The sequence below is a fragment of the Azospirillum sp. TSO22-1 genome (genome assembly GCF_003116015.1).
GTDB lineage: Bacteria > Pseudomonadota > Alphaproteobacteria > Azospirillales > Azospirillaceae > Azospirillum.
Genome location: NZ_LGQZ01000094.1, coordinates 1 through 44,857, shown reverse-complemented (window position 1 = coordinate 44,857; position 44,857 = coordinate 1). Strand labels below are relative to the sequence as shown.

Annotated in this window: 40 protein-coding genes and 1 pseudogene; 20 read left to right on the top strand and 21 right to left on the bottom strand. The window is 71.8% G+C overall.

Annotation, left to right across the window (positions count from 1 at the left end; all coding sequences use genetic code 11):
• From TSO221_RS23495 to TSO221_RS23480, 4 genes are all read right to left on the bottom strand, one after another.
• The coding region (locus tag TSO221_RS23495) for a hypothetical protein (RefSeq protein ID WP_199229593.1) at positions 1–235 on the bottom strand (235 nt) is incomplete at its 3' end.
• A 110-nt stretch (positions 236–345) separates the two neighbouring features.
• Positions 346–978 (bottom strand): response regulator, encoded by a 633-nt coding sequence (locus TSO221_RS23490; RefSeq protein ID WP_109120947.1) that lies wholly within the window; start codon positions 976–978, stop codon positions 346–348.
• On the bottom strand, positions 975–2,723 hold the full coding sequence (locus tag TSO221_RS23485; RefSeq protein ID WP_109120946.1) for a PhnD/SsuA/transferrin family substrate-binding protein: 1,749 nt from the start codon (positions 2,721–2,723) through the stop codon (positions 975–977). The genes TSO221_RS23490 and TSO221_RS23485 overlap by 4 nt, the downstream gene beginning before the upstream one ends.
• A gap of 60 nt (positions 2,724–2,783) precedes the next feature.
• A complete protein-coding gene (locus TSO221_RS23480; protein ID WP_109120945.1) occupies positions 2,784–5,639 on the bottom strand; it encodes an EAL domain-containing protein in 2,856 nt (951 codons plus the stop codon).
• Positions 5,640–5,916: 277 nt separating this feature from the next.
• On the opposite strand from TSO221_RS23480, the gene TSO221_RS23475 reads away from it, so the two are divergent.
• Entirely contained in the window at positions 5,917–8,010 is a 2,094-nt protein-coding gene (locus tag TSO221_RS23475; RefSeq protein ID WP_247878204.1) for a HAMP domain-containing methyl-accepting chemotaxis protein, read from the top strand.
• 64 nt (positions 8,011–8,074) lie between these two features.
• A complete protein-coding gene (locus TSO221_RS23470; RefSeq protein ID WP_109120944.1) occupies positions 8,075–8,557 on the top strand; it encodes a hypothetical protein in 483 nt (160 codons plus the stop codon).
• A 139-nt stretch (positions 8,558–8,696) separates the two neighbouring features.
• Here TSO221_RS23470 and TSO221_RS23465 read toward each other — a convergent pair whose 3' ends face one another.
• On the bottom strand, positions 8,697–10,193 hold the full coding sequence (locus TSO221_RS23465; RefSeq protein WP_109120943.1) for a CoA-acylating methylmalonate-semialdehyde dehydrogenase: 1,497 nt from the start codon (positions 10,191–10,193) through the stop codon (positions 8,697–8,699).
• Positions 10,194–10,390: 197 nt separating this feature from the next.
• On the opposite strand from TSO221_RS23465, the gene TSO221_RS23460 reads away from it, so the two are divergent.
• The 5 genes from TSO221_RS23460 (at position 10,391) to TSO221_RS23440 (ending at position 18,843) form a co-directional block, all read left to right on the top strand.
• The gene (locus TSO221_RS23460) at positions 10,391–11,920 is read left to right on the top strand and encodes an ATP-binding protein (protein ID WP_109120942.1); all 1,530 of its coding nucleotides are present in this window, start codon (positions 10,391–10,393) and stop codon (positions 11,918–11,920) included.
• 90 nt (positions 11,921–12,010) lie between these two features.
• On the top strand, positions 12,011–13,540 hold the full coding sequence (locus TSO221_RS36860) for a 5'-nucleotidase C-terminal domain-containing protein (RefSeq protein WP_109120941.1): 1,530 nt from the start codon (positions 12,011–12,013) through the stop codon (positions 13,538–13,540).
• Positions 13,541–13,552: 12 nt separating this feature from the next.
• Complete coding sequence (locus TSO221_RS23450) at positions 13,553–16,366, top strand: ATP-binding protein (RefSeq protein WP_146208888.1); 2,814 nt, start codon at positions 13,553–13,555, stop codon at positions 16,364–16,366.
• 159 nt (positions 16,367–16,525) lie between these two features.
• On the top strand, positions 16,526–17,821 hold the full coding sequence (locus TSO221_RS23445) for a patatin-like phospholipase family protein (protein ID WP_199229592.1): 1,296 nt from the start codon (positions 16,526–16,528) through the stop codon (positions 17,819–17,821).
• Positions 17,822–17,952: 131 nt separating this feature from the next.
• Entirely contained in the window at positions 17,953–18,843 is an 891-nt protein-coding gene (locus TSO221_RS23440) for an AEC family transporter (protein WP_109120939.1), read from the top strand.
• 4 nt (positions 18,844–18,847) lie between these two features.
• Here TSO221_RS23440 and TSO221_RS23435 read toward each other — a convergent pair whose 3' ends face one another.
• Positions 18,848–21,118, bottom strand: coding sequence for a bifunctional salicylyl-CoA 5-hydroxylase/oxidoreductase (locus TSO221_RS23435; RefSeq protein ID WP_109120938.1), 2,271 nt, complete (start codon positions 21,116–21,118; stop codon positions 18,848–18,850).
• A 168-nt stretch (positions 21,119–21,286) separates the two neighbouring features.
• Between TSO221_RS23435 and TSO221_RS23430 the strand changes: the two genes are divergently transcribed.
• The 4 genes from TSO221_RS23430 (at position 21,287) to TSO221_RS23415 (ending at position 24,675) form a co-directional block, all read left to right on the top strand.
• Positions 21,287–22,039 carry an SDR family NAD(P)-dependent oxidoreductase gene (locus TSO221_RS23430; protein WP_109120937.1) on the top strand — a complete coding sequence of 251 codons (753 nt, stop codon included), beginning with the start codon at positions 21,287–21,289 and terminating at the stop codon, positions 22,037–22,039.
• The gene (locus tag TSO221_RS23425; protein ID WP_247878203.1) at positions 22,039–22,548 is read left to right on the top strand and encodes a MarR family transcriptional regulator; all 510 of its coding nucleotides are present in this window, start codon (positions 22,039–22,041) and stop codon (positions 22,546–22,548) included. The genes TSO221_RS23430 and TSO221_RS23425 overlap by 1 nt, the downstream gene beginning before the upstream one ends.
• The gene (locus TSO221_RS23420; protein WP_109120936.1) at positions 22,545–23,357 is read left to right on the top strand and encodes an enoyl-CoA hydratase family protein; all 813 of its coding nucleotides are present in this window, start codon (positions 22,545–22,547) and stop codon (positions 23,355–23,357) included. The genes TSO221_RS23425 and TSO221_RS23420 overlap by 4 nt, the downstream gene beginning before the upstream one ends.
• Positions 23,358–23,520: 163 nt before the next feature.
• The gene (locus TSO221_RS23415) at positions 23,521–24,675 is read left to right on the top strand and encodes an acyl-CoA dehydrogenase family protein (RefSeq protein WP_109120935.1); all 1,155 of its coding nucleotides are present in this window, start codon (positions 23,521–23,523) and stop codon (positions 24,673–24,675) included.
• Here the strand turns inward: TSO221_RS23415 and TSO221_RS23410 are convergent.
• From TSO221_RS23410 to TSO221_RS23380, 7 genes are all read right to left on the bottom strand, one after another.
• Positions 24,647–25,078 (bottom strand): RidA family protein, encoded by a 432-nt coding sequence (locus TSO221_RS23410; RefSeq protein WP_109120934.1) that lies wholly within the window; start codon positions 25,076–25,078, stop codon positions 24,647–24,649. The genes TSO221_RS23415 and TSO221_RS23410 overlap by 29 nt on opposite strands.
• A 109-nt stretch (positions 25,079–25,187) precedes the next feature.
• Positions 25,188–25,967: an SDR family oxidoreductase gene (locus tag TSO221_RS23405; RefSeq protein WP_109120948.1), complete on the bottom strand. Its 780-nt coding sequence runs from the start codon at positions 25,965–25,967 to the stop codon at positions 25,188–25,190.
• Complete coding sequence (locus TSO221_RS23400) at positions 25,946–29,263, bottom strand: efflux RND transporter permease subunit (protein WP_109120933.1); 3,318 nt, start codon at positions 29,261–29,263, stop codon at positions 25,946–25,948. The genes TSO221_RS23405 and TSO221_RS23400 overlap by 22 nt, the downstream gene beginning before the upstream one ends.
• A complete protein-coding gene (locus TSO221_RS23395; protein ID WP_109120932.1) occupies positions 29,260–30,246 on the bottom strand; it encodes an efflux RND transporter periplasmic adaptor subunit in 987 nt (328 codons plus the stop codon). The genes TSO221_RS23400 and TSO221_RS23395 overlap by 4 nt, the downstream gene beginning before the upstream one ends.
• Positions 30,247–30,314: 68 nt before the next feature.
• Positions 30,315–30,671 carry a carboxymuconolactone decarboxylase family protein gene (locus TSO221_RS23390; protein WP_109120931.1) on the bottom strand — a complete coding sequence of 119 codons (357 nt, stop codon included), beginning with the start codon at positions 30,669–30,671 and terminating at the stop codon, positions 30,315–30,317.
• 15 nt (positions 30,672–30,686) lie between these two features.
• A complete protein-coding gene (locus tag TSO221_RS23385) occupies positions 30,687–30,890 on the bottom strand; it encodes a DUF2892 domain-containing protein (RefSeq protein ID WP_109120930.1) in 204 nt (67 codons plus the stop codon).
• Complete coding sequence (locus TSO221_RS23380) at positions 30,887–31,213, bottom strand: metalloregulator ArsR/SmtB family transcription factor (RefSeq protein WP_109120929.1); 327 nt, start codon at positions 31,211–31,213, stop codon at positions 30,887–30,889. Before TSO221_RS23380 ends, TSO221_RS23385 begins: the two co-directional genes overlap by 4 nt.
• An 89-nt stretch (positions 31,214–31,302) precedes the next feature.
• Between TSO221_RS23380 and TSO221_RS23375 the strand changes: the two genes are divergently transcribed.
• The gene (locus TSO221_RS23375; protein ID WP_109120928.1) at positions 31,303–31,770 is read left to right on the top strand and encodes a CopD family protein; all 468 of its coding nucleotides are present in this window, start codon (positions 31,303–31,305) and stop codon (positions 31,768–31,770) included.
• A 9-nt stretch (positions 31,771–31,779) separates the two neighbouring features.
• Here the strand turns inward: TSO221_RS23375 and TSO221_RS23370 are convergent, their stop codons facing one another.
• The 6 genes from TSO221_RS23370 to TSO221_RS23345 all read right to left on the bottom strand — a co-directional run bounded on the left by TSO221_RS23370 (position 31,780) and on the right by TSO221_RS23345 (position 39,372).
• Entirely contained in the window at positions 31,780–32,721 is a 942-nt protein-coding gene (locus TSO221_RS23370; protein ID WP_109120927.1) for a 3-keto-5-aminohexanoate cleavage protein, read from the bottom strand.
• Positions 32,722–32,747: 26 nt separating this feature from the next.
• On the bottom strand, positions 32,748–33,521 hold the full coding sequence (locus TSO221_RS23365; RefSeq protein WP_109120926.1) for an SDR family oxidoreductase: 774 nt from the start codon (positions 33,519–33,521) through the stop codon (positions 32,748–32,750).
• Positions 33,522–33,552: 31 nt separating this feature from the next.
• Positions 33,553–34,491, bottom strand: coding sequence for a 3-hydroxyacyl-CoA dehydrogenase (locus TSO221_RS23360; RefSeq protein ID WP_109120925.1), 939 nt, complete (start codon positions 34,489–34,491; stop codon positions 33,553–33,555).
• A 22-nt stretch (positions 34,492–34,513) separates the two neighbouring features.
• Positions 34,514–37,090, bottom strand: coding sequence for a branched-chain amino acid ABC transporter ATP-binding protein/permease (locus tag TSO221_RS23355; protein ID WP_109120924.1), 2,577 nt, complete (start codon positions 37,088–37,090; stop codon positions 34,514–34,516).
• A 10-nt stretch (positions 37,091–37,100) separates the two neighbouring features.
• Positions 37,101–37,976 carry a branched-chain amino acid ABC transporter permease gene (locus TSO221_RS23350; RefSeq protein WP_109120923.1) on the bottom strand — a complete coding sequence of 292 codons (876 nt, stop codon included), beginning with the start codon at positions 37,974–37,976 and terminating at the stop codon, positions 37,101–37,103.
• Between the two features lie 145 nt (positions 37,977–38,121).
• The gene (locus TSO221_RS23345) at positions 38,122–39,372 is read right to left on the bottom strand and encodes an ABC transporter substrate-binding protein (protein WP_109120922.1); all 1,251 of its coding nucleotides are present in this window, start codon (positions 39,370–39,372) and stop codon (positions 38,122–38,124) included.
• 222 nt (positions 39,373–39,594) lie between these two features.
• On the opposite strand from TSO221_RS23345, the gene TSO221_RS23340 reads away from it, so the two are divergent.
• Positions 39,595–40,317 carry a GntR family transcriptional regulator gene (locus TSO221_RS23340; protein WP_109120921.1) on the top strand — a complete coding sequence of 241 codons (723 nt, stop codon included), beginning with the start codon at positions 39,595–39,597 and terminating at the stop codon, positions 40,315–40,317.
• A 64-nt stretch (positions 40,318–40,381) separates the two neighbouring features.
• Here TSO221_RS23340 and TSO221_RS23335 read toward each other — a convergent pair whose 3' ends face one another.
• On the bottom strand, positions 40,382–40,768 hold the full coding sequence (locus TSO221_RS23335) for a response regulator (protein ID WP_109120920.1): 387 nt from the start codon (positions 40,766–40,768) through the stop codon (positions 40,382–40,384).
• A 271-nt stretch (positions 40,769–41,039) separates the two neighbouring features.
• Here TSO221_RS23335 and TSO221_RS23330 point away from each other — a divergent pair, with 271 nt between their 5' ends.
• Complete coding sequence (locus tag TSO221_RS23330; protein WP_109120919.1) at positions 41,040–41,258, top strand: hypothetical protein; 219 nt, start codon at positions 41,040–41,042, stop codon at positions 41,256–41,258.
• A gap of 31 nt (positions 41,259–41,289) precedes the next feature.
• Here TSO221_RS23330 and TSO221_RS23325 read toward each other — a convergent pair whose 3' ends face one another.
• Entirely contained in the window at positions 41,290–41,709 is a 420-nt protein-coding gene (locus TSO221_RS23325; RefSeq protein WP_109120918.1) for a hypothetical protein, read from the bottom strand.
• A 92-nt stretch (positions 41,710–41,801) separates the two neighbouring features.
• Here TSO221_RS23325 and TSO221_RS23320 point away from each other — a divergent pair, with 92 nt between their 5' ends.
• The 6 genes and pseudogenes from TSO221_RS23320 to TSO221_RS23295 all read left to right on the top strand — a co-directional run.
• Positions 41,802–42,167, top strand: coding sequence for a hypothetical protein (locus TSO221_RS23320; RefSeq protein ID WP_146208887.1), 366 nt, complete (start codon positions 41,802–41,804; stop codon positions 42,165–42,167).
• A gap of 203 nt (positions 42,168–42,370) precedes the next feature.
• Positions 42,371–42,814 carry a DUF2946 family protein gene (locus TSO221_RS23315; protein WP_109120916.1) on the top strand — a complete coding sequence of 148 codons (444 nt, stop codon included), beginning with the start codon at positions 42,371–42,373 and terminating at the stop codon, positions 42,812–42,814.
• A 61-nt stretch (positions 42,815–42,875) separates the two neighbouring features.
• Positions 42,876–43,412 carry a DUF1775 domain-containing protein gene (locus TSO221_RS23310; RefSeq protein ID WP_109120915.1) on the top strand — a complete coding sequence of 179 codons (537 nt, stop codon included), beginning with the start codon at positions 42,876–42,878 and terminating at the stop codon, positions 43,410–43,412.
• An 18-nt stretch (positions 43,413–43,430) separates the two neighbouring features.
• Positions 43,431–44,096 (top strand): MotA/TolQ/ExbB proton channel family protein, encoded by a 666-nt coding sequence (locus TSO221_RS23305; RefSeq protein WP_109120914.1) that lies wholly within the window; start codon positions 43,431–43,433, stop codon positions 44,094–44,096.
• Positions 44,096–44,560, top strand: coding sequence for an ExbD/TolR family protein (locus tag TSO221_RS23300; RefSeq protein WP_109120913.1), 465 nt, complete (start codon positions 44,096–44,098; stop codon positions 44,558–44,560). The genes TSO221_RS23305 and TSO221_RS23300 overlap by 1 nt, the downstream gene beginning before the upstream one ends.
• Positions 44,561–44,563: 3 nt before the next feature.
• Positions 44,564–44,857: pseudogene (locus TSO221_RS23295) on the top strand (hypothetical protein); the annotation flags it as partial.

The following is a 44,857-nucleotide window of genomic DNA, read 5'->3' as shown; positions in this document are numbered from 1 at the left end:
CGACGCTCTGCGCCAGGGCCGGGGAAGCCGAAGCGGCCGTTCCGGTCAGCGCGGCGCCGGCGGCCAGAAAGCTGGAGCGCAGAAAATCGCGCCGGCCCCGGCTCACTTGCGTGATCTGCTCGCGGCTCAGGAAGTTCTCCGGCGCCCGCCGGAGGCGGCCGGACGCCACGCTGTCGTCGAACGCATCGGTTCGGGCGGACTCCGCGCCCGCTGGCCGCACCCTGGTCATTTCCATCCCATTCCCATCCGGCCGTGGCCGGGATTTTCATTGGGATGAATGATACGGGGAAGAAACTACACCCGCCATCGGGTGGAACCCGCGGCGGACCCAGGGTAAACCCTTGCCTACGTCTCGCCCGTCTCCCCCGGCGCCAGCATCATGCGGGCGAGTTCGGCGACGGAGCGGGCGCGCATCTTCTCCATGGCCATCTGGCGGTGGCCCTCGACGGTCTTGATGGAGATGTTCAGCGCCGCGGCGATCTCCTTGTTCTGCTTGCCGTCGAGCACCAGCGTCAGCACCTCGCGCTCGCGCCGGCTGAGCTGGGCGAGGCGCGCCTGCACGGCGTCGCGGTCGGCGCTGCGCACCAGCACCTGCCGGCACTTGCGGATCGCCGCGTTGACGGCGTCGAGCAGGGTCTGGTCCTTGTAAGGCTTCTCGATGAAGTCCTCGGCGCCGGCCTTCATGGCGGCGACCGCCAGCGGCACGTCGCCGTGGCCGGTGACCATCACCACCGGGCGCTTGCAGCCGCGCTCCTTCAAAAAGCGCAGCAGCTCGATGCCGCTCATGCCCGGCATGCGGACGTCGAGCAGGATGCAGCCCGGCCGCAGCGGCGGGCGCAGGTAGGGCGAGTCCAGCAGCGCCTCGGCCGACGGGTAGGTCTCGCAGGCGATGCCGACGGAGGCGAGCAGATAGCTCACCGACGTGCGCATCGCCTCGTCGTCGTCCACCACCAGGACCAGCGGGGTGTCGTCGCTCATGCCGCAGCCTCCTCCACATCGTCCGCCGGCGGCAGCGTGAAGCGCACGGCGAAGCCGCCGTCCGCCGGCTCGGCCCAGATGCGCCCGCCGTGCCGCTCAACGATGGTGCGGCAGATCGACAGGCCCAGGCCCAGGCCGTCCGGCTTCGTGGTGTAGAAGGGGTCGAACATCCGCGCCGCCGCACCGTCGGGGACGCCGTGACCGGCGTCGCGCACCTCCACCAGGATCATACCGTCGATGGAGGCCGTGCGCACGATGATCTCGCCGCCGCCGGCCGGCGTGGCCTCCACCGCGTTCTGCAGCAGGTTCAGCAGCACCTGCTGCAGCTCCACCTTGTCGGCCTGCACGGGGGGCAGCCCGTCGCCCGGCTCGCCGCGGATCGGCACGGAGGGGGAACCGAACAGCGACAGCGTCTCCGCCACCACGGCGTTGACGTCGAGGGTCGAGCGCTGTGCGTCGCGCCGGCGGACGAAGCCGCGGGTGCGCTGGATGATCGCCGCCGCGCGCTCCGCCTGTTCCGCCACCGACCGCGCGCCGGCCCGCAGCAGGTCGAGGTTGGGCGATCCGGAGCCCAGGATGCGCCCCATGCCATGCGCGTAGTTGCTGATCGAGGCGAGCGGCTGGTTCAGCTCGTGCGCGATGTTGCTGGCCATCTCGCCGACGATGCCGAGGCGGGAGAGCTGGTCGCGTTCCTCGCGCAGGCGCAGCGCCGCGGCCTCGGCGCGTTCGCGCTCAGCGATCTCGCGTTCCAGCTCGGCTGTGCGCCGGCGCACCAGCGCCTCGACGCGGGCGGCGTGCACCACCCACCACAGCACCGCCGCGGCGATCGCCACCAGCCAGTGCCAGTACTCGTTGGCCAGCTCCTCCAGCGTCGGCGGGGTGCGCGGGTAGGGGCCGATGTGCAGGGTGCGGAACAGCTCGTGCACGCTGGTGTAGTCGAGAGACGCCGTCCACGTCCTGCCCTCGACCGCCGGCATGGTCAGCAGCGCCGCGGCGACCCGCCGCGCCAGGTCGCGCGGGGTGTGCGCCAGCCGGGCGAACGGCCAGTCGGGGTAGAGCCGCGACGAGGCGCGGCACGGCAGCTCCGGCGAGCGGTGCTCGTTCAGCACGACGAACTCGTCCGGGGCGGCGCGGCCCTGGGCGACGAGTTCCTCCAGCAGGCAGGTGCGCACCACGCCGACATCGATCAGCCGGTCGCGCACCGCCGTCACCACGCCCTCCATGGGGAAGCCGACGACGCGCAGCTCGCGCAGGTCCTTGAAGGGGCGCACGCCGGCCTCCTCCATCTCGCGCCAGGCGATCTGGAAGCCGCCGAAGGCGTCGGTCGACACCACCGCCAGCGTGCGCCCCTTGAGGTCGGCCAGGGTGGAGATTTCCGTCCGCTCCGGCCGGCGGATCACCACCGAGCCGAGCGCAGCGAGCGGCGAGCCGATGGACTCGGACTCCAGCGTGGCGATGCGGGTGACGGCGAAGCGCGCCTCCAGCGTCACGTAGTTGCCGGGATTGGTGATGACGAAGTCGATGCTGCGGTCGGCCACCGCCAGCACCATCCCCGGCAGGTCGAGCGGCACCATGGTGAAGCGGTGCTCCGGGATGGCGCGGGCGAGGTGCGCCAGCGTCGGCTCCCAGTCGCGCGCCGCGCGCTCCGAGCCCTGGTAAGCCAGCACGCCGACGCGGACCTCCGCCGGTTCGGCGAGGGCCAGGGTGGGAAGGAACAGGAGGAGGGGGAGGAGCCGGCCCAGCATCGGGGGAGGATAGCCCAGGTTGGAGTGAAAGGCGCGCCTGTACCGGGCTCCCGCCACCCCTCAGAAATTCCGCATCAGCGCGTCTTCGTACGGGTTGTGCAGCGGCGTGCCGATGGTGCTCTCGGGGGCGCCCTCGGCGGCGAGCAGCGTCTCCAGCGGTTCCGGCATCGCCACGCCGTAGCCCTGCGCGTAGTCGACGCCGAGCGTGCGCAGCACCTCCTCGATCTCCGGGGTCTCGACGTATTCGGCGATGGTGCTCAGGCCCATCAGGTGGCCGATGTCGTTGATCGACTGCACGAAGGCGCGGTCCAGCCGGTCCTCGACGATGTGGCGCACGAAGCTGCCGTCGATCTTCAGGTAGTCGATGGCGAGGTTCTTCAGGTAGCCGAAGGAACTCAGCCCGCTGCCGAAATCGTCCAGCGCGAAGCGGCAGCCGCGGCCCTTCAGCGCGCGCATCACCTCCTGCGCGCGGGTCAGGTTGCTCATCGCCGCGGTCTCGGTCACCTCGAAGCATAGCCGGTCCGGGCGGAAGCCGGACTCGTCCAGTTCGGCCAGCACGAAGCCCAGGAAGTCGTCGTCGCACAGCGACTGCGCCGACAGGTTCACCGCGATCACGCCCCGGATGTCGGTCCGGCCGCGGAAGGCGGCGATGGTGCGGCGGATCACCCAGCGGTCGACGTCGCGCATCAGGTTGTAGCGCTCGGCCGCCGGGATGAAGGCGCCGGGCGGCACCAGGGCGCCGTCAGGCGCGCGCATGCGCACCAGGATCTCGGCGTGGCCGGCCCCGGCGTCGGGCCGCAGCGGGCGGATCGCCTGCCAGTACAGCACCAGCCGGTCGTCCTCCAGCGCGCGCATGGTGGCATGCGCCCATTCCATCTCGCCGCCCAGCTTCTGCGTCGCGGCGTCGTGGCTGTCGGCGAGGTGGATGCGGTTGCGGCCGCCGTCCTTGGCGACGTAGCAGGCGCGGTCGGCGGCGCTCAGCAGGTCGTAGACCGAGCCGCCGCCCTCCTGCACCGCCACCAGCCCGAAGCTGCCCGAGGTGGTGAAGGACTGGTTGCGCCACGCGAAGCGCAGGCCGGCGAGGGACTGGCGCATGCGCTCGGCGATCTCGTACGCCACCTCGCGGGTGCAGGGGCGCAGCAGCACGCCGAACTCGTCGCCGCCCATGCGCGCCACCACGTCGCCGTCGCGGACCGTCGCCCGCAGGTCGCGCGCCACCTGCTTCAGCAGCTCGTCGCCGGCCAGGTGGCCGCAGGTGTCGTTGATCAGCTTGAACTGGTCAAGGTCGGCGTAGCACAGCCATTGCGGGTGCGCCGCGTCGCGCTCGTGCGCCTCGTCCAGCGCCGTCTTCAGCCGTTCCTCGAAGGCGCGGCGGTTGATCAGGCCGGTCAGCGGGTCGTGCGAGGCCTGGTGCGCCAGCAGCCGGCGCAGCTGGCGTTCCTGCGCCACGTCGCGGATCGCCACCACCGCGCCGGCGACGCGGCCGTCGGCGTCGTGCATCGGGGCGGCCGACATCTCGACCGCCACCTCGCTGCCGTCGTGGCGCAGCAGCACCGCGTCCCGGTCGACGTCGCAGCGCCCGCGCGAGCGCAGGCAGACCGGCACCGGGTTGGCCAGCGGCGTGCGCCGCACCTCGTGCGCCAGCACCAGCACGGTGTCGGCCATCTGCCCCTCGACCTGCGCCGCCGACCGGTCCAGCAGCCGCTGCGCCGCCGGATTGACGTAGCCGATGCGGCCCTCGGCGTCGGTGGTCAGCACGCCGTCGGTGATCGACTGCAGGGTGATCTCGGCGACCTCCTTCTCCTGCGCCAGCTGCCATTCGGCGGATTTGCGGCCGGCCATCTCGGCGCCGTGCAGCTCGACCAGCCGGGTCAGCTCCTCGCCCAGCGTGCGCACCTCCGGCGGTCCGCGCCAGTCGAAGCGCACCGTCTCGTCGCCGGCGATGGCGCGGCGCAGCCCCTCCATCATGGCGCGCTTGGTGCGGTCCATGCGCACCGACACCAGCCGCACCGCCGCCGCGAGGCTGGCCGCCAGCGCCAGCACCACGGCAAGCTGCTTGGCCCGCAGGTCCCACAGCCACGCCTCCAGCGCCGACAGGTCGACCGGCGTGCCGATCCACAGCACGTTGCCGGCGGTGCCATCCAGGTGCAGCCGCACCCAGGCCGTCGTCGTCTCGGGGCGCTGCGACAGCACGGCGCTGGTCGCCGCGCCCTTCAGGGCCGGGTGGTGCAGGAAGGCGTCGCCGGCCCGCGCGTCGGCCGGCCCCTCGTGGATGTAGGTGCCGGCGGCGTCCACCCAGGCGGCGTTGGCCGAGGCGCCCAGCACGTCGTGCAGGTCGAACTCCATGGCCAGCGCGCCGACGGTCTGCGTCTCCAGGCTGCGCACCGGGGCGAACAGGCGCAGCCGCCGGTCCTCGCCCACCACGGCGGCGCGCACGCCGTCGCCAGCCAGCGCGGCGCGGAACAGCTCGGGCGACTCGTTGGCCAGCGAGGTCGGCGACTGCACCCGCAGGATGCCCTGCGGCGTGCGGTCCAGGCGCAGCAGCTCCCGCCCCGCCGGATCGAGCAGGACGAGGCGGCGGAAGTCGTCGGCGCGCGCGAACCAGCGCCGCATGACGCCGGTCAGCCGCTCGGTCGCCTGCTGCACGCTGAGGTACAGCCCGCCGCCCTCGCCGCCGACGGCGTTCAGCATCTCCAGCGGGGCGGGCAGCAGCGCCACGTTGCGCACCGTCTCCTTGCGGCGCTCCAGGCGCAGATTCAGCTCGCTGGCCTGCGCGCGGGCGCGGCCCAGCGCCTGCGCCGAGGCGCCGTCGCGGAAGGCGGCGACGACGCCCGGCTGCGTGGTGGCGACCAGCACCCCGGCCGGCGCCAGCCCGATGCCGAGCAGGGCGATGAGGAGCAGGGTGCGCAGCTTCATGGGGAACGGCCTTCTCGGAGATCCGCACCCGTGATCATAGCTCCGTATCCTTAGTCCTCGAAAGGATGGCCGGAGCGGCGTTTGGCCGCGGCGGAGGCGGACGGACCGCCGGGTGACGGCGCACATCAGCACAATGTCATATGCGGAATGAAGTTACGACACTTAACTTCGGCGCCCCCTTTTCATACCCCGGTATGATTGCCGCGGGCCGGTTGCCCTGCCGCAATGGTGGGCGGAGATCCGGGGGCCTGTTCCCCGGCGGCATGGGGGAATCGCCATGAAACGTTCGCACGGACCGAGCATCGCCACGACGTTGATCCTGCTCTTCGGCAGCGTGGTCGCCTTCCTTGTCCTGGTGGTCGGCCAGGACACGGTGTCGTCGCTGCGCACGCTGTCGGGCAACCGCGGGGTCCAGACCGTGGCGCAGGCGTCGCGGACGATCTTCACGGCGATGCAGGCGATCCGCCTGGAGCGCGGCGCCACGCGGCGCCTGCTGCTGCAGCCGGCGGGCAGCGAGCCGGCGACTCTGGCGAAGATACTGGTGTGGCGGCGCGCCTCGGCCGACGTGGCCGAGGTGGTGGCGGGCGTCTGCGCCGCGGTGGCCTGTGCTCCCGGCCTGGGCGCGGCCGAGACGCGCGCCGCCGTCGCCCGGCTGGAGACGCTGCGCGGCGAGGTGGACGCGGCGCTGAGGGTGGACCCCGCCCAGCGCCGCAACGGCCTGGTGGACGAGTGGATGGGTACCGCCAGCGCGGCGTCGGATCTGCTCGCCCGCATCTCGAAGACGCTGCTGGAGCCGATGCGCACGCTCGACCCCGCGTTCTCCGAGTTGATCGGCACCAAGGATGCTGCGGTGGCGGCGCGCGAGGCGGCGACGCCGCTGCGCCTGCTGTTCGACGGCGTGCTGGTGAGGAAGGAGATCACGGCCGAGGAGCGCGTCCAGATGGCGCACGCCCGCGGCCTGTTCGACGCGGCGTGGCGCGCGGTGCGCGACGCGGCGCAGCGTCCCGCCATCCCCGAGGCTGTCAAGGCGGCGATCGCCGCGGCCGAGCGCAGCTACGTCGTCGATTACCTGAAGGTGCGCGAGTCGGTTCTGGCCGCGGTGACCGCCCGGCAGGAGCCGCCGCTGCGCCTCGACGACGTCAACGAACTGGCCGACCGCTCGATGGGCGACCTCGACGCGCTGGCCAACGCCGCGCTCGACGCCATCGCCGCGCGCGCGGCGCAGCGGCAGGGCGAGGAGGCCGCGGCGCTGGCGATCGACGCGGTGCTGCTGACCCTGGCCCTGGCGCTCGGCGTCGCCGGCATGCTCATCGTGCGCCGCCGGGTGACCGCGCCGATCCATGGCATCGCCGAGGCGATGCTGCGCGTCGCCGGCGGCGACCTGTCCGGCGCGGTGCCGCACCGCGGCCGCGGCGACGAGATCGGCAAGCTCGCCGGCGCGCTGGTGGTCTTCAAGGAGCACGCGCAGGAGCGCGAGCGCCTGGAAGCCATCCAGGCCGAGGAGCGCCGCGCCAAGGAACGCCACGCCGAGACGGTGGAAACGCTGGTGCGCGGCTTCGACGGCGCGGTGTCCGGCATCCTGCACACGGTGGCATCCGCCGCCGGCGCGCTGGAGGCGACGGCGCAGAGCATGTCGAGCACCGCCACCCACACCAACCAGCAGGCCGCCGCCACCGCCGCCGCCGCCGAGCAGGCGTCGGGCAACGTGCAGACCGTCGCCACCGCGACCGAGGAGCTGACCGCCTCCATCGCCGAGATCAGCACCCAGGTCGCCCGCTCCACCGGCATCGCCAACCAGGCGGTGGCCGAGGCGCAGCAGACCACCGAGCACGTCAACGGCCTTGTCGAGCAGGCCAACCGCATCGGCGAGATCGTCCAGCTGATCACCAACATCGCCAGCCAGACCAACCTGCTGGCGCTCAACGCCACCATCGAGGCGGCGCGGGCCGGCGAGATGGGCAAGGGCTTCGCCGTGGTGGCCAGCGAGGTGAAGAACCTCGCCACCCAGACCGCCAAGGCGACGGAGGAGATCAGCGGCCAGATCGCTTCGATGCAGGCGGCGACCGGCAACGCCGCGGCGTCGATCACCGGCATCGGCCGCACCATCGCGACCATGAGCGAGATCGCCACCACCATCGCCGCCGCCATCGAGGAGCAGGGCGCGGCGACCAGTGAGATCGCCCGCAACGTCCAGCAGGCGGCGGTCGGCACCCAGGCGGTGACCAACAACATCGCCGACGTCAGCCATGCCGCCACCGAGACCGGCGCCGCCGCCGGCCAGGTGCTCGACGCCACCGGCCAGCTGTCGCGCGAGGCCGACCGCCTGCGCGGCGAGGTGGAGCGCTTCCTCGCCGGCATCCGGGCGGCGTGACCCCCTCTGGAACGGCCACGGCGATGCTCCCACATGCACGGGGCCGTCTGGGAGAGGAGCCGTCATGCCGTCCGCCGTCCGTCTGTCCATTGCCTGCGCTGCCGCCGCCGTCCTGCTGGCGGCGGCTCCGGTCCGCGCGGCGGACCCGCCGCCCGCCTGCGCGCCGTCGGTGGCGCTGGCGCTGAACACCTGGGACGCCGGTGTCGCGGCGGCGGAGAAGCTGGGCAGCCGGGCCGCCGACGTCGCCCGCCAGAAGGGGCGGGACCTGCTGCTGCCGCTGCTCGGCATCGACCCGAAGACGGCGCCGGCGCAGCCCGGCGACGACACGGCGGCCGATCTGGGCCGCGAGGTGGAGGCGTCGCGCAACGATCCGGCGCGGCGCGAGGCACTGTGCATCGCGCTGACCGACGCGATGAACGCCGCCCGCGACAAGGTCGGCGCCGGACTGGACGCGCTGAAGGGCGCGTTGGAGCGCTTCGGCCCGACGCTGCCGCAGCCGGCGGCTCCGGCGGCCAAGGAGCCGCTGATGCCGCTGATCAAGACGTAGTTGGCTGGGGGAATGTCTGTACGGCCCCCCACCCAACCCTCCCCCGCTGGGCGGGGGAGGGCTTTGAAGGCTGGGCAGCGGAGTTCCCTCCCCCGCCCAGCGGGGGAGGGTTAGGGTGGGGGGCGGTGCGAGCGCCCCGTCAGTCCATCGTCGGGATGACGAAGCTGGCGCCGTCCTTGATGCCGGACGGCCAGCGCGAGGTGACGGTCTTGGTGCGGGTGTAGAAGCGCACCGCGTCCGGCCCGTGCTGGTTCAGATCGCCGAAGCCCGAGCGCTTCCAGCCGCCGAAGGTGTAGTAGGCCAGCGGCACCGGGATCGGCACGTTCACTCCGACCATGCCCACCTGCACCCGCGCCGCGAAGTCGCGCGCCGCGTCGCCGTCGCGGGTGAAGATCGCCACGCCGTTGCCGTACTCATGCTCGTTCGGCAGGCGCAGCGCCTCCTCGTAGTCGTGCGCGCGCACCACCGAGAGGACGGGGCCGAAGATCTCCTCCTTGTAGATGCGCATGGCGGGCGTCACCTCGTCGAACAGGCAGCCGCCCATGTAGAAGCCGTTCTCGTAGCCCTGCATGGTGAAGTTGCGGCCGTCCACCACCAGCTTGGCGCCCTCGCCGATGCCGAGCTCGACGTAGTCGCGCACCTTCTGCAGGTGCTGCTTGGTCACCATCGGGCCGAAGTCGGCGTCGGCATCGGTCGAAAGACCGATCTTCAGCGACTCCACGCGCGGCACCAGCCGCTCCATCAGGGCGTCGGCGGTCTTCCGGCCGACCGGCACCGCCACGGACACCGCCATGCAGCGCTCGCCGGCCGAGCCGTAGCCGGCGCCGATCAGCGCGTCCACCGCCTGGTCGAGGTCGGCGTCGGGCATGATGATCATATGGTTCTTGGCGCCGCCGAAGCACTGCACGCGCTTTCCGTTGGCGCAGCCGCGCGTGTAGACGTACTCGGCGATCGGGGTCGAGCCGACGAAGCCGATCGCGGCGATGTCCGGGTCGTCGAGGATGGCGTCCACCGCCTCCTTGTCGCCGTTGACGACGTTGAGGATGCCCGGCGGCAGCCCGGCGTCCAGCATCAGCTGCGCCAGGCGCAGCGGCACGCCGGGGTCGCGCTCGGAGGGCTTGAGGATGAAGGCGTTGCCGCAGGCGATGGCCGGCGCGAACTTCCACATCGGGATCATGGCGGGGAAGTTGAACGGCGTGATGCCGGCCACCACGCCCAGCGGCTGGCGCATGGAGTAGAGGTCGATGCCGGGGCCGGCGCCCTCGGTGTACTCGCCCTTCAGCAGGTGCGGGATGCCGCAGGCGAACTCCACCACCTCCAGGCCGCGCTGGATGTCGCCCTTGGCGTCGGCGACGGTCTTGCCGTGCTCGCGCGCCAGCAGCAGCGCCAGCTCGTCGTATTCGCGCTGCACGAGGTCGAGGAACTTCATCATCACGCGGGCGCGGCGCTGCGGGTTGGTGGCGGCCCAGGCGGGCTGCGCGGCCTTCGCGTTCTCGACGGCGGCGCGCAGCTCGGCCTTGCTGGCCAGCGGCACACGCGCCGCCACCTCGCCGGTCATCGGCGTGAAGACGTCGGCGAAGCGGCCGGATTCGCCGCGCACCGGCTTGCCCCCGATGAAGTGATGCAGTTCGGTCATGGTTCCTCCCGTCTGTGTTCTTGCGAGCCCCCCGGAGGGGATGCGGTGGCGTATAGTACACGGGTCGGGCGCGCGATGCGCCGTGCAAAGGTGACGCGTCCGGGGAGGGGGCTCCGCTTTTGACAACGGTCAAGGATGATCGCGACAATTCTCGGCAAATTCGTTCATACAGCTAATCTCTGGCAAGGGGGGATGCCGTGCCGGACTCTCCGGTTGGCGCGGCGGAGCCGGCGGGCGACGGCCGGCGCGCGCACGCCACCATCGACGGGCTGGTCCGGCGCGGCCTGGTGGCGCTGCTCGCCATCGTGCTGCTGGCCGGCACCGCGGCGCTGCTGATGCACGGTGCCGTCTCGTCGCTCGACCACACGGCCGAACTCATCAACCTCAGCGGCCGGCAGCGCATGCTGACCCAGCGCGCCGCCCTGTTCGCCACCCGCCTGGCTGCCGCCGAGGAGATGGAGCGCACCGTCCTCCAGGCCGAGCTGCGCACCGTCCTCGACGACATCGTGCGGGCGCAGGAGGTGCTGACCGGCTCCCCGGCCATGCTGCCGGAGGTGCAGGCGCTCTACGCCGGCGTCTGGCGGACGGAGGACGGCACCCTTCACCGTACCGTCGAGTCGCTGCGCCCCTTCCTGTCCGCCCAACCGCGCGGCCTCCCGGTGCCGCGCGTCGACGAGGTGCTGGCCGAGCTGGACGCTCTGACCGCCCGGGTGGTGGCGCTGGTCAACGCGGCGGTGCAGCGCTCCTGGCTGCTCAGCCTGATCGTCTTCGCGGTGATCGCCGGCACCGCGGTGGTGACCATTCCGCTCGCCATCCTGCCGCCGTCCCGGCTGGTGCACCGGCAGGTGGACGACATGACGGCGCTCGCCTCCCGCCTGGAGGCCGCCCGCGCCGAGGCCGACGAGGCGAACCGCGCCAAGTCCGACTTCCTGTCGCGCATGAGCCACGAGCTGCGCACGCCGCTCAACGCCATCCTCGGCTTCGGCCAGCTGCTGCACTGCGGCGCCTCGGCCCCGCTGACCGCGCAGCAGGCGACCTGCGTCGGGCACATCCTGGAAGCCGGGGACCACCTGCTGCAGCTCATCAACGACATCCTCGACCTCGCCAAGATCGAGGCGGGCAAGGTGCAGCTGGCGGTCGAGGATGTTTACCTCGACACCGTCCTGCACGAATGCCTGACCATGACCGAGGCGATGGCGGCCAAGCACGGCGTGGCGGTGCGGACCGACCCGCCGGGGCCGGAGCTGGCGGTCAGCGCCGACCACATGCGGCTGCGGCAGGTGGTGCTGAACCTGCTGACCAACGCCATCAAGTACAACCGCCCCAACGGCACGGTGACGCTGGCGTGCAGGGCGGCGGGTTCCGGCCGGCTGCGGCTGTCGGTGGCCGACACCGGCCCCGGCATCCCCGAGGCGCTCCGCCCCAAGCTGTTCCAGCCCTTCACCCGCCTGATCGGCGAACGCCGCGAGATCGAAGGCAACGGCATCGGCCTGACCATCGCCCGGCAGCTGGCGGAGATGATGGGCGGTACGCTGGACTACACGACCACGGAGGACGAGGGGACGACGTTCTGGGTGGAATTGCCTTTGGCTGGTGAGGTCCTGGCACCGGGCCCCCACCCTAACCCTCCCCCGCTGGGCGGGGGAGGGGACTCCGCCGCTTTGCCCCTTGAGCCCTCCCCCGCCCAGCGGGGGAGGGTTGGGTGGGGGGCCGCAGCCGGCACGTAAGCAAAAACCCCTGCGCCCATTTCTGCGATTCGGTGGTATATGCTCTGCCGTATCGTGCGCGTGCTGCCGCCGCGGCCGGGAGGGGTTGGAATGCGGGTGTTGCGGATCGCCGTCCGGATCGCCATGGGGGCGCTCGTCGCGCTGCTGGCCGTCGCCGGGGCGGCGCGGGCCGCCGAACCCGCGCGCTTCACGCTGCTCTACGTCCACTCCACCACCGAGTTGCAGGAGCAGCAGGGGCGCGGCGGCTTGGCGCGGCTCGCCGCGGCCGTGAAGGCGGAGCGCAAGCGCGGCCAGCCCGTCTTCCTGCTGCACGGCGGGCAGGCCTTCGCTCCCAGCGTGCTGTCGTTCTACGACGAGGGCGCGCACATGATCGACCTGCTGAACGATCTGCAGATCGATGCCATGGCGGCGCTGAACCGCGACTTCCATTACGGCGAGGACGTGCTGCTGGCGCGCGCCCACGAGGCGAACTTCCCCGTCGTCACCTCGAACGCCATCGACCGCACCACCGGGCGCGTGCACGACGGGCTGGTGGATTCGGTGGTGCTCAAGGCCGGGCCGCTGCGCATCGGCGTGCTCGCCGCCACGCCGGCCCGCACGCGCGAGGTGGCGCGCGTCACCCGCACCGACGTGCCCGAACCCGCCGCCGTGCTGGCCGCCAAGGCCAAGGCGATGCGCGCCGGCGGCGTCGATCTCGTGGTGGTGCTGACCGGCAACTCCGGCGACACGCACAAGGCGGTGATCGCCGCCGGCATCGGCGACGTCGTGCTCTACCAGGACCGCGGCAAGGCGTACGAGGTGGTGCACGACGGCAAGCGCCTCGCCGCCTCGGTCGACGCGCAGGCGGGCTGGGTGCTCGCCCTCGACGCGGTGGTGGTGCCGGGGATGGGCGGCGGCAAGGCGACGCCGTCGCTGCAGCCGTCGCTGGCGGTGCGGCTGATCGACACCGCCGCGGTGCCGCCCGACGCCGCCATGGCGCCGCGTGTCAAGGTCTACACCGACCGGCTCGACGCCCAGCTCGGCCTCCAGGTCGGGCGGCTCGACGGCGCGCTCGACACGCGGCGCGAGGCGGTGCGCGGCGGCGAGAACGCCTTCGCCAACCAGATCGCCGACGCGGTGCGGGCGGCGCTCGACGCCGACGTGGCGCTGGTCAACGGCGGCGCCATCCGCGGCGACCGCCAGTACGCCGCCGGCACCACGCTGACCCGCCGCGACATCTTCACCGAGCTGCCCTATCACGACCCGGTCGTGCTGCTCGACCTCACCGGCAGGGAGCTGCTCGACACGCTGGAGCTGGCCTACGGCGCGGTGGAGCAACTGCACGGCCGCTTCCTGCACCTCTCCGGCGCCCGCGTGGTCATCGACCTCACCAGGCCGGCGGGGCAGCGGGTGGCCGAGCTGACCATCGGCGGCAAGCCGGTGGAGCGCGACCGCCACTACCGCGTCGGCACCGTCGCCTATCTGGCCGCCGGCAACGACGGCTACGGCCTGCTGGCCTCGGCGCCGCGGCTGGTGGGCGAGCGTGACGCCGACTTCGCCTCCATGCTGCTGATCGGCAGCGTCGCCCGCGACGGGGCGCTGAAGCCGGCGCTCGACGGCCGCATCACCCTGCGCCGCTAGGATCCGGCCCGGATGTCCAGCCCGCCTCCACGCCCGTTGCCGCCCCCGGCCCCGCCGCTGCGGGTGCGCCGGCGCATGGGCATCGCGGCGCGCATCACGCTGGGCGTGGCGATCATGGGCGTGCTGGTGGTCCTGACCGGCGTGGTCTCGCTGACCGCGTTCCGCCAGTTCCGCGGCGAGGTGGCGGCGCTGTCCAACGAGGCGCTGCCGCGCGTCATCACCAGCGCCGAACTGCTGACCGACTTCCACGGCGTGGTGGCGCAGATCTCCAGCCTCGCCGCCGCCAGCACCGAGGCGCAGCGCAAGGCCGCCTCGGACAAGCTGAGCGGCGAGCTGGACTACATGCAGATCCTGGTGCGCCGTCTGCGCGAGAACCTCGCCGCCGCGCCGGGGGCGGCGGAGGCCGGCACCCCGGTGCTGGAACAGCTGCGCACCTCGCTCAGCGTCCTCGACGGCACGGTGACCGACCTCGATTCCGAGGTGTCGCGCACCATCACCGCCGCTCGCCGGCTGGCCGCGGCGACGCAGGAGCTGGCGGGCTTCGCCGCCGGGCTGGAGCGCTTCGCCGAGGGCGACGACGCGGCGCGTGCCGGCGCCTGGAGCGTGCGCATGGCCGCGCTGGTGGCGCGCGGCGCGCGGGCCGCCGATCTCGACCACCTGAACCGCCTGACCGTCGAGCGGCGCGACATCGAATCCGCCATCGGCTGGCTGGGCCGCCCCGACGATGCCGTCTCCGGCCCGCTGCCCCAGGCGATGGATGGCGCCGAGGCGGAGCTGGCGCGCGTCCTGCTTGGCCCCGACGGGGTGTTCGAGGTGGCGGCGGAGCGCCTGCGCTCGCGCAACCGCGCCCAGGCGCTCTACACCCAGGCCCGCAACCTGGTGGAGGCGGTCGACCGCGCCGTGCAGGCGCTGCACCACCGCACCCAGACCGAGGCCGACGCCCGCGCCCACGATTTAGCGTTGCTGACCGGAACCCAATCGACGCTGGTGATGGCGCTGGTGGCGGCGTCGTTCCTGCTGGTGGTGGGGGTGTTCTTCTTCTTCCGCTCGTCGGTGTCGTCGCGGCTGCTCGCGCTCAACGGCGCGGTGCTGGCGCGGCTGGCCGGCGAACCGACGCGCATCCCGGTGCGGGGCGAGGACGAGATCGCCGACATCGGCCAGTCCATCCGTTTCTTCATTGACGAGATCGACCGCCGCCAACACGACCTCGCCGCCAACGAGCGGCGTTTCCGCGACCTCGTCGAGGGGTCGATCCAGGGCATCCTCATCCTTCGTGAGTTCGTGCCGCTCTACGCCAACGACGCCTTCGCCCGCATCGTCGGCATGAGCGTCGGCGAGGTGCTGGCGCTGCCGACGCTGATCGCCTTCTTCGGACCGGAGGAGGCGGAGCGCACCCGCGCCGCCTACGATCGCATCATCGCCACCGGCGAATCCCCGCCCACCCGCCGCCTGCAGGGCCGGCGGCGCGACGGGGCCGAGGTGTGGGTGGAACTGTCCGGCCGCCGCGTCAACTGGATGGGCGAGCCGGCGGTGCAGGCCGTCGTCGTCGATGTGACGCGCGAGGTGGAGGCGGAAGCGGCGCTCGCCCGCGCCTCGGCCGAGCTGGGCGCGGCGGTGGCGGCGATGCCGAGCGGCCTGCTGCTGCTCGACGGTGGCTTCGCGATCCGCATCTGCAACGACCGGCTGCTGGCCATCCTGGGCTATCCGGCCGACCTGGGGCGGCCCGGCCGCCCCTTCGCCGAGCTCTTCGCCTATGAGGTCGCCACCGGCCGCATGACTCCCGCCGAGGGTGCCGCCTCGCGCGCCGGGACCGAGGCGCGGCTGCGCTCCGGCCAGCCGCTGGTGGCCGAGCGTACGCTGCCGGACGGCACCACGGTGCTGATCCAGGGCAACCGCCAGCCCGGCGGCGAGGGCGGCGGTTACGTCCTCACCGTCACCGACATCACCGAGCAGCAGCGCACCCGCGACGAGCTGCGCCAGTCCAAGGAGGCGGCGGAGCGCGCGCTGGACGACCTGACGCTGGCGCAGAAGAGCCTGATCCAGGCGGAGAAGATGGCCTCGCTGGGCCAGCTGGTGGCCGGCGTGGCGCACGAGGTGAACACGCCGGTCGGCGTCACCCTCACCGCCGCCACGCAGCTGCAGATCGAGGTGGACGAGATCGCCGCCCACCACGGCGCCGGCCGCCTCAAGCGCTCGGCCTTCGAGGAGTTCCTGTCGACCAGCCGCGAGCTGTCGCACCTGATCGCCACCAACAGCGAGCGCGCCGCCGACCTGATCCAATCCTTCAAGCTGGTCGCCATCGACCAGTCGAGCGGCGAGCGCCGCCGCTTCGTGCTGGCCGACTACATCGAGGAGCTGCTGCGCAGCCTCAGCCCGGCGCTGCGCCAGGCCGGCTGCACGGTGATGGTGGATTGTCCGCCCGACCTGGAGGTGGACGGCTATCCGGGCGCCCTGTCGCAGATCCTCACCAACCTGGTGATGAACGTGCTGACGCACGCCTACGCTCCCGGCGCGGCCGGGCGCATCCGCGTCACCGTCCGCCCGGCGCCGAACGACCATGTGGTGCTCGACTTCGCCGACGGGGGCCGCGGCATCCCGCCGGACGTGCTGCCGAAGATCTTCGACCCGTTCTACACCACCACCCGCGGCACCGGCGGCAGCGGTCTGGGCCTGCACATCGTCTACAACCTGGTGGTCGGCACGCTGCGCGGCAGCATCGCCGCCGCCAGCGAGCCGGGGCAGGGCACCTGCTTCACCCTGAGCTTCCCGCGCGTCACCCCGAAACCTGCGGTGGCGGACCTGGAGGTGGAGGGGGTGGCGGACTGACGGGAGGAGTGCTCGCCCTCCGTCACTCCCACCTTTGGCTGAGCCGTTGACGCTTGCGAGTTGCCGGGCCGCCCGCGCGCCCTCGAATGCGCAGATGCACACCACGCACCGATCACGGATCATCAAGCCCCAGGGTCCGCGCCTTCTGGGGGAACGATCATGCGACCGCTGCCGCTTGTGCCGACGTTTCGCGCCGCCGTGACGGCAGGCTTGCTGTTCGCCCTGTCCGGCGCCGCCGGCTGCTCCTCGCCGACCCGTCTCGAGGCGGTGCCGGTCGCCGTCCAGGCGAAGGCCAGCGTCGTAGGAATGCCCGGCGTCCGCTACTGGGCGGACGGCGACACCAGCGATTTCCTGCGCGACAGCCTGGAGTCTTTGAAGCGCGAGCAGGCGCAACTGCAGCGGGAGGGCCACCGCGGCCCGCTTCCCCCGGCGAACTTCCTGGCGATCTCGGGCGGCGGCGAGGACGGGGCCTTCGGGGCCGGGCTGCTGGTGGGGTGGAGCGCCGCCGGGACGCGGCCCCGCTTCAAGGGGGTCACCGGCATCAGCACCGGAGCGCTCATCGCGCCCTTCGCCTTCCTCGGGTCGGAGTACGACGACAAGCTCAAGGAGGTCTACACGACCATCACCGGCAAGGACATCCTCGAAGAACGCGGGGTCCTGGCCGCCATCACCAGCGACGCCATGGCGGACACCACGCCGCTGAAGAAGCTCGTGCGGCGGATCTTCGACCAGAGCATGCTCGACGCCATCGCGGTGGAGCATGAGAAGGGCCGCACCCTGCTGATCGGCACCACCGACCTCGACGCCCGCCGCCCGGTCATCTGGAACGTCGGCAAGATCGCGGTCAGCCGCCATCCGCAGGCGCTCGAACTGGTCCAGACCCTGCTGGTGGCCTCGGCCGCGATCCCCGGGGCGTTCCCGCCGGTCATGATCACCGTCGAGGCGGACGGGCGGAAATTCGAGGAAATGCACGTGGACGGCGGCGCGACGGCGCAGGTGTTCGTCTATCCGCCCGGCCTGAACGTAAGGGAGGCCTCGCGGGAGGCGGGGATCACCCGCGAGCGGCGGCTGTACGTCATCCGCAACGCCCGGCTCGATCCGGACTGGGCCCAGGTCGAGCGCCGGACCCTGAGCATCGCGAACCGCGCCGTGTCGTCGCTGATCCAGACGCAGGGGGTCGGCGACCTGTACCGCATCTTCATCACCACCCAGCGCGACGGCATCGACTTCAACCTCGCCTACATCCCCTCGAGCTTCAAGACCACGCTCCAGGCGCCGTTCGACCCGGTCTACATGAAGGAGCTGTTCAAGGTCGGCTACGATCAGGCGGTCAGCGGTTATCCGTGGGCCAAGACCCCGCCCGGCTACGCCGCCCCGGAGGTCGAACCGCCGGTCCCGCCGCGCACCGTCAAGGCGGTGAACGGGAACCGGCGCGGCGCCAAGGCCGGCTCGTGACGACCGGGCGGGCTCCCCGCCCGTCCCGGCATAGCCGCCCTGCGCCCGCCGGCTGTCCGCCGTGCTGGACAGCCCTCCGCTGTTAACGCTACCAATGCTCGGGCTTGCCATCGTCCGAGTCTGCCGCCGCCATGGACATCGCCGCCTCCCTGTCCGTCGTCGTCAACGTGATGGCGCCGGTGTTCCTCATCGCAGCCCTGGGCTTCGCGTGGAACCGGGCCAAGCTGCCGTACGACAGCGCCTTCATCACCACCTTCGCCATCAACGTCTCCAGCCCGTGCCTGGTGTTCTCGTCGCTGACCAAGCTGACGCTGAGCGGCGGCGAGCTGCTGACGATGACGATCGCGTCGGTCGCCTGCATCGCCGCGTCGGCGCTGCTGGCGGTGCCGCTGCTGCTGGCGTTCAAGCTGCCGCTGCGCACCTACCTGCCGGCGCTGAGCTTCCCCAACGCCGGCAACCTCGGCCTGCCGCTGTGCCTGTTCGCCTTCGGGGAGACCGGGCTGGGCCTGGGCGTGCTGTTCTTCGCGGTGTTCTCGGTGGCGCAGTTCACCATCGGGCCGGTGACGGCGTCGGGCACGCTCGACCTCGGCCGGCTGGCGCGCACACCGGTGATCTACGCGGTGGCGGCGGCGCTGGCGGTGCTGCTGACCGGCGTCAAGCCGCCGCTGTGGGTGACCAACACCACCACGCTGCTGGGCAACGTCGCGGTGCCGATCATGCTGCTGTCGCTCGGCGTGGCGCTGGCCAGCCTGCGCATGAACAGTGTGCTGCGCGCCGGCTCGCTCTCCGCGGTGCGGCTGGTGCTGGGGTGCGCCGTCGGGGTGGCGGTGGCCGACGTGATGGGGCTGACCGGCGTCATGCGCGGCGTCGTGGTGCTGCAAAGCTCGATGCCGGTGGCGGTGTTCAACTACCTCTGGGCGCTGCGCTACAACAACGCGCCGGAGGAGGTCGCCGGCATGGTGCTGGGTTCCACCGCCCTGGCGTTCCTGGGTCTGCCGGCGCTGCTGGTCGGGGTGCTGTAGGGCCTTACACCAGCACCGCCATGTCCGCCTTGCGCTCCCGGTTGCGCAGGTGCTGGTCGCGGCCGGAGTGGTATTGCACCGGCCAGGGCTGCCCGGCATGGCCCAATTCGGCTGCGGCGTGCAGCGTCCAGTAGGGATCGGCGAGGTGCGGGCGGGCCAGCGCGCAGAGGTCGGCGCGGCCCGAGGCCACGATGCTGTTGACGTGGTCCGGCTCGAAGATGTTACCGACCGCCATGGTGGCGATGCCCAGCTCGTTGCGGATGCGGTCGGAGAACGGCGTCTGGAACATCCGGCCGTACACCGGCTTCGCCTGCGCCGAGGTCTGCCCGGCCGACACGTCGATCAGGTCGGCGCCGTGCCCGGCGAAGGCGTGCGCGATGCGCACCGCGTCGTCGGCGCCGATGCCGCCGGGCACCCAGTCGGTGGCGGAGATGCGCACCGCCATCGGCCGCTCCGCCGGCCAGACGGCGCGCATGGCGTCCCACACCTCCAGCGGGAAGCGCAGGCGGTTTTCCAGGCTGCCGCCGTAGTCGTCGGTGCGCCGGTTGGTCAGCGGCGTGATGAAGCTGGACAGCAGGTAGCCGTGTGCGGCGTGCAGTTCCACCATATCGAAGCCGGCCTCCACCGCTCCTTCCGTGGCGCGGCGGAACTCGGCCACGACGCGCTCCATGTCGGCGCGGGTCATGCCGTGGGGGACTTGGTTGTGCGGGCTCCACGGCACCGGGGAGGGGCCCATCACCGGCCAGTTGCCGCTCTCCAGCGGCTCGTCGTAGCCCTCCCAGCCCACCCTGGTCGAGCCCTTCGGGCCGCTGTGCCCAAGTTGCAGGCAGATCTTCGCCGGCGTGTGGGCGTGCACGAAGTCCGTGATGCGCCGGTACGCCGCCACGTGCTCCGGCGCGTACATCCCGCAGCAGCCGGGGGAGATGCGGCCTTCCGCCGAGACGCAGGTCATCTCGGTGTACACCAGCCCGGCGCCGCCCTGGGCGCGGGCGCCCAGGTGCACGAGATGGAAGTCGTTGGGCGTGCCGTCCACCGCGCTGTACATCGCCATCGGCGACACCACCACGCGGTTCGCCAACTCCAGCCCGCGCAGCCGGAACGGTGTGAACATCGGCGGCACCGCCTCGTCCCGGCCGGAGAACCAGCGCTCCACCCCCTCGACGTAGCTGCGGTCGCGCAGGCGCAGGTTCTCGTGGCTGACGCGCTGGCTGCGGGTGAGCAGGGAGTAGGCGAACTGCTCCGGCTCCAGCCGGGCGTAGCGGTCGACGTTCTCGAACCACTCCATGGAGTTGCGGGCGGCGGATTGCAGCTTCAGCACCTCGACCTTGCGCTCCGCCTCGTAGGCTGTGAGCGCCGCCGGCACGTCGTCGCCGCTCTGCTGCAGCGTGCGGGCCAGGGCGATGGCGTCCTCCAGCGCCAGCTTGGTACCGGAGCCGATGGAGAAGTGCGCGGTGTGCGCCGCGTCGCCCATCAGGACGACGTTGTCCTTCACCCAGGTCTGGTTCGACACCCGCGGGAAGTTGATCCACGCCGAGCCGCGCAGATGCCGCGCGTTGGTCATCAGCGTATGGCCGTCCAGGTGCTTGGCGAACAGCCGTTCGCAGAAGGCGACGCTGGCGTCTGGGTCGGCGTCGGCGAGGCCGGCCGCGACCCAGGTCTCCTCCCGCGTCTCGACGATGAAGGTGGAGAGGTCGTCGTCGAATCGGTAGGCGTGCACCTGGAACCAGCCGTGCTCCGTCTTCTCGAACAGGAAGGTGAAAGCGTCGAAGATCTTGCGGGTGCCGAGCCAGATGTAGCGGCACTTGCGCACGTCGATGTCCGGCTTGAAGTGGTCGGCGTGCTGCGTGCGCACCCGGCTGTTGATGCCGTCGCAGGCGATGATCAGGTCGGCGTCGGGGAATTGGTGGGCGCCCTCCACCTCCGTCTCGAACACCAGCTGGACGCCCAGCTCCGCCGCACGATCCTGAAGGATGTTGAGGAAGCGCTTGCGCCCGATGCCGCAGAACCCATGCCCGCCCGAGGCGATGACCCGCCCCTTGACGTGGACGTCGATGTCGTCCCAGTGGGCGAGGCTGTCGATCAGCCTCTGCTTCGAGGGCTCGTCGGCGCCGGCGAGATTCTCCAGCGTCTGGTCGGAGAAGACGACCCCCCAGCCGAAGGTGTCGTAGGGCCGGTTGCGCTCGTAGACCGTGACCTCGTGCGCCGGGTTGGCCTTCTTCATCAGGATGGCGAAGTACAGCCCCGCCGGCCCGCCGCCGATGCAGACGATCTTCATGGCCGCGCCTCCTCGCACAGGATGTTTACGTTTAAACTATCAGCCCGCCCCGCCTATGCCTAGTCGGCAAGAAGGACAGTCCCGTCCCTAGGCCGTTTGCGGGTGCCGCCGCCGCTTGCTCCCTCCCCGCCGTTCCTTTATGCTTAAAGCGTCACGGGGAGGACTCACATGGAGCGGCATCTGACCGGCCGGCACGCGCTGGTGACCGGGGCCGGGCGCGGCATCGGCGCCGCCATCGCGCGGCGCTTGGCGGCGGAGGGGGCGCGGCTGACGCTGCTCGGCCGCACCCGGGCGCCGCTCGACGCGCTGGCGGAGGAGATCGGCGCTTCGGTGCTCCAGGCCGACGTGACCGACGACGCGGCGTTCGCCCGCGTCTTCGCCGCCGCCGGGCCGGTCGATGTGCTGGTCAACAACGCCGGCGCCGCGGCGACCGCGCCCTTCGTCCGGACCGACCGCGCGTTGTGGGACTCCATGCTGGCCGTCAACCTCACCTCGGTGTTCACCGGCTGCAAGCTGGCGCTGCCCGGCATGGTCGAGCGCGGCTGGGGCCGCATCGTCACCGTCGCCAGCACCGCCGGCCTGCGCGGCTACGCCTATTGCGCCGCCTACGCGGCGGCCAAGCATGGGGTGATCGGCCTGACCCGCACGCTGGCGCTGGAAACGGCGCGCGCCGGCGTCACCGTCAACGCCGTCTGCCCCGGCTTCGCCGACACCGGCATGACCGCCGAATCCCTGGACCGCATCCAGGCGAAGACCGGCCGCACCCGCGACGAGGCGGTGGCCGAGCTGACGAAATCCAACCCCCAGGGCCGCCTCGTGCGGCCGGAAGAGGTGGCGGACGCCGTGGCGTGGCTGTGCGGCCCCGCGGCGGCCTCCATCACCGGGCAGGCGATCGCCGTGGCCGGCGGCGAGGTGATGTGATGACGGACCAGACGATGACCCCCGTGACCGACTACGAAACCGCGGCCGAGCGCTGCAAGGCGGAGCTGCGGCTGTGGCTGCGCCTGCTGTCCTGCACCAACCTGATCGAGAACGCGGTGCGCGCCCGCCTGCGCGAGACCTTCGACGTGACGCTGCCGCAGTTCGACCTGATGGCGGCGCTGGAGCGCGAGCCGGACGGTCTGACCATGGGCGAGCTGTCGCGCCGCCTGATGGTGTCCAGCGGCAACGTCACCGGCGTGACCGAGCGCCTCGTCGCCGAGGGGCTGGTGGTGCGCGAGCCTTCGCCCAGCGACCGCCGTGCCTTCCTCGTCAAGCTGACGCCGGCCGGGCGGCGTGCCTTCCTGGCCATGGCGATGGTGCACGAGGGCTGGATCGCCGACTTCTTCGACGACCTCCCGGGCGAGGACGTCGAGGCGCTGATGGCGCTGCTGGCCAAGGTGAAGCGGGCGGTGCACGCCAAGACCCGGAACGGGAAGGAGACCGCATGACCCGGATGTCCGAGTATCAGGCGAAGCACTTCCTGTGGTCGGTGCAGGGCCGCGTCGCCACGGTGACGCTGAACCGGCCGGAGCGCAAGAACCCCCTGACCTTCGAGTCCTACGCCGAGCTGCGCGACGTCTTTCACGCGCTGCGCGTCGATGAGGAGATCAAGGCGGTGGTGGTGAGCGGGGCCGGCGGCAATTTCTGCTCCGGCGGCGACGTGTTCGAGATCATCGAGCCGCTGACCAAGATGAGCATGCCGGAGCTGCTGCGCTTCACCACCATGACCGGTGATCTGGTCAAGGAGATGCGCGCCTGCCCGCAGCCCATCGTCGCCGCGGTGGACGGCGTCTGCGCCGGGGCGGGGGCGATCATCGCCATGGCGTCGGACCTGCGCTGCGGCACCGCGCGGTCGAAGACGGCGTTCCTGTTCACCCGCGTGGGCTTGGCCGGCTGCGACATGGGGGCGTGCGCGATCCTGCCGCGCCTCATCGGCCACGGCCGGGCGTCGGAGCTGCTTTACACCGGCCGCGCCATGACCGGCGAAGAGGCCGAGCGCTGGGGCTTCTTCAGCCGCCTGTGCGCGCCGGACGCGGTGCTGGGCGAGGCCACGGACCTCGCCCGCGGCCTCGCCGAGGGACCGAGCTTCGCGCACGCGGTGACCAAGCGGATGCTACACCAGGAATGGGCGATGAGCCTCGACGACGCCATCACCGCCGAGGCGCACGCCCAGGCCGTGTGCATGGCGACGCAGGACTTCCGCCGCGCCTTCGAGGCGTTCGCCGCGAAGCGCACGCCGGTGTTCGAGGGGAACTGACATTGAAAGCCCTCCCCCGCCCCCGGCGGGGGAGGGAGGGACCCGCGGAACGCGGGAGGGTGGGGGCAGCGGCGTTCCCCGAAAGCCGCTGCCCCCACCCTCCCCAGGCTGCGCCTGGGGCCCCTCCCTCCCCCCGCGGAGCGTGGGGAGGGCAGGAGGAACCATGCCCGACACATCCTTCCTCTCCTGGCCGTTCTTCGACGACTCCCACCGCCGGCTCGGCAAAGACCTCGACACCTGGGCCATCCGCGAGGCCGCGCCACTGGCGCACGCCGGGGAGCACGACGTGGACGGCGCCTGCCGCGAACTGGTCAGGCGCCTGGGCGACGGCGGCTGGCTGCGCTACGCCGTGCCGGAGCCGGGCGGGCGGCTCGACGTGCGCTCGCTGTGCCTGATCCGCGAGACGCTGGCCCGCCACGCCGGCTTGGCCGACTTCGCCTTCGCCATGCAGGGGCTGGGCACCGGACCAATCACGTTGTTCGGCTCCGGCGCGCTGAAGGACCGCTACCTGCCGCCGGTCCGCGCCGGCCGCGCCATCGCCGCCTTCGCCCTGTCGGAGCCCGAGGCCGGTTCGGACGTCGCCGCCACCGCCACCACCGCCGTCCGCGACGGCGAGTCCTATGTGCTGGACGGCACGAAGACCTGGATCTCCAACGGCGGCATCGCCGACCACTACGTGGTCTTCGCCCGCACCGGCGAGGCGCCGGGTGCCAGGGGCCTGTCCGCCTTCGTGGTCGACGCCGACGCGCCCGGTCTCACCGTCGCCGGGCGCATCGCGGTGATTGCGCCGCACCCGCTGGCGGCGCTGCGCTTCGAGGGCTGCCGGGTGCCTGCCGACCGGTTGATCGGCAATCCTGGGGAGGGGTTCAAGGTCGCGATGGCGACGCTGGACGTCTTCCGCTCGACGGTCGGCGCCGCGGCGCTCGGCTTCGCCCGGCGTGCCCTGGACGAGGCGTGCGCGCGGGCCTCCGGCCGGCCCCTGTTCGGCGGCGTGCTGGCCGACCTGCAGATGACCCAGGCGAAGATCGCCGACATGGCGGTGGAGGTGGACGCGGCGGCGCTGCTGGTCTACCGCGCCGCCTGGACCAAGGACAGCGGGGCGTCCCGCGTCACCCGCGAGGCGGCGATGGCCAAGCTCTACGCCACCGAGGCCGCGCAGCGGGTCATCGACGCCGCCGTGCAGATCTTTGGTGGCCTGGGCGTGACCCGTGGCGAGACGGTCGAGGCGCTGTACCGAGAGATCCGTCCGCTGCGCATCTACGAGGGCGCCTCCGAGGTGCAGAAGATCGTCATCGCCCGCCAGATTCTGGCGGGATGATCGCCGTCGCCTCGATCTCGACGCGTGCCTCGGGCTCGACCAGCGCCACCACCTGGACCAGCGTCATCGCCGGGAAGTGCGTCCCCATCACCTCGCGGTAGGCCTGGCCCAGCGCCCGCAGGCTGGTGCGGTACTCGGCGATGTCGGTGACGTACCAGGTGAGGCGGGCCACGTGCTCCGGCCGCGCCCCGGCCTCTTTCAGCACGGCGACGATGTTGCACAACGCCTGCCGCGCCTGTCCGACGAGGTCCCCGGCCGGAAAGCGCCCGGTCTCGTCCCAGCCGATCTGCCCACCGACCACCACCAGCCGCCCGGTGCCGGCATAGCCGTTGGCGTAGCCCTTGGGCGGCGGCCAGCCCGGCGGCTGGAGCGCCTGCAGGCCGGATTCCGGTGGAGTGCTCATGGCCGCACACTTCCCTGTCTGTTTAAGCTTAAACTATCAGGGCGAGGCCGTGCTGGCCAGTCCGATGACGCCATCACATCGGCCTGTGCTTTAGGCTTAAAGCACAAACTCACATCAGGATCGTCGCCCCGCCGTCGACCACCAGCAGGTGGCCGTTGACGTAGGACGCCGCCGCCGAGGCGAGGAACACCGCCGCCCCGGCGATCTCCTCCGGCCGGCCCCAGCGGCGCATCGGGGTGCGGCCCTCGAAATAGGCGGACAGCTCGGGGTTGCCGACGATCGCGGCGTTGGTCTCGGTGGCGAAGAAGCCCGGGGCGATGCCGTTGCTGGTGATGCCGTGCGCGCCGTACTCGGCGGCCAGCGCGCGCACCATGCCGCTCAGCCCGCCCTTGGCGGTGGCGTAGACCGCGTCGCCCGGCCGCGCCACCTGCCCGGCGATGGAGGTCACCGCGATCAGCCGGCCGGCCTTGCGCGGCAGCATCAGCCGCGCCGCCTCGCGCGCCAGCACCAGCCCGGCCGACAGGTTGACGTGCACCAGCGCGTCGATCTCCGCGTCGGAGAACTCCTGGAGCGGCTTGCGGTTGCGCTGGCCGACGTTCTGCACCAGCACGTCCAGGCATCCGAACTCCGCCTCGATGCGGGCGAAGGCGTTGCGCACCGCCGCACGGTCGGCGATGTCGAAGGCCAGCGCCGACGCCGCCCCGCCGGCGGCCCGGATCGCCTCGGCCTGTGCCTCCAGCCGCTCGGCGTCGCGGCCGTTGAGCAGCACGTGCGCGCCGGACCCGGCCAGCGCACGGGCGATCTCCAGCCCCAGGCCGCGGCCCGAGCCGGTGACCAGGGCGACCTTGCCCTCCAGCGAGAAAGTCCTCAGGTACGGCGGCATCGACATGCGGAATCCGGTGCGGCGGTTGGGCATCCAGCTTTAACAGATGCGCCGCCGCGCAGCACCACGTAGATCGCCGGGATCACCAGCACCGTCAGCAGCGTCGAACTCAGCAGCCCGAACAGCAGCGAGATGGCGAGGCCCTGGAAGATCGGGTCGGTCAGGATGAAGGCCGCGCCGATCATCGCCGCCACGGCGGTCAGCAGGATCGGCTTGAAGCGGATGGATCCCGCCTCCAGGACCGCGTCACGCACGCCCATGCCTTGGGCGCGCAGGTGGCGGATGAAGTCGATCAGCAGGATCGAGTTGCGCACGATGATGCCGGCCAGCGCGATGAAGCCGATCATCGAGGTGGCGGTGAACGCCGCGCCGAACAGCCAGTGGCCGAGCAGGATACCGATCAGCGTCAGCGGCACCGGCACCAGCACCACCAGCGGCAGGGTGAAGCTGCCGAACTGCGCCACCACCAGCAGGTAGATGCCGAGGATCGCCACCGCGAACGCCGCGCCCATGTCGCGGAAGGTCACCCAGGTGATCTCCCACTCGCCGTCCCACAGCAGGCTGGGCCGGCTCTCGTCGTCCGGCTGTCCGTGCAGGAGGATGGCGAGCGACGGGTCGATGGCCTCGAGGCGCTCGTTCACCGCCAGCATGCCGTACACCGGTGCCTCGAAGCGGCCGGCCAGCTCGGCGGTCACCATCTCGGCGAAGCGGCCGTTGTGGCGGAACACGGCGTGCGAGGCCGGCTCGCGCGTGGTGCGCACGAGGTCGCCCAGTTCCACCGTGCCGCGCTTGCCCGGCACCGGGGTGGCCAGGATGCGCTCCGACAGGTGGAGCGCGGCGGTCGGCAGGCGCACCGCGATCTCGACGGGCGTGCGCCCGGCGCCACGGTGCGAGTAGCCGACCGGCACGCCGCCCATCAGCGCCTGCAGGGTGTCGTACACCGCCTGCTCCTCGACGCCGTGGAACTCCAGGCTCTCGCGGTCGAGGGCGATGCGCAGCCGCTCGGCCGGGCGGCGGACGCTGCCGTCCACGTCAACCACGAAGTCGACCTGCCGGAACGCCTCCTCGATCCGCTGCGCGGCGGCGCGGCGCGCCTCCGGCGTCGGGCCGTAGACCTCGGCCAGCAGGGTGGCGAGCACCGGCGGGCCGGGCGGCACCTCGACCACCTTGACCGCCGTGCCGGGCGGCACCGGCACCGCCTTCAGCCGCTCGCGGACGTCCAGCGCGATGGCGTGGCTGGCGCGGCTGCGCGCGGCCTTCGGCGCGAGGTTGACCTGAAGCTCGCCCTGCTCCGGCTGGGCGCGCAGGTAGGTATGGCGCACGAGGCCGTTGAAGTTGAACGGCGCGGCGGTGCCGGCGTAGGCCTGCACGCTGGCCAGCTCCGGCAGGCCGCGCAGCGCCTCGGCGGCGGTCAGCAGGACGCGCCCGGTGTCCTCCAGCGCGGCGCCCTGCGGCAGGTCGACGACGACCTGAAGCTCCGACTTGTTGTCGAAGGGCAGCAGCTTGACGGTGACGTCCTGGCTGGCGAACAGGGTGAGGGAGAGCAGCGTGGCGGCGCCGACCGCCAGCAGGAAGCCCCAGGAGCGGGCACGGCCGGCGACGATGGGCGTGGCGACGCGGAGATAGAGCGCACCGAGCGGCCCTCCCTCGCCTCCGGCGGGGGAGGGAGGGGACCCGTGCGTCAGCACGGGGAGGGTGGGGGCTACGGCCTTTCCGTGACGCCGCTGCCCCCACCCATCCTCCCCCTGCGGAGCAGGGGGAGGGGTCGGATCCTTGCGCAGCGTCACCATCAGCCAGGGCGTCAGCACCATGGCAACGAAGAAGCTGAACAGCATCGCCGCGGAGGCGTTGGCCGGGATCGGGCTCATGTACGGGCCCATCAGGCCGGACACGAACATCATCGGCAGCAGCGCGGCGATCACCGTCAGGGTCGCCACGATGGTCGGGTTGCCGACCTCGGCCACCGCCTCGACCGCCGCCTGGACCTTGGAGCGGCCGTCCTTCATCGCCCAGTGGCGGTCGATGTTCTCGACCACCACGATGGCGTCGTCGACCAGGATGCCGATGGAGAAGATCAGCGCGAACAGGCTGACGCGGTTGATGGTGTAGCCCATCAGCCAGGAGGCGAACATCGTCAGCAGGATCGTCGTCGGGATGACGACCAGCGTCACCGCCCCCTCGCGCCAGCCGATCGCCAGCACGATCAGCGCGACGATGGACAACGTGGCGAGGCCGAGGTGGAACAGCAGCTCATCGGCCTTCTCGTTCGCGGTCTCGCCGTAGTTGCGGGTGACGGCGAGCGTCAGGTCCTTGGGCAGCGCGCCGGCCTGGATGGCGCGCACGCGCTCCAGCACGCGTTCGGCGATCACCACGGCGTTGGCGCCGGCCCGCTTGGCGACGGCGACCGTCACCGCCGGAACCCGCGTCATCCCTCCCCTGCCGTCAGGTGCCAAGTGCCACGCCCGGCTCTCGTCCGGCCGCGCGCCGGCGACGATGCCGGCCACGTCCTTGACGTAGACCGGCCGGCCGTCGTGCGTGGTGATCAGCAGCAGGCCGATGTCGGCCACCCCCTGCAAGGTCTGTCCGGCGACCACGGGCAGGCTGCCGCCGCCCGCGCGCACCGCGCCGACCTGGAAGGAGCGGTTGGCGTTCCTCACCTTGTCGACCAGCTGGTTCAGCGTCACGCCGTACAGCGCCAGCCGCTCCGGGTCCGGTTCGACGCGGATCTGGTCGGGGCGGCCGCCGGCGATGGTGGTCAGGCCGACGTCCTCGACCTTGACCAGCTCGGCCAGCAGCCCGTCGGCGACGGCGCGCAGCGCCGCGGCGTCCCAGCGGTCCGCGGCCTCGGGCCTGGGCGCCAGGGTCAGCGTCAGGATCGCCACGTCGTTGATGCCGCGGCCGACGATCAGCGGCTCCGGGATGCCGAGGGGGATGCGGTTCAGGTTGGCGCGCACCTTCTCGTGCACGCGCAGGATCGCCTCGTCCGACGGGGTGCCGACCTTGAAGCGCGCGGTGACGACGGCGCCGTCGTCCTGCGTCTGGCTGTAGGTGTGCTCGACCCCGTCGATGCCCTTGACGATGGCCTCCAGCGGCTTGGTGACCAGTTCCACCGCGTCGTCGGCCTTCAGGCCGTCGGCCCGCACCTGGATGTCGACCATCGGCACGCTGATCTGCGGCTCCTCCTCGCGCGGCAGGCTGACCAGCGCCACCGCGCCCAGCACCAGCGAGGCGAGCAGCAGCAAGGGCGTCAGCGGCGAGCGGATGAAGGTTCGCGTCAGGTGGCCGGAGAGTCCCAGCCTCATGGCCGCACCAGCACGTCGCCGGGCCTGAGGCCGGACAGGATCTCCAGCCCGCCGGGGCGGTCCTCGATGGCGGGGACGGCGCCGCCGACCTGCACCGGCGCCTCGCGGCCGTCGGCCAGCCGCACGAAGTCGGCGCCCATCCGGCGCTGCACGAGGTCCGGCGGCACCACGACGGCGTCGCGCGTGCCGGTCGCCACGTACACGCGCACCCGTTCCCCGACGAAGAAGTCGCCGAGGGCCGGGACCTCGGCGTCGGCCATCACCTGCCCGCCGGCCATCTCCGGGTAGACCTGCACCACCCGGCCGCGCTTCAGCGCCGCGGGTTCGGTCGCGGCGGCGAGGCCGCGGTCGCCGACCAGCACCGGATCGCCGATGCGGAGGAAGCGGGCGTGCCGCTCCGGCAGGCGCAGGCGCAGCACGTAGGTGTCCAGCGCCAGCGCCGCCACCGGCTCGCCGGGCATGACGACGGCGCCGCCGATCACCTCGACGCGCAGCACGCGGCCGGCGGCGGGGGCCAGCACCTCGCCGTCGCGCAGCTGCTGCTCGACCACCGCACGCTCGGCCTTCATGGCGGCGGCCTGCGCGGTGACCACGTCGAGCGCGGTCTGGGCGTCGTCCAGGCGCTGCTGGGTGCCGGTGCCGCTGGCGCGCAGCGCGCGGGCGCGGGCCAGTTCGGACCCGGCCTGCCGCTGCTGGGCGTCGAGCGAGCGGAGGCGGGCGTCGAGCGCCGCGCGCTGCAACTCCAGCTTCGGGTCGTCGACGGTGGCGAGCACCTGCCCGGCGGCGACGCGGTCGCCCTCGGTGATGCGCAGGGCGGCGACGGTGCCAGCGATGCGGACGCGGGCGCGGGTTTCGTGCACGCTCTCCACCGTGGCGAACACCGCCTTCAGGTCCTCGGTCGGGTGGACCTCGACCGTCAGGCGGTCGGCGGCGTGAGCGGCGGAGGCGAGCAGGGCGAGGAGAAGGACGAGGGGGAGGCGCATGGGAGAAGCTCACTATGGATTCCCTCCCCCGCCGGAGGCGGGAGAGGGTTTCTAAGGAAAAACGAACCTCACATCTCGGCGCGCTTCGCCTCGAACTGGTCGAAGGCCTCCAGCGCCTGGGCGGCGTACATCACCGAGGGGCCGGCGCCCATGTAGACCGCCATGCCCATGGTCTCCAGCACCTCCTCGCGCGAGGCGCCGAGCTTCACGGCGGCCTCGGCGTGGAAGGCGATGCAGCCGTCGCAGCGGGTCGCCACGCCGATGGCCAGCGCGATCAGTTCTTTTGTCTTGGTGTCCAGCGCGTTCGCCTTCAGCGCCGCCTGGGCGATGGCGGAGAAGCCCTTCATCACGTCGGGCGCGCCGCCGCGCAGTTCGCGCACGGCGCCGGTCAGCTCGCCCGCCATCTGCGGCCAGTTCTTGTGCATGTTCGTCTCCTCGGATCAGGCGAAGGCTTGGCCCGGCTTCACGCCGAGCCGCTTGAGGACGATGGCCAGCGGGCAGAAGCCGGTGAACGCGGCCTGGAACAGGTTGGCGCCGACGAAGGCGGCCAGCCACAACCAGCGCGGGTCGTGCAGCTGCGACAGGGCCAGGCTGGCCAGCACGACGGTGCCGGCGAAGGCCATGACGACGCGGTCGATGCTCATGGGGTGCTCTCCTCGGGGTCTCGAATCGGGGTGGTGCAGTAGAGGTCGTGCAGCGTCTCCATCAGCCGCCGCACCTCGTCGCTGGCCAGTGCGTAGAAGATCTGCTGCGAGGCCCGGCGCGTCGTCACCAGCCCCTCCGCCCGCAGCCGGGCGAGGTGCTGCGACAGCGCCGACTGGCTGAGGCCGACCGCCTCCACCAGCCCGCTCACCGGCTGCTCGCCCGCCGCCAGCCGGCAGAGGATGGCGAGCCGGTGCTCGTTCGCCATCGGCTTCAGCAGGGCGGCCGCCGAGCGGCAGTTGCGCGCCAGATCCGTAGAATTCATATTCGCTAAATTAGTATATGCTAAATTGACCGTCAAGAGCGGGCGTGGCAGCATTCCGCCGGAAGGTCGGGGCAGGGCAGGGGGGCGGCATGGCTGCGCTGGTGCTGGCGCTGCACGCGGTGGCGGGCGGCGTCTGGGTGGGCGGGATGTTCTTCGCTTACATGGTCCTGCGGCCGGCCGCGCTCGGCCTGGAGCCGCCGGCGCGGCTGGCGCTGTGGGGCGCGGTGCTCGGGCGCTTCTTCGCCTGGGTGTGGGGGTTCGTCGCGGTGCTGGCGGTGAGCGGGGGATTGCTGATCGAGCTGCAGTTCGCCGGCCGCCTCGCCGGGCTGTGGCACGTCCACGTCATGATGACGCTGGGGACGGTGATGTTCCTGCTGTTCGGCTGGCTGGTGGCGCGGCCGTACCGCCGGCTGCGCGCCGCGCTGGCTCAGGGGGACCTGCCCGGCGCTGCGCTGGGCCTGGCCGGGGTGCGGCGGATCGTCGGGATCAACCTGACGCTGGGGCTGATCGTGCTGGCCGCCGCGGCCGGCGGGCGGCTGGTGCCGCTCGCCGGGTAGGGATCGGCGTCAGAAATTCACGTCGTCGCCGCCCTTGAGGGCCAGCAGCTGCCGTGCCTCCTCCGGCGTCGCGACCTCCAGCGACAGGCCTTCGATCACCTTGCGGATGGTCTTGACCTGCTCGGCGTTGGACTGGGCGAGACGGCCGGGGCCGGACCACAGGCTGTCCTCCAGCCCGACGCGGACGTTGCCGCCCATGGCCAGCGACTGCGCGGCAATCGGCATCTGGTTGCGCCCGGCGCCGAGCACCGACCAGACGTACTGGTCGCCGAACAGCCGGTCGGCGGTGCGCTTCATGTGCAGCACGTCCTCCGGGTGCGGGCCGATGCCGCCCAGGATGCCGAACACCGTCTGCACGAACAGCGGCGGCGTCACCAGCTTGCGGTCGAGGAAGTGGGCGAGGTTGTAGAGGTGCGCGGTGTCGTAGCACTCGAACTCGAACCGGGTGCCGTTGCCCGAGCAGGTCTGCACGATGTACTCGATGTCCTTGAAGGTGTTCTTGAACACCACGTCACGGCTGCCCTCGAGGTAGGCCGGCTCCCAGTCGTGCTTCCAGTCCTGGTAGCGGCCCAGCATCGGGAACAGGCCGAAGTTCATCGAGCCCATGTTGAGCGACGCCACCTCCGGCTTGAAGGTGGCGGCGGGGCGCAGGCGTTCCTCCACCGTCATGGTGGGCGCGCCGCCGCTGGTCAGGTTGATGACCGCGGCGGTGCTCTGCTTGATGCGCGGCAGGAACTTGGAAAACAGCGCCGGGTCCTGGCTGGGGCGGCCGGTCTCGGGGTCGCGGGCGTGCAGGTGGATGACGGTGGCGCCGGCTTCGGCCGCGCCGATGGCGGCCTCGGCGATCTCGTCGGCGGTCACCGGCAGGTGCGGCGACATGGTCGGCGTGTGGATGCCGCCGGTGACCGCGCAGGTGACGATCACCTTGCGGCCGGGCTTCTTGCTGGTCATGGGTGCCTTTCCTTCCCTTTTGCGTCTCAGAGCGCCGTGAGGTTGCCGCACACGCTGACCGCCTGCCCGCTGATGTTGCGGCCGGCGGTCGAGCACAGGAACAGCGCGGTGTTGGCGATGTCCTCGGCCGTCACCATGCGTTTCAGCGACGCCTTGTCGCGGTATTCCGCCTCCATCGCGTCGTAGGAGACGCCGAGCGTGTCGGCGCGGGCCGAGATCACCGCCTCGATGCGCGGGCCCTGGACGACGCCGGGCTGGATGGCGTTGACGCGGATGCCGTGCTCGCCCAGCTCGATGGCGAGGCTCTTGACCATGCCGACGACCGCCCACTTCGCCGCCGCGTAGGGCAGCCGGTAGGCGTAGCCGAGCCGCCCAGCCACCGACGACAGCGCGACGATGGAGGCGTCCTGCGAGCGCTTCAGCAGCGGCACCGCGCGGTGCAGGCAGAAGAAGTGGCTGTCCAGGTTGACGGCGATGGTGCGGTGCCACTCGGCGTCGGAGATCTCCTCCACCGGCTTGGTCGGGCCGGCGATGCCGGCGTTGTTGACCAGGATGTCCAGGGCGCCCCAGTCGGCCTCGATCGCGTCGAACAGCCCGTCGACCTGCGCGCGCTCGGCAACGTCGGTGCGGGTGGCGCGGTGTTCCGGGTGCGCCTCGCGGAAGTCGGCCAGCGCATCGTCGGCGATGTCGCAGACGTGCACCTTGGCGCCCGCGGCGATGAAGCCGTCGGCGATGGCCCGCCCGATCCCGGCCGCCCCGGCGGTGACCAGCACCCGCCGGCCGGCAAGGCCGAAATCCATTCCCTGTGCTCCCAGCATCTCGTTCCCTCCGTTAGTCCTTCGCCGCCGCGGCCTTCTTGTGCGCCACCAGGGCCATCAGCCGGCGGTCGCGCCACGCCTGCCGCTCGCCCAGCCGGCCGGCGGGCAGGGCGGCGCGGCGTTCCGCGTCGATCGTCTGTACCACGGAATGGCGCCAGCCGCAGGGCGGCAGCGGTTCGGCCGCCAGCCGGTCGTAGAAGCCGCCGTAGCGGGCACCGTAGTCCGCCACCCCCTGCGGCGCGTTGAGGTCGATGGTCTCGAACGGCCCCATGAAGGACCAGCGCAGGCCGAGGCCGTCGCGCACCGTCTTGTCCAGGTCCTCGGCCGAGACGTAGCCGTGCGCCACCAGCTTCAACGCCTCGTTCAGCAGGGCCCCCTGCAGCCGGTTCAGCACGAAGCCCTCGACCTCCTTCTGCACGGTGATCGGCACCTGCCCGACTTGTTCGTGGAGCGCGCGGGCGCGGGCGACCACGTCGTCGGAGGTCCAGGGCGTGCGGCACAGCTCGACCAGCGGCACGAGGTGCGGCGGGTTGACCGGATGCGCCACCAGACAGCGCGCCCGCCCGGCCAGTCCCTCGGTGAAGGCGGAGCCGGGGATCGCCGAGGTCGAGCTGGCCAAGATGGCATCCGGCCGGGCCAGCGCGTCCATGGCGGCGAACACCGCGCGCTTGAGGTCGCGGTCTTCCGGCAGGTTCTCCTGCACGTAGTCGGCGTCGGCGACCGCGCCGGCGAGGTCGCCGGCCATGGCGATCCGCGCCAGCACCACGTCCGGCGCCTCGTCCAGCAGGCCGGCGCCGCGCAGGTCGCGCAGGCTGTCGCCGATGATGCCCAGCGCCGTGCGGGCGGCGTCCGGCGCGGCGTCGGTCAGGCGCACGGCGCAGCCGGCGCGCGCGAAGACGATGGCCCAGGCGCGGCCGATCAGGCCGGCGCCGACGATGCCGACGGTGGTCATGCTTTCCTCCCGATGGTTCTTCTCACAGCCACAGCACCCGCCGCCGCAGGTCGAGGTCTTCCAAGAGCGGCCGGCTGGGGCCGGTGTGCACCACCCGGCCGCGCTCCAGCACGTAGGTCCGGTCGGACAGCGCCAGGACGAGGTCGAGGTTGTGGTCGACGATGATGATGGAGATCTCGCGGCGCAGCCGGTCGAAGACCTCGAACAGCTCCTCGGTCACGGCGGGCGACAGGCCCTCGAACGGCTCGTCCAGCAGCAGGACGCGGACATCCCCATGCAGCGCGCGGGCCACCGCCACCATCTGCTGCTCGCCGCCCGACAGGTAGTCGGCGGGAGTGTCGAGCCGGGCCTTGAGGCGCGGGAAGAATTCGAAGATGCGCTCCTCGTCCCAATGGATGCCGTTGCCGGTGCGCCGGCGCAGCCGGCCGAGCATCAGGTTCTCCGCCACCGTCATCCCGGCGAACAGCCCGCGTCCCTGCGGCACGTAGCCGACGCCGAGCTTCGCGATCTCCGGCGCGCTGAGGCCCATGAGGTCCCGCCCGGCGAAGTCCAGCCGCCCCGACGACGGTGGCGCCACGCCGATGATGCCCTTCAGCAGGGTCGACTTGCCCGCCCCGTTGCGGCCGAGCAGCGCAACGATCTCGCCCTGCTTCACCTCCATCGACACGCCGTCGATGATGTGGCTCTTGCCGTAGTGGACGTTGAGGCCCTCGACACCCAGCACCATCCCGCCGGTCGCGGCAGCCTCGATGCGCGGGCGGGCGGCGATGGCGGCGGTGCCGGAGCCGATGTAGACCTCCTGCACCCGCGCGTCGGTGCGCGCGTCCTCGACCGTGCCGTCGACCAGCACGCGGCCCTGGTTCATCACCGTCACCGCGTCGGCGAAGCCGAAGACGCGGTCGATGTCGTGCTCGACGATCAGCACCGGGATGTGCTGGGAAATCCGCTGGATCAGGCCGGAGATTCGCTCGCGCTCCGCCGCCGCCAGCCCGGCCAGCGGCTCGTCCAGCAGCAGGATCGAGGGCTTGGAGGCCAGCGCCAGCCCCATGTCGACCAGCCGCTGCCCGCCGTAGGACAGGCTGCCGGCCAGCGCGTGCTCCGTCCCGGTCAGGCCCATGAAGTCGATCACCGCCCGCGTCTCGGCGTTGATGGCGGCGAAGCGGAGGGCCGGAATCCACGGGTTGCGCCGCGCCGCGTGACGGGCCTGGGCGGCGAGGCGGATGTTCTCCTCCACCGTCAGCCCGGGGAACAGGTTGGTGATCTGGAACGAGCGCGCCAGCCCCGCCTGGCAGATGGCGTGCGGCCCCAGGCCGGATACCGTCCGCCCGCCGAGCGTCACCCGTCCCAGGTCGGGGCGGAACATGCCGGAGATCAGGTTGAACACCGTCGTCTTGCCGGCGCCGTTCGGGCCGATCAGCGCGTGGATGGTGCGGTCCTTCACCGCGAACGACACCCCGGCCACCGCCTGGATGCCGCCGAAGCTCTTGGAGATGCCGTCGCAGACCAGCGCGGTGCTCCCGGACGCCGCCTGCTCGATGAAGGGCGGCACGCCGGCCGCCGCACCCCGCGCCGACACGCGGTTGGCCATGGCCCCCGCCTCGTCCGGCGCCCTGCGGATCAGGCCCAGCACCCGCGCGCCGATGCCGACCAGCCCGGCCGGCGAGAACAGGATGAAGCCGACGAACAGCAGGCCGAAGTAGAGCAGCCAGTTCTCCGTCCAGATCGACAGGAACTCGCGGAACAGGATGAAGAACACCACCCCCAGCGCCGGGCCCAGGAAGCTGCGCATGCCGCCGATCACCACCATGGCCAGCAGTTCGCCCGAGAAGGCGACGCTGGTCGGGTCGGCCGAGGCGAAGCGCTGGTTCAGCACGAACAGCGACCCCGCGAAGCCCGTCACCATGGCCGACAGCACGAACGCCACCAGCTTGTAGCCGCGCGTGTCGTAGCCGATGAAGCCGGCGCGCTGCTCGTTCTCGCGGATCGCCACCAGCGTGCGGCCGAGCGGCGACTGCACCACCCGCCACAGCAGCCACACCGCACCGAAGGCCAGCACGCCCACCGTCGCGTAGAAGGCGGCGCGGTTGTCCAGGTCGAGGCCGAACGGCGCCGGCCGCTGGATGCCGCCCAGCCCGCTCTCGCCGCCGGTCAGGGCGGTCCAGCGAAAGGATATGGCGTAGGTCATCGCGGTGAAGGCCAGCGTCATCAGCGAGAAGTAGACGCCGCGCCGCCGCAGGAAGAAGAAGCCCAGCACCACCGCCAGGACGCCGACGACCAACACCGCGCCGGCCACCGGCAGCGCGAAGCCCCTGGGTGCTGCGTTCAGCTGGATCAGCGCCGCGGCGTAGGCGCCGATGCCCATCCAGGCGCCGTGCCCGAAGGACACCAGCCCGGTGGTGCCGACCAGCAGGTTCAGCCCCATGGCGGCGACCGCGTAGATCACGCAGTCGGTGGCCGAGGTCAGCGTCATCCCCGCCGCCTCGAACAGGAAGGGCAACGCCAGGATGCCGAGCGCCGCCACCAGCGGCGGCGACGGCCTCCAGGCGGTCCAGGGCGCCGGGGCGGGGTGGGCGGTGCGCGGGAGGGCGGGGGAGGTCATGCGTCGGCCCTCACTCGAACTTCTGGATGCGCTCGCCCAGCAGGCCGCGTGGGCGCAGCAGCAGGACCAGCAGCATCAGCAGGTACATGGACGCCTCGGCGGCCGGCGGCATGTAGTAGACGGCCAGACCCCGCACCACGCCGACCAGCATGGCGGCCAGCACCACGCCCCAGAAGCTGCCCAGGCCGCCGATCACCACCACGACGAAGGCGGCGGTGATGATCTCCGTCCCCATCGCCGGGTGGACGCCGGCGATCGGCGCCAGCAGCACGCCGGCCAGCCCCGCCAGCCCGATGCCGATGGCGACGACGATGGTCATCACCGGCGCCAGCGAGATGCCGAGCACCGCCACCATGTCCGGGTTCTGCACGCCGGCGCGCACCACGCGGCCGAAGGAGGTCTTGTTGAACAGCAGCCACGTCAGCACCACCGCCGTCGCCGCCACGCCCAGCATGGCCAGCCGGTAGTAGGAGTAGATGAAGTCGCCGAGGAACAGCTGCCCCTTGAGGAACGCCGGGATCTGGAAGGGCAGGGGTGCGGCGCCCCAGACGATGCGGATCACCTGCTCGATCACCATGGCGAGCCCGAAGGTGAGCAGCAGGCTGAGGATCGGGTCGGAGCGGTAGAAGCGCTTGAGCATCGTGCGCTCCAGCGCGACGCCGAGCAGCGCCACCAGCACCGGCGACAGCGCGAAGGCGCCGAGGAAGCCCAGCCGCTTCTCGACCTCGATGGCGAAGTAGGCGCCCAGCGCATAGAAGGCGCCGTGCGCGAGGTTGACGACCCCGCCCAGGCTGAAGATCAGCGACAGCCCCAGCGCGATCAGCAGGTAGTACGCGCTGACCACCAGCCCGTTCAGCACCTGCTCGACGATGAAGACGAGTTCCAACGGGGGACTCCTTAAACTCCCCTCCCTCGCCCCCGGCGGGGGAGGGAAGGGGCCCGCGAAGCGGGAAGGGGGGGGCTACGGCCTGCTCGAGAGGCCGCTGCCCCCACCCAACCCTCCCCCAGCGGAGCTGGGGGAGGGCTTTTTGCTAAGCCGGGAACGTGCAGGCGTTCTCTTCCCTGGTCGGCGCGATGATCTCCAGGTCCTGCCCGCCCGCCGGCACCGCGGGGCCGAGGGCCAGGATGTCCCACTTGTCCTTCTGCTGGTTCTTCGCCTTCGGCCGGATCGAGTACATCTCGGCGATCAGCTGGTGGTCCCAGTTGCGGAAATAGCCCTCGCGTCCCTTCATCACGTCAAACTTGGCGCCGGATTCCAGGTGCTTGACCAGCGCGGTGCTGTCGGTCGACTTGGTCTCCGCCATCGCCTGCGCCAGCACCTTGACGCTGAGATAGTCGCCCCACGCCTGGTTCTCCGGGGGCTTGCCCCAGCGCTTGGTGAAGGCGTCGGTGAATTTCTGCGCGCTCGGCGAGGCCACGGTGTGGTGCCAGATGCACGGCCAGATGCCGGCGAAGGAGTCCGGCGCACCCCACGCCGCCGCGGTGTCGAAGCCGCCGCCGGCGATCGGGAAGGGCAGGTTGTACTCGCTGTACTGCTTGATGAAGTTGGTGATCTGGTTGCCGGCGAGGTTCGACACCACCAGGTCCGGCCGCGCCTGCCGGATCTTCAGGATGAAGGGGCTGAAGTCGGTGGCGTCGGTCGGCACCAGCTCGTCGCCGACGAAGCTGCCGCCGTTCTCCTGCGCGAACTTCTTGGTCACCCGCAAGAGGTCGTGGCCGAAGGCGTAGTCGGCGGTCAGGCCGAACCACTTCTTGCCCTTCACCATGTTCTCCAGCAGCAGCGCCTGTCCCACCGCCTTCACGTACATCGTGTTGGCGCCCTCGATGTGGAACATGTACTTGTTGCAGGACTTGCCGCGCAGCTCATCCGAATTGCAGCCGGTCTGGATGAACAGCGTCCTGTTGCGCCCCGCCACCTGCGAGATCGACAGGCCCGAGGCCGAGCTGATCTCGCCCAGGATGGCGGCGACCTTCTCGCGCTCGATCATGCGCTCGGCCTTGGTGGCGGCGGTGGAGGGGTTGACGCTGTCCTCGGCCAGCAGCTCCAGTTTCCGTCCGAGCACGCCGCCCGCCGCGTTCACCTCCTCCACCGCCAGCGTCACGCCCATCACCGCGTATTCGCCCAGTGGCCCGAGGAAGCCGGTGCGCGGCGTCAGGTGGCCGATGCGGATGACGTCGGACTGGCCATAGACGATGGCCGGCGCGCCGATGGCCGACAGCGCGGCGATGCCAGCGCCCGATTTCAGCACGGCGCGGCGGGTGAAATGCCCTCGGGTGCTCATGGTCGTCTCTCCTCCCTGGTTTTCGGTGGAGCGCGCCGGCCTCGCTTCTCGGCGTTCTGGTGGTCCGGGGCGCCGTCGGATGATCGGTGATGGGGTCGGTTGCGGACTCCTTTGGAGTTCGGCGCGGCGAAGACGCTTGCGATCGCTGCGATATGTGATCACAGTTGCAGGGAACGGCCGGGCCGTCAAGATGTTCGAAGGGCGGATTATCCGTACGCAAAGATGCCCGCTGAAGCCACCACCGCCATCGCCTCGCCCGCCATCGCCTCATTGGGCAAGGTCGACCGCGAGACCATGTCGGGCCGGGTATACCGCGACCTGCGCAACCTCATCATGGCCGGGCAGGTGTGCCCGGGCGAGCGGTTGTCGATCCGCACGGTGGCCGGGGCGCTGGGCACCAGCATGATGCCGGTGCGCGACGCCATCGCGCGGCTGGCGGCGGAGCAGGCGCTGGAGGTGCTGCCCAACCGCACGGTGCGCGTGCCGATCCTGACCCGCCGCCGTTTCCAGGAACTGCGCACCATCCGCCTGATGCTGGAGGGCCACGCCACGGCGGTGGCGGCGGAGCGGGTGACGCCACCGGCGCTGGACGAAATCCGCGCCCTGCACGCCGCCTTCACCGCGGAGCACGCGCACGCCGAGCCCGACGCCGGCCGGCTGATCGCCATCAACAAGGACTTCCACTTCCGCATCTACGAGGCGGCGGAGATGCCGGCGCTGATGCAGATCATCGAGGGGCTGTGGCTGCAGATCGGCCCGGTGTTGAACTTCGACCTGCGCAGCAAGTCGCGCCGGCTGTCCGACCGGGTGGCGCTGCGCTACCACCAGGGCATGCTGGACGGGCTGGAAGCGCGCGACGGCGCCGCCGCGCGCGCCGCCCTGGCCGGCGACATCACCACCGCCGGCGACTTCATCCTGGCCTGCGACGCGCTGCTGGACGAGTGAAGCGGCCCGCGCTCCGTCCCCGATCCGCCGTCCCCCGCCCGCCGTCCGTCGCGGGACGGCAGGGTCACGACGCCGCGCGGGGCGTCGCCGAACGCTCGATCTGCGAGACGGTGAACAGCAGCTCGTAGGGGGTGAGCGGCTTGCACAGGCGGTACCAGCCGTTCGCCTGGATCTTGCTCTTCACGGCCGGCGAGGCGTCGCCGGTGATCACGTACACCGGCACGCGGCCCTTGATCTCGCGCAGCGCCTCCGGAACCGCTTCCAGCGCCGTCTGCTGGCCGAGGTGGAAGTCGCAGAGCAGCGCGTCGGGCTGGATGCCCCAGGCCGCGATCTTCTCCGCCAGTTCGTTGCCGTTCTCGGCCGCGATGGCCCGGTGCCCCGAGGCCTGGAGCAACATCTCGGTGCTCGTGCGGATCAGCGCGTCGTCTTCGATCAATGCCAGGGTCGCCATGGGTCCGTTCCAGCAGGGGAGGTCTCTCGCCGACACAACAGGCCGTGGGCCGCTGTGTTACGAATATGGTATACCAGATCCCAGACTGGTTTGAATAGAACTTTCGAAGGAGGTTGGGCGAAATTATCCGTCCAACAGGGTGCCCCTCCCGCCGTACGCCCAGGACGCCCCAGGACACCGCGGAATCGCGGGCGCTTGACGTGGCTCATGGCCGCGGAGGCCTTCGGGTGGGAGGATGGCCGGGCACACAAGACGCTACAGGTCGCCTGTCATGGCTTCGATCATCTTCCTCGCCAGCGTCCGCGAGGCCCGCCGCCAAGGGCGGACCGCTCCCACGCTCCCCGACCTTTCCGGCGACATGGCGCACGCGGCCGATGAACTGCTCGACCTCATCGTCCGGCTGGACATGCGCGGCGAGGGAAGCCGGCCGCTGATGGAGGCGGTGGACTGGCTGCGCGCCCGCGCCGCCGGCCCGGCGCCCGAGTCCTGATCCGGAGTCCTGATCCGAACCCAGACCCCGGTCAGCCGCCGCGAAAGCCCTGCAGCCGCTCCGCCGGGATCGGCGGCAACGGGGGGGTCGCGCGCGCCGTCCGGATCACGTCCGCGATGAAGGCGCGGTAGGGATCCTCCGCGTCCTCCGGCGGGTCGCGCTGCTCCACCGGGCCGCCGTAGTCGGTGTCGTCCTGGACGAAGTGCGCGTACTCGCCCTGGGGGAGCTGCGGGCAGAGGAGGGCAGCGTGATGCCCGTCCTCCACCTCGCCGACGTGGCGGTTCGCCCGCACCAGCCGGAAGCGTCCCTCCGCGTCCGGCGCGGCGAGAAGCTTCAGCCCGTGCTGCACCGTGGTCTTGTCCTGCGCGTTCCAGCGCACGTCCTGCTCGAAGGCGGAGCGCGGGTAGATGGCCTCCACGCTGCGCGGGTCGTTGATGTTCGCGGTGTCCATGGTGCGCCTCCCGTGTGTCCGGTGAAGGACAAACCACGCCGCCGCCGGCGCGGTTCCCCCCGGCGCGGCGCGGGCGCGAATGGGGGTAGCGCATGCCGCCGGCCCGCCCGGCCTGTTTTCCATGCATGCCGGACGCGCCGCTCACCTGCACGTATCTGATCAAGCTCGGCGGACGGGTGGTGAGGGTCTCCGTCACCTCCCAGCTGACCCGGCCCGTCGTCGTCCACTTCCGGGTCGAGCCGGTCGAGGATGCCGGCGCCTGCCGGCCCATCGTCGCGACGTGGAGCCAGGGCGCCTGGAACGTCTTCGAGGGCGCAGAAGGCACCGATCCGCGGCCTATCCTCGGATTCGCGGTCGAACAGGGTTATCCGGTATGCGCGCCCTGTCCGCGCGACCTGCGGGTGGTCAAGAGCTTTCTGACCCAGCTGGCGCAGACCCCGGCGCTGTGGCAGCGGTGATCGCTGAAGCGGCTTTCCGGACAGCCCGGCCGGTGCCGGCCTGGGGGCGGCGGCTTGACGCAACGGGCAACTCGACAAGGCACCCGGCCCATGCGTATGAGTGGCAAAGTCCCCGCTTGACCTTGGACAATTACCGGGCGGGATGCATGTTGCTAGGGATGGGGCCGAATCGTCTTCTCCAAGCCGCCGAGTAACGCCGCCGCATGACCGACCGCCACCGTTCCCGCACCGCACCGACCGGAAGGACCGCACCCCGCGCATCCGACCTCGGGCGCGTGCTGCTGGCGTGGCTGGCGGTGCTGGCGGTGGTGGTGCAGACCACCGTCCCGGACTTCGCCATGGCGGCCCGCCGCGCCGCCCAACAGCGGGCGGACATCGCGACCGCGCATCACGTTCAGCACGGCCTCCACGGCGACCGCCAGGGGCAACCGGAGGCGCCGGCCCCCGCCAGCCACGAGCACGAACAGCTCTGCGCGTTCTGCCTGGCGCTCGGCACGCACGGGCTGGAGGCGGCGCCGGACGACGCGCTGCCCGTACCGGTGGCGTACGGGGCGGCGGTGCTGCCGACCGAGGCGGGCATCCGTCCGCAGCCGTTCTTCCTGACCGGGCACAACCCGCGTGCCCCGCCGCTTCCGCAACAGGTCTGATCGTTTTCAGCCGGGCGCGCCACGGGTGCGTCCGCCCGATCCCCTGTTCCGGAGCCCATTCATGAACCGCATCCACGCCCTGGCGCTCGGCGCCGGGTTCCTGTGCCTGGCCGCGACGGCCGGCACCGCGTCCGCGCACGTCGTCCTGGAGACCCGCGAGGCCCCGGCCGGCAGCTACTACAAGGCCGTGCTCAAGGTCGGCCACGGCTGCGACGGCGCCGCCACCACCGCCATCCGCGTCCGCCTGCCCGTCGGCGCCGTCAACGCCAAGCCGATGCCGAAGCCCGGCTGGTCCCTGGCGACCAAGGAGGGCGAGTACGCCCAGGCCTACGAGTCGCACGGCCGCACCATCACCCACGGCGTCACCGAGATCGCCTGGACCGGCGGCAGCCTGCCGGACGCCTGGTACGACGAGTTCACCTTCCAGGTCGTGCTGCCGAAGAAGCCGGCCGGCACGGTGCTGTACTTCCCCGTCGTGCAGGAGTGCGAGAAGGGCGCGCACCGCTGGATCGAGATCCCCGAGGCCGGCAAGACCGCCGCCGACTACCGCGAGCCGGCCCCCGGCCTGACCCTCATCGAGAAGCCGCAGGGCCGCTGAGCCCCGGAGGGGAAACCCATGCCGAACCATGACCTGTCGGTCGTCGGCCTGTTCCTGGCCGCCGACCCGGTGGTGAAGGGCGTGATGGTGCTGCTGCTGCTCGCCTCGGCGGCGTGCTGGGCCATCGTGCTGGAGAAGACGGTGGTGCTGGCCCGCGCCAACGCGCAGGCGCGCCGCTTCGAGACGGCCGTCGCCGACGGCGGCGGCTTCGAGGAGGCGGACGGGCCGGGCCTGCCCGCCGCCATCCTCGCCGCCGGCCGCCACGAGTGGCACGACCACGACGCGAACGAGACCCGCGCCGAACTGCGCGAGCGGCTGGAGCGCGCCATGCGCGTCGCCCTGCTGGAGGAGCTGCGCCGCCTCGACGCGCACCTGCCGGTGCTCGCCACCGTCGGGTCCTCGGCGCCGTTCGTCGGGCTGTTCGGCACGGTGTGGGGCATCATGCACAGCTTCACCTCGATCGCCGCGTCCAACGACACCAGCCTCGCCGTGGTGGCGCCCGGCATCGCCGAGGCGCTGTTCGCCACCGCCATCGGGCTGGTCGCCGCCATCCCGGCGGTGGTCGCCTACAACAAGCTGACCAGCGACCTCGGCCGGCTGTCGCAGCGCCTGTCGGTCGCCGTCGGCCGGCTCGCCGGGCACATGGTGCGCACGCGGGCCCGCCACCTGAAGGCGGCCGAGTGATGGGCGCGGCGCCGATGGGCTCCGGGTCCGGCGGCGGGCTGGAGGACGAGTTCTCCTACCGCCCGGTCGCCGAGATCAACGTCACGCCGTTCATCGACGTGATGCTGGTGCTGCTGGTCATCTTCATGGTGGCGGCGCCGCTGATGATGGTCGGCGTGCCGGTGCAGCTGCCGAAGACCGCGGCGCAGAAGGTCAGCCAGCCGCGCCAGCCGGTCGTCGTCAGCGTCGACCGCGACGGCCGCGTCTTCCTGCGCGACGCGGAGCTGGCGCCGGCCGACGTCGGGCCGCGGCTGTCGGCGCTCGCCAGGGAGGATCCCGACGCGGTGGTATACGTGCGCGGTGACCGCTTGCTCAGCTACGGTCGGGTCATGGAGGTGATGGGGCAGGTGAGCCAGGCCGGCTTCGCCCGCGTCTCGCTGATGGCCGAGGGCCCGGCTGCGCCCGCCGCGGGGAAGGCGCCCTGAGCCATGGGCTGGGTTCGACGCCGCTGGGCGCAGGTCCTCTCGGTCGCGGTGCACGCCGGCCTGATCGCCGCGCTGGTGGCGGGCTACGAGCCCGTGCCGCCGGCGCCCGCCGCCGTGCGCGTCGAGATCGACCTGACGCAGCCGCCGGCCCCGGAGCCGGCTGCCCCTGAACCGGCACCGCCTGAACCGGCGGCCGAGGCGCCGCCACCGCCGGAGCCCCTGCCGGAACCGCCTCCACCCGAGCCGGCGCCGGTCGTCGCCGATCTGCCGCCACCCGAACCGCCTCCGGTTCCGGAC

Coding starts and splice junctions, on each gene's coding strand:
- TSO221_RS23445 (WP_199229592.1), top strand. CDS start 16,526: ATGCGACCGCTGCCGCTTGTGCCGACGTTTCGCGCCGCCGTGACGGCA.
- TSO221_RS23340 (WP_109120921.1), top strand. CDS start 39,595: ATGCCCGCTGAAGCCACCACCGCCATCGCCTCGCCCGCCATCGCCTCA.
- TSO221_RS23375 (WP_109120928.1), top strand. CDS start 31,303: ATGGCTGCGCTGGTGCTGGCGCTGCACGCGGTGGCGGGCGGCGTCTGG.
- TSO221_RS23310 (WP_109120915.1), top strand. CDS start 42,876: ATGAACCGCATCCACGCCCTGGCGCTCGGCGCCGGGTTCCTGTGCCTG.
- TSO221_RS23440 (WP_109120939.1), top strand. CDS start 17,953: ATGGACATCGCCGCCTCCCTGTCCGTCGTCGTCAACGTGATGGCGCCG.
- TSO221_RS23330 (WP_109120919.1), top strand. CDS start 41,040: ATGGCTTCGATCATCTTCCTCGCCAGCGTCCGCGAGGCCCGCCGCCAA.
- TSO221_RS23415 (WP_109120935.1), top strand. CDS start 23,521: ATGCCCGACACATCCTTCCTCTCCTGGCCGTTCTTCGACGACTCCCAC.
- TSO221_RS23380 (WP_109120929.1), bottom strand. CDS start 31,213: ATGAATTCTACGGATCTGGCGCGCAACTGCCGCTCGGCGGCCGCCCTG.
- TSO221_RS23365 (WP_109120926.1), bottom strand. CDS start 33,521: ATGGATTTCGGCCTTGCCGGCCGGCGGGTGCTGGTCACCGCCGGGGCG.
- TSO221_RS23325 (WP_109120918.1), bottom strand. CDS start 41,709: ATGGACACCGCGAACATCAACGACCCGCGCAGCGTGGAGGCCATCTAC.
- TSO221_RS23450 (WP_146208888.1), top strand. CDS start 13,553: ATGTCCAGCCCGCCTCCACGCCCGTTGCCGCCCCCGGCCCCGCCGCTG.
- TSO221_RS23315 (WP_109120916.1), top strand. CDS start 42,371: ATGACCGACCGCCACCGTTCCCGCACCGCACCGACCGGAAGGACCGCA.
- TSO221_RS23300 (WP_109120913.1), top strand. CDS start 44,096: ATGGGCGCGGCGCCGATGGGCTCCGGGTCCGGCGGCGGGCTGGAGGAC.
- TSO221_RS23420 (WP_109120936.1), top strand. CDS start 22,545: ATGACCCGGATGTCCGAGTATCAGGCGAAGCACTTCCTGTGGTCGGTG.
- TSO221_RS23305 (WP_109120914.1), top strand. CDS start 43,431: ATGCCGAACCATGACCTGTCGGTCGTCGGCCTGTTCCTGGCCGCCGAC.
- TSO221_RS23475 (WP_247878204.1), top strand. CDS start 5,917: ATGAAACGTTCGCACGGACCGAGCATCGCCACGACGTTGATCCTGCTC.
- TSO221_RS23360 (WP_109120925.1), bottom strand. CDS start 34,491: ATGACCACCGTCGGCATCGTCGGCGCCGGCCTGATCGGCCGCGCCTGG.
- TSO221_RS23355 (WP_109120924.1), bottom strand. CDS start 37,090: ATGACCTCCCCCGCCCTCCCGCGCACCGCCCACCCCGCCCCGGCGCCC.
- TSO221_RS23470 (WP_109120944.1), top strand. CDS start 8,075: ATGCCGTCCGCCGTCCGTCTGTCCATTGCCTGCGCTGCCGCCGCCGTC.
- TSO221_RS23320 (WP_146208887.1), top strand. CDS start 41,802: ATGCCGCCGGCCCGCCCGGCCTGTTTTCCATGCATGCCGGACGCGCCG.
- TSO221_RS36860 (WP_109120941.1), top strand. CDS start 12,011: ATGCGGGTGTTGCGGATCGCCGTCCGGATCGCCATGGGGGCGCTCGTC.
- TSO221_RS23465 (WP_109120943.1), bottom strand. CDS start 10,193: ATGACCGAACTGCATCACTTCATCGGGGGCAAGCCGGTGCGCGGCGAA.
- TSO221_RS23485 (WP_109120946.1), bottom strand. CDS start 2,723: ATGCTGGGCCGGCTCCTCCCCCTCCTCCTGTTCCTTCCCACCCTGGCC.
- TSO221_RS23335 (WP_109120920.1), bottom strand. CDS start 40,768: ATGGCGACCCTGGCATTGATCGAAGACGACGCGCTGATCCGCACGAGC.
- TSO221_RS23400 (WP_109120933.1), bottom strand. CDS start 29,263: ATGAGGCTGGGACTCTCCGGCCACCTGACGCGAACCTTCATCCGCTCG.
- TSO221_RS23395 (WP_109120932.1), bottom strand. CDS start 30,246: ATGCGCCTCCCCCTCGTCCTTCTCCTCGCCCTGCTCGCCTCCGCCGCT.
- TSO221_RS23345 (WP_109120922.1), bottom strand. CDS start 39,372: ATGAGCACCCGAGGGCATTTCACCCGCCGCGCCGTGCTGAAATCGGGC.
- TSO221_RS23405 (WP_109120948.1), bottom strand. CDS start 25,967: ATGTCGATGCCGCCGTACCTGAGGACTTTCTCGCTGGAGGGCAAGGTC.
- TSO221_RS23425 (WP_247878203.1), top strand. CDS start 22,039: ATGACGGACCAGACGATGACCCCCGTGACCGACTACGAAACCGCGGCC.
- TSO221_RS23430 (WP_109120937.1), top strand. CDS start 21,287: ATGGAGCGGCATCTGACCGGCCGGCACGCGCTGGTGACCGGGGCCGGG.
- TSO221_RS23480 (WP_109120945.1), bottom strand. CDS start 5,639: ATGAAGCTGCGCACCCTGCTCCTCATCGCCCTGCTCGGCATCGGGCTG.
- TSO221_RS23435 (WP_109120938.1), bottom strand. CDS start 21,118: ATGAAGATCGTCTGCATCGGCGGCGGGCCGGCGGGGCTGTACTTCGCC.
- TSO221_RS23490 (WP_109120947.1), bottom strand. CDS start 978: ATGAGCGACGACACCCCGCTGGTCCTGGTGGTGGACGACGACGAGGCG.
- TSO221_RS23390 (WP_109120931.1), bottom strand. CDS start 30,671: ATGCACAAGAACTGGCCGCAGATGGCGGGCGAGCTGACCGGCGCCGTG.
- TSO221_RS23385 (WP_109120930.1), bottom strand. CDS start 30,890: ATGAGCATCGACCGCGTCGTCATGGCCTTCGCCGGCACCGTCGTGCTG.
- TSO221_RS23410 (WP_109120934.1), bottom strand. CDS start 25,078: ATGAGCACTCCACCGGAATCCGGCCTGCAGGCGCTCCAGCCGCCGGGC.
- TSO221_RS23370 (WP_109120927.1), bottom strand. CDS start 32,721: ATGACCAGCAAGAAGCCCGGCCGCAAGGTGATCGTCACCTGCGCGGTC.